This is a genomic window from Anaerobacillus sp. MEB173 (genome assembly GCF_052119505.1).
Lineage (GTDB): Bacteria > Bacillota > Bacilli > Bacillales > JBJMAU01 > JBJMAU01.
Genome location: NZ_JBJMAU010000005.1, coordinates 172,377 through 230,047, shown reverse-complemented (window position 1 = coordinate 230,047; position 57,671 = coordinate 172,377). Strand labels below are relative to the sequence as shown.

At 38.1% G+C, this 57,671-nt stretch carries 52 protein-coding genes, 2 tRNA genes, 1 riboswitch and 2 other annotated features (2 of these 57 cut by a window edge); of the genes, 43 read left to right on the top strand and 11 right to left on the bottom strand.

What is annotated here, in order from left to right; translation table 11 throughout:
- Both ACJ2A9_RS12925 and ACJ2A9_RS12920 read left to right on the top strand, forming a co-directional pair.
- Nucleotides 1-629: the final stretch of a TRAP transporter large permease gene (locus ACJ2A9_RS12925; protein ID WP_441422078.1), read on the top strand. Its footprint begins 640 nt before the window's first position; the window shows 629 of its 1,269 coding nt (coding positions 641-1,269); its start codon lies beyond the left edge, outside the window; the stop codon is at nucleotides 627-629.
- A gap of 171 nt (nucleotides 630-800) precedes the next feature.
- A complete protein-coding gene (locus ACJ2A9_RS12920; protein WP_441422077.1) occupies nucleotides 801-1,886 on the top strand; it encodes a M42 family metallopeptidase in 1,086 nt (361 codons plus the stop codon).
- Between the two features lie 31 nt (nucleotides 1,887-1,917).
- On the opposite strand, the gene sspI is transcribed toward ACJ2A9_RS12920, so the two are convergent.
- Nucleotides 1,918-2,127, bottom strand: a complete 210-nt coding sequence (sspI, locus tag ACJ2A9_RS12915) for a small acid-soluble spore protein SspI (RefSeq protein ID WP_441422076.1) — start codon at nucleotides 2,125-2,127, stop codon at nucleotides 1,918-1,920.
- 168 nt (nucleotides 2,128-2,295) lie between these two features.
- On the opposite strand from sspI, the gene ACJ2A9_RS12910 reads away from it, so the two are divergent.
- From ACJ2A9_RS12910 to ablB, 4 genes are all read left to right on the top strand, one after another.
- Nucleotides 2,296-3,054, top strand: coding sequence for a TrmH family RNA methyltransferase (locus ACJ2A9_RS12910; RefSeq protein ID WP_441422075.1), 759 nt, complete (start codon nucleotides 2,296-2,298; stop codon nucleotides 3,052-3,054).
- A 57-nt stretch (nucleotides 3,055-3,111) separates the two neighbouring features.
- Nucleotides 3,112-3,349, top strand: a binding site (T-box leader).
- 182 nt (nucleotides 3,350-3,531) lie between these two features.
- Nucleotides 3,532-4,569, top strand: coding sequence for a phenylalanine--tRNA ligase subunit alpha (pheS, locus tag ACJ2A9_RS12905; RefSeq protein ID WP_441422074.1), 1,038 nt, complete (start codon nucleotides 3,532-3,534; stop codon nucleotides 4,567-4,569).
- Between the two features lie 13 nt (nucleotides 4,570-4,582).
- The gene (gene pheT / locus ACJ2A9_RS12900) at nucleotides 4,583-7,009 is read left to right on the top strand and encodes a phenylalanine--tRNA ligase subunit beta (protein ID WP_441422073.1); all 2,427 of its coding nucleotides are present in this window, start codon (nucleotides 4,583-4,585) and stop codon (nucleotides 7,007-7,009) included.
- 117 nt (nucleotides 7,010-7,126) lie between these two features.
- On the top strand, nucleotides 7,127-7,948 hold the full coding sequence (ablB, locus tag ACJ2A9_RS12895) for a putative beta-lysine N-acetyltransferase (RefSeq protein ID WP_441422072.1): 822 nt from the start codon (nucleotides 7,127-7,129) through the stop codon (nucleotides 7,946-7,948).
- Nucleotides 7,949-8,027: 79 nt separating this feature from the next.
- Here ablB and ACJ2A9_RS12890 read toward each other — a convergent pair whose 3' ends face one another.
- The 4 genes from ACJ2A9_RS12890 to rnhC form a co-directional block, all read right to left on the bottom strand.
- Nucleotides 8,028-8,306 (bottom strand): YokU family protein, encoded by a 279-nt coding sequence (locus tag ACJ2A9_RS12890; protein ID WP_441422071.1) that lies wholly within the window; start codon nucleotides 8,304-8,306, stop codon nucleotides 8,028-8,030.
- A 51-nt stretch (nucleotides 8,307-8,357) separates the two neighbouring features.
- Nucleotides 8,358-9,758 carry a lysine 2,3-aminomutase gene (gene ablA / locus ACJ2A9_RS12885; RefSeq protein ID WP_441422070.1) on the bottom strand — a complete coding sequence of 467 codons (1,401 nt, stop codon included), beginning with the start codon at nucleotides 9,756-9,758 and terminating at the stop codon, nucleotides 8,358-8,360.
- 129 nt (nucleotides 9,759-9,887) lie between these two features.
- A complete protein-coding gene (locus ACJ2A9_RS12880; RefSeq protein WP_441422069.1) occupies nucleotides 9,888-11,291 on the bottom strand; it encodes a sigma-54 interaction domain-containing protein in 1,404 nt (467 codons plus the stop codon).
- A gap of 172 nt (nucleotides 11,292-11,463) precedes the next feature.
- Nucleotides 11,464-12,399: a ribonuclease HIII gene (rnhC, locus tag ACJ2A9_RS12875; protein WP_441422068.1), complete on the bottom strand. Its 936-nt coding sequence runs from the start codon at nucleotides 12,397-12,399 to the stop codon at nucleotides 11,464-11,466.
- Nucleotides 12,400-12,650: 251 nt separating this feature from the next.
- Between rnhC and zapA the strand changes: the two genes are divergently transcribed.
- The 6 genes from zapA (at nucleotide 12,651) to ACJ2A9_RS12845 (ending at nucleotide 20,300) form a co-directional block, all read left to right on the top strand.
- Nucleotides 12,651-12,914 (top strand): cell division protein ZapA, encoded by a 264-nt coding sequence (zapA, locus tag ACJ2A9_RS12870; RefSeq protein ID WP_441422067.1) that lies wholly within the window; start codon nucleotides 12,651-12,653, stop codon nucleotides 12,912-12,914.
- Nucleotides 12,915-12,920: 6 nt separating this feature from the next.
- Nucleotides 12,921-13,460 carry a CvpA family protein gene (locus tag ACJ2A9_RS12865; protein WP_441422066.1) on the top strand — a complete coding sequence of 180 codons (540 nt, stop codon included), beginning with the start codon at nucleotides 12,921-12,923 and terminating at the stop codon, nucleotides 13,458-13,460.
- 138 nt (nucleotides 13,461-13,598) lie between these two features.
- Nucleotides 13,599-15,314, top strand: coding sequence for a DNA polymerase/3'-5' exonuclease PolX (gene polX / locus ACJ2A9_RS12860; protein WP_441422065.1), 1,716 nt, complete (start codon nucleotides 13,599-13,601; stop codon nucleotides 15,312-15,314).
- Nucleotides 15,315-15,378: 64 nt separating this feature from the next.
- Nucleotides 15,379-17,739: an endonuclease MutS2 gene (locus tag ACJ2A9_RS12855; RefSeq protein WP_441422064.1), complete on the top strand. Its 2,361-nt coding sequence runs from the start codon at nucleotides 15,379-15,381 to the stop codon at nucleotides 17,737-17,739.
- A gap of 19 nt (nucleotides 17,740-17,758) precedes the next feature.
- Nucleotides 17,759-18,172, top strand: coding sequence for a DUF350 domain-containing protein (locus tag ACJ2A9_RS12850; RefSeq protein ID WP_441422063.1), 414 nt, complete (start codon nucleotides 17,759-17,761; stop codon nucleotides 18,170-18,172).
- Nucleotides 18,173-18,596: 424 nt separating this feature from the next.
- Nucleotides 18,597-20,300, top strand: coding sequence for an AMP-binding protein (locus ACJ2A9_RS12845; protein ID WP_441422062.1), 1,704 nt, complete (start codon nucleotides 18,597-18,599; stop codon nucleotides 20,298-20,300).
- A gap of 69 nt (nucleotides 20,301-20,369) precedes the next feature.
- Here the strand turns inward: ACJ2A9_RS12845 and ACJ2A9_RS12840 are convergent, their stop codons facing one another.
- The 4 genes from ACJ2A9_RS12840 to ACJ2A9_RS12825 all read right to left on the bottom strand — a co-directional run bounded on the left by ACJ2A9_RS12840 (nucleotide 20,370) and on the right by ACJ2A9_RS12825 (nucleotide 23,363).
- Nucleotides 20,370-20,870, bottom strand: coding sequence for a DUF1269 domain-containing protein (locus tag ACJ2A9_RS12840; protein WP_441422061.1), 501 nt, complete (start codon nucleotides 20,868-20,870; stop codon nucleotides 20,370-20,372).
- Between the two features lie 69 nt (nucleotides 20,871-20,939).
- On the bottom strand, nucleotides 20,940-21,392 hold the full coding sequence (locus tag ACJ2A9_RS12835) for a c-type cytochrome (RefSeq protein ID WP_441422060.1): 453 nt from the start codon (nucleotides 21,390-21,392) through the stop codon (nucleotides 20,940-20,942).
- A gap of 33 nt (nucleotides 21,393-21,425) precedes the next feature.
- Entirely contained in the window at nucleotides 21,426-21,947 is a 522-nt protein-coding gene (locus ACJ2A9_RS12830; RefSeq protein WP_441422059.1) for a cbb3-type cytochrome c oxidase subunit II, read from the bottom strand.
- Between the two features lie 24 nt (nucleotides 21,948-21,971).
- A complete protein-coding gene (locus ACJ2A9_RS12825) occupies nucleotides 21,972-23,363 on the bottom strand; it encodes a cbb3-type cytochrome c oxidase subunit I (protein WP_441422058.1) in 1,392 nt (463 codons plus the stop codon).
- A 171-nt stretch (nucleotides 23,364-23,534) separates the two neighbouring features.
- Here ACJ2A9_RS12825 and ACJ2A9_RS12820 point away from each other — a divergent pair, with 171 nt between their 5' ends.
- The 7 genes from ACJ2A9_RS12820 (at nucleotide 23,535) to ACJ2A9_RS12790 (ending at nucleotide 31,033) form a co-directional block, all read left to right on the top strand.
- On the top strand, nucleotides 23,535-24,122 hold the full coding sequence (locus ACJ2A9_RS12820; RefSeq protein WP_441422057.1) for a TetR/AcrR family transcriptional regulator: 588 nt from the start codon (nucleotides 23,535-23,537) through the stop codon (nucleotides 24,120-24,122).
- 54 nt (nucleotides 24,123-24,176) lie between these two features.
- Entirely contained in the window at nucleotides 24,177-24,950 is a 774-nt protein-coding gene (locus ACJ2A9_RS12815) for an enoyl-CoA hydratase (protein ID WP_441422056.1), read from the top strand.
- A 139-nt stretch (nucleotides 24,951-25,089) separates the two neighbouring features.
- The gene (locus ACJ2A9_RS12810) at nucleotides 25,090-25,860 is read left to right on the top strand and encodes an electron transfer flavoprotein subunit beta/FixA family protein (protein ID WP_441422055.1); all 771 of its coding nucleotides are present in this window, start codon (nucleotides 25,090-25,092) and stop codon (nucleotides 25,858-25,860) included.
- A 15-nt stretch (nucleotides 25,861-25,875) separates the two neighbouring features.
- The gene (locus ACJ2A9_RS12805; RefSeq protein ID WP_441422054.1) at nucleotides 25,876-26,853 is read left to right on the top strand and encodes an electron transfer flavoprotein subunit alpha/FixB family protein; all 978 of its coding nucleotides are present in this window, start codon (nucleotides 25,876-25,878) and stop codon (nucleotides 26,851-26,853) included.
- 299 nt (nucleotides 26,854-27,152) lie between these two features.
- Nucleotides 27,153-27,467 (top strand): thioredoxin, encoded by a 315-nt coding sequence (gene trxA / locus ACJ2A9_RS12800; RefSeq protein WP_441422053.1) that lies wholly within the window; start codon nucleotides 27,153-27,155, stop codon nucleotides 27,465-27,467.
- Between the two features lie 151 nt (nucleotides 27,468-27,618).
- The gene (uvrC, locus tag ACJ2A9_RS12795; RefSeq protein ID WP_441422190.1) at nucleotides 27,619-29,340 is read left to right on the top strand and encodes an excinuclease ABC subunit UvrC; all 1,722 of its coding nucleotides are present in this window, start codon (nucleotides 27,619-27,621) and stop codon (nucleotides 29,338-29,340) included.
- A 79-nt stretch (nucleotides 29,341-29,419) separates the two neighbouring features.
- Nucleotides 29,420-29,607, top strand: a riboswitch (Lysine riboswitch).
- Nucleotides 29,608-29,797: 190 nt separating this feature from the next.
- The gene (locus tag ACJ2A9_RS12790) at nucleotides 29,798-31,033 is read left to right on the top strand and encodes an aspartate kinase (protein WP_441422052.1); all 1,236 of its coding nucleotides are present in this window, start codon (nucleotides 29,798-29,800) and stop codon (nucleotides 31,031-31,033) included.
- A gap of 125 nt (nucleotides 31,034-31,158) precedes the next feature.
- Here ACJ2A9_RS12790 and ACJ2A9_RS12785 read toward each other — a convergent pair whose 3' ends face one another.
- Complete coding sequence (locus ACJ2A9_RS12785; protein ID WP_441422051.1) at nucleotides 31,159-31,596, bottom strand: YslB family protein; 438 nt, start codon at nucleotides 31,594-31,596, stop codon at nucleotides 31,159-31,161.
- A 127-nt stretch (nucleotides 31,597-31,723) separates the two neighbouring features.
- On the opposite strand from ACJ2A9_RS12785, the gene ACJ2A9_RS12780 reads away from it, so the two are divergent.
- From ACJ2A9_RS12780 to ACJ2A9_RS12720, 13 genes are all read left to right on the top strand, one after another.
- Nucleotides 31,724-33,073: a TrkH family potassium uptake protein gene (locus ACJ2A9_RS12780; protein WP_441422050.1), complete on the top strand. Its 1,350-nt coding sequence runs from the start codon at nucleotides 31,724-31,726 to the stop codon at nucleotides 33,071-33,073.
- A 347-nt stretch (nucleotides 33,074-33,420) separates the two neighbouring features.
- Nucleotides 33,421-34,050, top strand: a complete 630-nt coding sequence (locus tag ACJ2A9_RS12775) for a succinate dehydrogenase cytochrome b558 subunit (RefSeq protein ID WP_441422049.1) — start codon at nucleotides 33,421-33,423, stop codon at nucleotides 34,048-34,050.
- 13 nt (nucleotides 34,051-34,063) lie between these two features.
- Nucleotides 34,064-35,809, top strand: coding sequence for a succinate dehydrogenase flavoprotein subunit (gene sdhA / locus ACJ2A9_RS12770; protein ID WP_441422048.1), 1,746 nt, complete (start codon nucleotides 34,064-34,066; stop codon nucleotides 35,807-35,809).
- A gap of 19 nt (nucleotides 35,810-35,828) precedes the next feature.
- Nucleotides 35,829-36,581: a succinate dehydrogenase iron-sulfur subunit gene (sdhB, locus tag ACJ2A9_RS12765; RefSeq protein WP_441422047.1), complete on the top strand. Its 753-nt coding sequence runs from the start codon at nucleotides 35,829-35,831 to the stop codon at nucleotides 36,579-36,581.
- Nucleotides 36,582-36,931: 350 nt separating this feature from the next.
- Nucleotides 36,932-37,156, top strand: coding sequence for a helix-turn-helix domain-containing protein (locus tag ACJ2A9_RS12760; RefSeq protein WP_441422046.1), 225 nt, complete (start codon nucleotides 36,932-36,934; stop codon nucleotides 37,154-37,156).
- Nucleotides 37,157-37,424: 268 nt separating this feature from the next.
- Nucleotides 37,425-37,874, top strand: a complete 450-nt coding sequence (locus ACJ2A9_RS12755; RefSeq protein WP_441422045.1) for a MarR family winged helix-turn-helix transcriptional regulator — start codon at nucleotides 37,425-37,427, stop codon at nucleotides 37,872-37,874.
- Nucleotides 37,875-37,906: 32 nt separating this feature from the next.
- Nucleotides 37,907-38,704, top strand: a complete 798-nt coding sequence (gene racE / locus ACJ2A9_RS12750) for a glutamate racemase (RefSeq protein WP_441422044.1) — start codon at nucleotides 37,907-37,909, stop codon at nucleotides 38,702-38,704.
- Nucleotides 38,705-38,861: 157 nt separating this feature from the next.
- Nucleotides 38,862-39,938 (top strand): GerMN domain-containing protein, encoded by a 1,077-nt coding sequence (locus ACJ2A9_RS12745; RefSeq protein WP_441422043.1) that lies wholly within the window; start codon nucleotides 38,862-38,864, stop codon nucleotides 39,936-39,938.
- Nucleotides 39,939-40,117: 179 nt separating this feature from the next.
- Entirely contained in the window at nucleotides 40,118-40,885 is a 768-nt protein-coding gene (gene rph / locus ACJ2A9_RS12740) for a ribonuclease PH (RefSeq protein ID WP_441422042.1), read from the top strand.
- The gene (locus tag ACJ2A9_RS12735; RefSeq protein ID WP_441422041.1) at nucleotides 40,882-41,475 is read left to right on the top strand and encodes an XTP/dITP diphosphatase; all 594 of its coding nucleotides are present in this window, start codon (nucleotides 40,882-40,884) and stop codon (nucleotides 41,473-41,475) included. Before rph ends, ACJ2A9_RS12735 begins: the two co-directional genes overlap by 4 nt.
- Nucleotides 41,476-41,500: 25 nt before the next feature.
- Nucleotides 41,501-42,022: a metallophosphoesterase family protein gene (locus ACJ2A9_RS12730; RefSeq protein ID WP_441422040.1), complete on the top strand. Its 522-nt coding sequence runs from the start codon at nucleotides 41,501-41,503 to the stop codon at nucleotides 42,020-42,022.
- A gap of 171 nt (nucleotides 42,023-42,193) precedes the next feature.
- Nucleotides 42,194-42,264, top strand: a tRNA-Gly gene (locus ACJ2A9_RS12725).
- Nucleotides 42,265-42,278: 14 nt separating this feature from the next.
- Nucleotides 42,279-42,355, top strand: a tRNA-Arg gene (locus ACJ2A9_RS12720).
- A 97-nt stretch (nucleotides 42,356-42,452) separates the two neighbouring features.
- On the opposite strand, the gene ACJ2A9_RS12715 is transcribed toward ACJ2A9_RS12720, so the two are convergent.
- On the bottom strand, nucleotides 42,453-42,857 hold the full coding sequence (locus tag ACJ2A9_RS12715; RefSeq protein WP_441422039.1) for a hypothetical protein: 405 nt from the start codon (nucleotides 42,855-42,857) through the stop codon (nucleotides 42,453-42,455).
- 457 nt (nucleotides 42,858-43,314) lie between these two features.
- Between ACJ2A9_RS12715 and ilvD the strand changes: the two genes are divergently transcribed.
- The 11 genes from ilvD to clpX form a co-directional block, all read left to right on the top strand.
- Nucleotides 43,315-44,982, top strand: coding sequence for a dihydroxy-acid dehydratase (gene ilvD / locus ACJ2A9_RS12710; RefSeq protein WP_441422189.1), 1,668 nt, complete (start codon nucleotides 43,315-43,317; stop codon nucleotides 44,980-44,982).
- Nucleotides 44,983-45,017: 35 nt separating this feature from the next.
- Nucleotides 45,018-45,276, top strand: a binding site (T-box leader).
- Nucleotides 45,277-45,458: 182 nt separating this feature from the next.
- Nucleotides 45,459-47,186: an acetolactate synthase large subunit gene (ilvB, locus tag ACJ2A9_RS12705; protein WP_441422038.1), complete on the top strand. Its 1,728-nt coding sequence runs from the start codon at nucleotides 45,459-45,461 to the stop codon at nucleotides 47,184-47,186.
- Entirely contained in the window at nucleotides 47,183-47,707 is a 525-nt protein-coding gene (gene ilvN / locus ACJ2A9_RS12700) for an acetolactate synthase small subunit (protein ID WP_441422037.1), read from the top strand. Before ilvB ends, ilvN begins: the two co-directional genes overlap by 4 nt.
- A gap of 61 nt (nucleotides 47,708-47,768) precedes the next feature.
- Nucleotides 47,769-48,791, top strand: coding sequence for a ketol-acid reductoisomerase (ilvC, locus tag ACJ2A9_RS12695; RefSeq protein ID WP_441422036.1), 1,023 nt, complete (start codon nucleotides 47,769-47,771; stop codon nucleotides 48,789-48,791).
- Nucleotides 48,778-50,325 carry a 2-isopropylmalate synthase gene (locus ACJ2A9_RS12690; RefSeq protein WP_441422035.1) on the top strand — a complete coding sequence of 516 codons (1,548 nt, stop codon included), beginning with the start codon at nucleotides 48,778-48,780 and terminating at the stop codon, nucleotides 50,323-50,325. The genes ilvC and ACJ2A9_RS12690 overlap by 14 nt, the downstream gene beginning before the upstream one ends.
- 150 nt (nucleotides 50,326-50,475) lie before the next feature.
- Complete coding sequence (gene leuB / locus ACJ2A9_RS12685) at nucleotides 50,476-51,549, top strand: 3-isopropylmalate dehydrogenase (RefSeq protein ID WP_441422034.1); 1,074 nt, start codon at nucleotides 50,476-50,478, stop codon at nucleotides 51,547-51,549.
- Nucleotides 51,550-51,697: 148 nt separating this feature from the next.
- Complete coding sequence (leuC, locus tag ACJ2A9_RS12680) at nucleotides 51,698-53,110, top strand: 3-isopropylmalate dehydratase large subunit (RefSeq protein ID WP_441422033.1); 1,413 nt, start codon at nucleotides 51,698-51,700, stop codon at nucleotides 53,108-53,110.
- Nucleotides 53,111-53,134: 24 nt separating this feature from the next.
- Complete coding sequence (gene leuD, locus ACJ2A9_RS12675) at nucleotides 53,135-53,722, top strand: 3-isopropylmalate dehydratase small subunit (RefSeq protein WP_441422032.1); 588 nt, start codon at nucleotides 53,135-53,137, stop codon at nucleotides 53,720-53,722.
- A 172-nt stretch (nucleotides 53,723-53,894) separates the two neighbouring features.
- The gene (locus tag ACJ2A9_RS12670; protein WP_441422031.1) at nucleotides 53,895-54,956 is read left to right on the top strand and encodes a tetratricopeptide repeat protein; all 1,062 of its coding nucleotides are present in this window, start codon (nucleotides 53,895-53,897) and stop codon (nucleotides 54,954-54,956) included.
- Between the two features lie 114 nt (nucleotides 54,957-55,070).
- Nucleotides 55,071-56,366 carry a trigger factor gene (tig, locus tag ACJ2A9_RS12665; RefSeq protein WP_441422030.1) on the top strand — a complete coding sequence of 432 codons (1,296 nt, stop codon included), beginning with the start codon at nucleotides 55,071-55,073 and terminating at the stop codon, nucleotides 56,364-56,366.
- A gap of 317 nt (nucleotides 56,367-56,683) precedes the next feature.
- Nucleotides 56,684-57,671, top strand: partial view of an ATP-dependent protease ATP-binding subunit ClpX gene (clpX, locus tag ACJ2A9_RS12660; protein ID WP_441422029.1) — the 5' portion only. It continues 287 nt past the right edge of the window; the window shows 988 of its 1,275 coding nt (coding positions 1-988); the start codon lies at nucleotides 56,684-56,686; the stop codon falls past the right edge of the window.

Sequence of the window (57,671 nt, the reverse complement as noted above, 5' to 3'; positions counted from 1 at the left end):
ATGCTTTTCTTGCCTTGTTAATGCCGGTTATTATTTTGGGCGGTATTTATGGTGGAGTCTTTACACCAACGGAGGCAGCCGTAGTCGCGGTAGTGTATGGTTTAATTGTCGGTCTGTTTATTTATCGAGAAATCAAGTGGAAAGATTTATCGGAAATCTTTTCATCATCAATTGTAATTACATCAGTGATCATGTTCATTATTGCGGGTGCATCAGCCTTTGGGTACTTTTTGACGAGGGAAAGAGTTCCGGCAAAAATGACGGAGATGATGTTAGGGGTTACAGATAATTGGATTATCGCTCTTTTAATTATCAATTTATTATTACTGGTTGTTGGAGTTTTCTTAGAGACTGCTGCAGCGATTATTATTTTAACGCCAATCCTTGTTCCAATCGCCCAAGCGATGGGGATTGATCTTGTCCACTTTGGAATTATCATGATTGTGAACTTAGCAATTGGATTTATTACACCACCCGTTGGGATTAACTTGTTTGTTGCCTCGAATATCGCAGGGACAAAGTTTGAAAGCCTGGTCCGAGCAATTATTCCGTTTATCATTATGATGATTGTCAATGTGTTAATTATTTCATTTATCCCAAGTATTAGTCTTTTCCTAGTTGGAAAATAATAGGATTTGGAGAAGGATTGAACTTACATTAGTAAGCATCAATCCTTTTTCTTTTTGGGCAGTTGTATTGTGTCCAAATTGTTTAATAAAGTGTAAATGGTTATAATAGGAATAGAAATACATAGAATGAAGTAATTTTATCACCAATATGAAACGAGGGGGCATTTACATATGGCAGAGCTTGATCATACATTACAGATGTTAAAAGAACTAACGGACGCAAATGGAATTCCGGGAAATGAGCGCGAAGCACGGGATGTTATGCGTAAATTTATTGAACCGCTTGCTGATGAAATTACAACTGACAATTTAGGTAGTTTAATTGCAAAGAAGCAGGGCTCACAAGAAGGGCCAAAAATTATGATTGCCGGCCATTTAGATGAAATTGGTTTTATGGTAACAAGTATTGATGATAAAGGATTTGTAAAGTTTCAAACAGTTGGCGGCTGGTGGGAGCAGGTTATGCTTGCACAACGTGTAACGATTATGACAAGAAAGGGAAATGTTCCCGGTGTCATAGGTTCAAAACCGCCACATATTCTTAGCCCCGAAGCACGCAAGAAGCCTGTTGATAAGAAAGATATGTTTATCGATATCGGTGCGACAAGTAAGGAAGAAGCGATGGAATTCGGAGTTCGACCAGGAGATTCAATCGTTCCAGTATGCGAATTTACGGTTATGAAAAATGAAAAAATGCTTATGGCAAAAGCGTGGGATAATCGAATTGGCTGTGCAATTGCGATTGAAGTGTTACGCCAATTAAAAGATGTGGACCATCCTAATACTGTTTATGGCGTTGGAACCGTTCAAGAGGAAGTCGGGCTTCGTGGAGCAAGGACTGCCGCACATTTGATTAAGCCAGATATTGGCTTTGGTGTTGATGTAGGAATTGCTGCTGACACTCCGGGAGTTTCTGAGAAGGAAGGTCTCGGGAAAATGGGGAAAGGCCCGCAAATTATTATGTATGATGCATCAATGGTTGCCCACAAAGGGTTACGTGATTTTGTAACAGACACTGCTGACGAACATAATATTCCGTACCAATTTGATGCAATGGCTGGAGGGGGGACCGATTCCGGAGCAATTCATTTAACTGCTAATGGGGTACCAGCATTATCAATTACGATTGCGACTCGTTACATTCATACACATGCAGCAATTCTTCATCGTGATGATTTTGAAAATGCAGTAAAGCTTATAGTAGAGGTTATTAAGAAGTTAGATCAAGATACAGTGAATAAAATTATTTTTGAATAAAGAAAAGATAAAAGCCGGGGTTGCCCGGCTTTTATCTTTGTAATCCTTTTGAAATTTGCTGAATCATTTCATTTTTATCCTGCTCATTCGCTTGTTGCCAATATACTTCAAATAGGACACCAAGACCAGGCAGCATCTTTTCTTCGCCGCTTTGGATCGCATCAGTAATCGTTGCTTCAACCTGTTGGGCATCACTACCTGAAACATTTGCTAGTATTGCATTACGTAAATTAAAACTCATGATTTAACCCTCCTTAAATAGAGATATGTTACATCCTCAACACTTTTAGTATTTGATCTTGACCGTTGGATTATGTATCCAAATGTGGTTATAATAGTTGAGGAGAATTTAGAATTTAGAATTTAAAATTTAGAATTGGCCAGGAGATTTGGCAAAGGAGCAATTTTGATGGATCGGATTGAGTCGCATAAGAATGCGCGGGTGAAGGAATGGAAGAAGCTTCACTCAAAGAAGGGCAGAGAAAATTCAGGGCGTTTTATTATTGAAGGTCCTCATCTTGTTGAGGAAGCATTAAACCATGGAATCGAAATCTTTGAAATCATTGTTACTGAAAATTTTTCAATTCCAAGCAATTGGAAGGTAGATAATATTAGGATGTATATTGTTACTGATAAGGTGATGAGTGAACTTAGTGAAACAGAAACTCCTCAAGGAGTAGCAGCAGTTTGTGAGTTATTTACATCGCGAACGTTAAATATTAAAACAGGACAATTTTTACTAATTGATGGTGTCCAAGACCCGGGAAATTTAGGGACAATGATTCGAACTGCTGATAGTGCTGGTATTAGTGCAGTTATTTTAGGGGAAGGAACTGTTGATGTATTTAATAGTAAAGTAATCCGCTCAACTCAAGGTTCACTTTTTCACCTTCCGATCATTAAGGGAAATCTTGAAGAATGGATAGGGAAATGTAAGGATGCAGGAGTTCCTGTTTTTGGAACAGCATTGAAAGGTGCGGTTTTGTACAAAGAAGTAGGCTCAATTATGGATCAGTTTGCTTTAATTGTTGGAAATGAAGGCAGCGGTGTAAAGCAAAAGTGGCTTGAGCAAACAGATCAAAATATCTATATTCCGATTTACGGGAAGGCTGAATCATTGAATGTAGCAGTGGCCACAGGTATCCTTCTTTATCATTTAAAAGGGTAATGATCTGACTTGCAACAGTCCCATTTATTCTCTATAATATATAACAATTGTATAAAGAGGAAAGTGATGATAGAGAGTAGTAACCTACTGTTCGCTATGCAGGGAGGAAATGCCTGAGACTGTAAGCATTTCTATAGTAGAAGTAGTTGAATTCACTCTGGAGCTATCGCCGGAACATAAGAATGATTTCTTATTAAGGTTGAATCGGTATAAGATTGATGCCGTTATCTAAATGAAGTGAACAATAGACTATCTATTGTTAAGTAGGGTGGTACCGCGAGTCTTCGTCCCTTGGCCTAGGGAGAGGACTCTTTTTTTATGAAAAAAAACAATAAAAAGCAATTTAGAATTAAGAATTTAGAATGTAGAATTGTCTACAGTAACTCAGAGAAGAACAACAAACTAAACAGCTTAGTAAAGGTTTTAATTCTAAATTCTACATTTTAAATTCTAAATTAATCATGGAGGGTTTGTGAAATGAAAGAACGTTTGCAGGAGTTGCAGCAGGAAGCTGTTACGTTAGTAGAAGAAGCAAATGACTTAAAACGTTTGCAGGAAATTCGCGTTGCTTATCTAGGAAAGAAGGGTCCAATTACTGAAGTTCTTCGGGGAATGGGTAAATTATCCGCGGAAGAGCGTCCTGTGATTGGACAATTAGCGAATGATGTAAGAGCCGTCATTCAAGAAAAGCTTGAAGCAAAAGAGCAGCAGTTAGAAGAAATTGAAATTGAAAAGAAACTATCTGCAGAAAGTATCGATGTGACATTACCGGGTCGTCCAGTATCACTTGGCGGACAACATACACTTTCATTGGTTGTTGAACAAATCGAAGATATTTTCATTGGAATGGGCTTTACTGTTGCTGAAGGTCCTGAAGTAGAAACGGACTACTATAATTTTGAAGCATTAAACTTACCGAAGGATCATCCGGCAAGGGATATGCAAGACTCGTTCTATATTACAAATGATTTATTATTACGTACACATACATCACCTGTTCAAGCAAGAACAATGGAGAAGTACAAGGGGCAAGGTCCAGTTAAAATTATTTGTCCGGGTAAAGTGTTCCGTCGTGATGATGATGACGCAACACATTCACATCAGTTTATGCAAGTGGAAGGTTTATATGTTGCCGAAAACGTTCGAATGAGTGATTTAAAAGGTGTACTTGAAACATTTGCAAAAAAATACTTTGGAGAAGATCGCAAAATCCGTCTGCGTCCAAGCTTCTTCCCATTTACCGAGCCATCTGTAGAAGTTGACGTATCATGTGGGATGTGCAGCGGTAAAGGCTGCCGAATTTGTAAACAAACAGGATGGATTGAAGTACTGGGAGCTGGAATGGTTCACCCGAATGTACTGGAAATGAGCGGATTTGATTCAAAGAAATATACAGGATTTGCATTTGGTATGGGAGTTGAGCGTTTGGCGATGTTAAAGTATGACATTGATGATATTCGTCATTTCTATACAAATGATTACCGATTCCTTACACAATTTCAAAGAGAAAGATAAAGGAGGAGTTTAGATGTTAGTCTCATATCGTTGGTTACAAGACTATGTAAATATATCAGATTTAACAGCTAAAGAATTAGCGGAAAGGTTAACAAGAAGTGGTATCGAAGTTGATATTGTGCACCCAATGAATAAAGGGATTAAGAATGTTGTTATCGGTCATGTCGTAGAGCGCGAGCAGCATCCTGATGCCGATAAGTTAAGCCTTTGCCAGGTTGATATTGGGGAAGAAGAGCATGTGCAAATCGTATGTGGGGCAAAGAATGTTGCTGCAGGTCAGATGGTACCTGTTGCAAAAGTAGGAGCAGTTTTACCAGGGAACTTCAAAATTAAGAAGGCAAAGCTCCGTGGTCAAGCTTCACACGGGATGATTTGTTCTTTACAAGAGCTAGGAATCGAAAGCAAGCTTGTTGCGAAAGAGTTTTCTGAAGGGATTTTTGTTTTCCCGAACGATGCTGAAGTTGGCGGGGATGCGCTTGAATTTTTAAATTTACATGATGAAGTATTGGAATTGGATCTGACACCAAACCGTGCAGATTGTTTAAGTATGATTGGGGTTGCTTATGAAGTAGGGGCAATTTTAGGTCGTGATATTAAAATTGAGGATGTAAAAGTTCCACAAGGTAACGAAGTGGCTTCAGATTATATTAGTGTAAAAGTTGAAGCGTCAGATGATAATCCATATTACGGTGCCAGAGTTATAAAAGATGTAACGATTGGACCGTCACCATTATGGTTACAAAATCGCTTAGTTGCTGCTGGTATTCGACCGATCAGTAATGTTGTCGATGTGACAAACTATGTTCTGCTTGAATATGGGCAACCATTACACGCGTTTGATTATGACCGCTTTGGTTCAAAGGAAGTTGTAGTTCGCCGTGCCCATGAAGGTGAAGAAATCGTGACACTTGATGATGCGGCAAGAAAGCTGACAAGCGAGCACTTGGTCATCACAAATGGCAAAGATCCTGTCGCTGTAGCAGGAGTGATGGGTGGTGCAACTTCAGAAGTTCAAGACGATACAAAAACCATTCTTCTTGAAGCAGCTTACTTCAAAGGAGCAACAGTACGAACAGCTTCACGTGACCTTGGGCTACGCAGTGACTCAAGCACACGTTTTGAAAAAGGAGTCGATCCAAATCGTGTAGCCAAAGCTGCTGATAGAGCAGCAACACTGATTGTTGAGCTAGCCGGTGGTACCGTCCTGGAAGGGATTGTGGAATATAACGAATTAGCTGCACAGCCACTGCCAGTTCCATTATCATTAGAACGTATTAACCGCGTATTAGGAACAGAGTTATCTCTTCACACTGTAACTGGAATCTTAAAACGTCTTCAATTTGCATATACACAAGATGGAGATACGGTAACAGTACATGTTCCAACAAGAAGACCTGACATTACAATTGAAGAGGATTTAATCGAAGAAGTCGCCAGATTGTATGGTTATGACCATATTCCAACGACATTACCTGAAGGAGTCACAACGCAAGGAAGTTTAACGGATTACCAAATGAAGCGTCGTCATGTACGTCGTTATTTAGAAGGTGCGGGACTATTCCAAGCCGTTACGTATTCATTAACGAGCTCAGCAAAAGCGAAAGGCTTAGCAAATGAATTTGCGGACATGTCGCCAGTTCGACTGGCAATGCCAATGAGTGAAGACCGCAGTACAATGAGAACAAGTCTTGTACCTCATCTTCTTGATGTACTTTCATATAATCATAATCGAAAAATTAATGATGTAGCTGTCTATGAGGTGGGGTCAATCTTCTTAACAGAGGAAGAAGCAGTGACAAAGCAACCAGAGGAGAAGGAAATGGTTGCAGGAGCATATACTGGTCTATGGCATAGTCATTTATGGCAAGGAGAAAAGAAGCCTGTTGACTTCTTTGTTGCCAAAGGGGTATTAGAAGGATTATTTGCACAATTAGGAATAGATCCAGACATTACTTTCGTTCAAAGCAAAAAGGCTGGACTTCACCCAGGAAGAACAGCACAAATTTTGTTAGGGGAGCAAGAAATTGGCTATATCGGCCAAATTCACCCATCATTACAAAAAGAATTGGATTTAAATGAAACGTATGTCTTTCAATTAGACTTAGAAACGCTTCTAACAACAGAAGTGGATCATGTCACATATGAGGCACTGCCACGATACCCGGCGATGTCACGTGATATTGCATTAGTACTCGATGAAGCAGTTGCCGCTGGTCAGGTGCAATCTGTCATCGAAGAAGCTGGAGGAAGTCTTCTAAAGCAAGTTGCGATCTTTGATTTATATCAAGGCGAGCATATGGAAGAAGGAAAGAAATCTCTCGCATTCTCGCTCACATACTTTGATCCTGAGAAGACATTAACAGATGAAGAGGTAACGAAAGTACACGAAAATGTCCTTTCTAGTCTAGCTGAAAAAGTTGGAGCTGTTCTTAGGGGATAAGCTTTTTAGTTTATAGTTGAAAGTTAAAAGTTAAGACGTGCGTGCTTTGTTGAAGCGCACGTCTTCTTTTTTGTCTTATCTGTTTTGTTTTTAGAATATGATAGGAGAAAGAGCTGTTTGACAGGGGGTTATCTTATTAAAAATCAAATTGATATTGATCCGAAAAATGAACGAATTGTTGCCTATGTGATTGAAGCACCGGAAACAGAAATTTTCCAGTTGAAAACGTTGCAACAACAACACATGCCCGGAAAAACGATAGTTTACACATTACCTGGTTATGTAAAGTATTTCCAAAAAGAAAAATATCAGTTAGAAGGACAAATTCAAGGATTTTTTAATGGACAAGATGGGATGATTGTTTCAAAATTTCATCAGCAAGAACGAAAGGTGGATAATGACTTGTCTCAGCGAGAGAGAATTATTCAAATCGCCTTAGCGGATAAGAAAAAGTATTCCATCTCGACGACTGCGACTGGTTATACGATTGAACGGATACAACAGAAAGACATTGCTCAACTATCTGCTCTTTATCGCACTGTGTTTGAGAGGTATCCAACTAATATTTTTGATGCCAAATATATCGAAAAATCAATGAATGATGATTACTTCTTTGTCGTTGCAAAACAGAATGACCAAATTGTCTGTGCTGCATCAGCTATGGTTAATCCGTATAACAGTGCTGAAATTACGGATTGTGCAACAGATCCGTCTCATCGAGGGAAGAATTTATTAGCACCGGTAATTGTTGAAATTGAAAAGCAGCTTCAAGGAAGACATGTTCATCACTATTATTCTCTCACTAGAGCACTATCTGTTGGTATGAATGTAACGATTAAACGATTAGGCTACCATTATGAAGGGACACTAGTAAAAAACTGCGTGATTAGTACAGGGTTTGAAGATATGAATATTTGGGTGAAAAAGGGGGATAATTAGTTAAAAGTTAAAAGTTGATAGTTGAAAGTTAAGTTGATAGTTGAAAAGTCCAGCCTCCAATCAGGAAGCCGGACTTTCATTATTTAAAATAGTTTTTTGGAATGATTCTTGGAATTTCCATTAGTGCATCATAGCTAACTGAATTTGATAGTTTTTTTGTATCAATTAACAGTAATTGGTCTTCAATTTTCTCTACGGTTTCATCAGCAATATAATGCATTTTACAATTACTGCAATGTATCGATGGAATATTTGTTATTGTGATTGCCCGTCTTCCATCCGGAAGCTCCCAGTGTGCTAATTTTTTCGTTTGATTTGCTTTATCAGCACGACACCATTGACATTTCACCACAATCATCTCCTCTCACCATCATTGTAAGTTATGCTAGCTGGTAGGAAACGTGAATCACTAGGACTCAGAATCAGTCTTATACTTTTCTTGTTCTTTTTGCCATTTCTTCTCTTTTAATTGGTCACGATGTTGTCGTTTATCCTTTAATGAGGAATGGGAGGCATTACTTTCATAGCTTTTACGGCGATCTAACCTCTTTAATCCTTCTGGCACAAGATTAAACTGATCATCGTTCATCAAACTTTGAATACCAATAGAAGGCTCTCGGTCTGTAATTTCGTAGTATTCATTAAAGTAGTTATCGGCCCTTCCAGGAACATAATTTTCAGGTTCTGGATATGTCGTGATAACCCCTTCAAAGTTTCGAAGGACAGTTTTTGCCGGACTTTGTGAAATGACATAATTCGGTTGTAAGGCAATTTTTCCTCCTCCGCCAGGTGCATCAACAACGAATGTTGGAACGGCATAGCCAGATGTATGACCACGAAGGGATTCAATGATTTCTAATCCTTTTGAAATTGGAGCACGAAAATGACTTATTCCTTCTGAAAGATCACATTGGTAAATATAATAAGGACGTACACGGATTTTTACTAAATCGTGCATTAATTTTTTCATGATGTGTGTACTGTCGTTTATTCCTGCTAAAATGACAGCCTGATTTCCGACAGGGACACCTGAGTTAACAAGCATTTCACAGGCCCGCTTTGAATCCTCTGTAATTTCGAGTGACGTATTAAAGTGAGTATTTAGCCAGACAGGGTGATATTTTTTTAAAATGTTACATAAGTTTTCAGTGATGCGTTGTGGAAATACAACCGGAGCACGAGTCCCAATCCGAATGATTTCAACGTGAGGGATCGCTCGTAAGTTTTTCAGAATGTATTCAAGGATTTGATCATTAATAAGAAGTCCGTCCCCGCCAGATAGAAGGACGTCGCGAACTTGTGGTGTGTTTGCAATGTATTCAATCGCACCGTCGAGCTGTTTTTTGGGTACCCCCATTCCTACCTGACCGGAAAATCTCCGACGTGTGCAATAACGGCAATACATCGAACATTGATTTGTCACGAGAAAGAGAACTCGGTCTGGATAACGATGAGTTAAACCAGGAACTGGGGAATCTTCATCTTCAAATAGAGGGTCCTCTAAGTCATACTTTGCTTTTTGAATTTCCTTTGAGACTGGAACAGACTGCATTCGAATTGGGCAGCGTGGATCATCAGGATTCATTAAAGAAGCATAATAGGGTGTGATGTTTAGAGGGATTGTTCTCGTTGAAATTTTAACGCCTTCTTCTTCGTCTGGTGTTAAATTAACAACCTTTTTTAAGTCATCCAGCGTACGGATTGTATGTGTCAGCTGCCATAACCAATCATTCCATTGCTCTTCAGTAACATCCTTCCATAGCTCTACGTCTTTCCAATGTCTTTTTGGTTTATATAAATCATGTAACATGAGCAGTTGCCTCCTTTAATAAAGGTGTTTCAATAAATATAAATGCAATTTTTGTGCCAAAGGTTACTTTCAGTCATATCAAGATACTGTATTGATGGAAAAGAAAAAAAGCGCCAAAAAATCGGCACTCTACTTTAAATCATATTTTGAAAGTTTATATTGTAATGTTTGGCGTGGTATTTTAAGGAGCTTTGCAGCCTGTTGGATATTTCCGTTTGTATAGGACATTGTTTTTACGATTAATTCTTTTTCAACAGTCTTCATCGTTTCTCTTAATGGAGTAATCTTTTGCTGATGCTTACTTATACTATTCATCCTTTCAACGAAATGAAAGGGGAGGTGTTCCTTTTTAATAGTATCTCCTTCAACTAAGTTCATCGCTGCTTCAATCGTATGCTCCAATTCACGCACATTACCAGGCCATTCATAGCGATGAAACAATTCCATCACATCTTTGTCAACAGTAGTGACGAGCTGCTCAAAGCGATAATTATACTTTTTGATAAAGTGCTCCGTTAGTCTTTCAATATCTTCAGGGCGCTCTCTAAGTGGAGTAATCCTTAGGGAAACAACATTAATACGATAGTATAAGTCTTCACGGAGTACTTGCTTACGAATACACTCCTGAGGTCGTTCATTCAATGCGGTAATGATACGTACATTATAGGCGACACCATTAGTACTGCCAATACGTCGAACAACACCATCCTGGAGTACCCGCAACAGCTTCGCCTGGAGGTCGAGTGGCATTGAATTGATTTCATCGAGAAAAAGTGTGCCATTATGAGCGATTTCAAATAATCCAGGGCGGTCAATGGCACCGGTAAAGCTTCCTTTTACAGTGCCAAAGAGGATGCCTTCTAGTAGGGTTGAAGGGATGGCTGCACAATTTTGAGCAATAAATGGTTGATTTTGTCTTGAGGAGGCATTGTGAATCGACTGTACGAGCAGCTCTTTACCAGTGCCTGTTTCACCGTATACTAATATCGGGGAGGATGTACGGGCAGCTTTCAAGGCAATCTTTTTTGTGTAATCTAATTGTTCATTATTTGTAATGAGATCTCTCATTTGAAAGGTTGTATGTTGTATAGTAAGTTTTTTCGTCTTTGCTTGCTTGTTCTCATTCACTTTTGCTTGAAGGTCAAGGAGTTTTTCAGATAACTGTTTCACTTTCGATAAGTTTTTCGCAATTTCTACTGCTCCAAATAACTTATGATCGACAATAATTGGGATGGTCGTATTCACGGTATCAATCAGTTCGCCACGAACATTTGTATAAGTTTGTTGTTGATTATAAATTGGCTTTCCCGTCTCTATTACTTTCAAAAGTGTACTCGTTTCAGGGGTTAGTGAGGGGAATACCGACAATAAATGTTTTCCCAATACTTCCTTCACATCAACACCATCATGTTTGGCAGCGATTTTGTTGTAATAAACCGTAACACCTTTTTCATTAATGACATGAATTCCTTCATCGATACTATCTAAAATCGCATGTAACATTTGGACAGTATTCAGTACTTCAATCGACATAGGCAAAAGCCCCCTTTACCTAAAAATTGTCGATGCAAAATTATTGGCATTTGGTGCTTGATTTTCGGCATTACCATTTACTCTATGTATATTCAATGAAGATGAGATATAACTAGAAACTGTAAATAAAATAAAAGAGCTACTCGTTAGTAGCCCTTTGAATAGTCTTCACTTACCTTTTTGCTAATTTTTTTGCTTTCATTGTATTAGCGAAATGAAGTTTAGTAAATGTACGAAGTGCCTGTTCACCTTTTGCTTGAATTAATTTTGCTGCTGCGATATCAACTTGGCTCCCAGCCCCTTTAGGAATGTCAAATCCAGCAAGTTTGCTTAATTTATCCATTTGCTGAATAAATGAATAGCGGGCGATGATTGAAGCGGCAGCGACAGCTAAGTGTACCCCTTCGCCTTGTGTACTGAAATAGACATTTTCTTTCACTTGGTTTTTTTGATCTTTTATATAATTGTAATAGGTCGAAGGTTCAGCGAATTGATCAATTAAGATGCCGTCATAATGAGCAGAACCAAGTTTTGCCTGCAGTTTTAATAATGCCTGATTATGTAATAATGCTTTCATTTTCCCTTGTGACATTCCTTTAGCTTGTAATTCATTGTATTTTTCATTGTGAAGAACTAACAGAGTATAAGGGATAACCTGAATAATATCCTTCGCAATTTGAACAATTTGCGGGTCTTTTAACGCCTTTGAGTCTTTAACTCCTAACTCTTTGAGAAGTTCTAACTGTTCTTTTGCTGCAAATGCTGCAACAACTGTTATCGGACCAAAATAATCACCAGTACCAACCTCATCAGAACCAATGATCGAAAGCTCGCTTATATTAGCCGGTGGGGAGTAAGCACTCTTTTTTTGTGGTGTACTTGACTTCTTAGCTTTACTAGGCTGTTCACTTCCCCATTGGCTTGCCTCATCAGAAGCAGTTTTTCCTTGAAATAGAACTTTTCCTGATTTGTATGCCGTTATTGTACAGCCAGGGGGTTTTGCAGTGAACACCGCTCCAGTAGGAACTTTAGATTGAAGATAACGGTTGTACTTTTGTTTCATTTGATCAATTGTTGCCGGGGATACTTGGATAACCGCATTAGACATGTGCAATGCCTCCTTTACTTTTCCTTGTTACAGTATAACAAAAAACGCTAAAACATAATTAAATGATTATGAAGCGAAGAACCAAAGGGTTGTACCCGTATAGATGAAACAAATTGAGAAACGATTTACAATTTCCATATATGATTGTTCGTGTTATGATAGAAAATAGGATTCTTTCAACTAACTTTAGATGATAAGTATAGCCAAAGTTGTCTAGCGCTTACGCTTTTCTTAAGATTGGAGGCTTTTTGGTGGCTGGCGAGCAAGATAAAAAACGAACAGTAGTTTCAATATATGGACAGCAATATACTATTGTTGGGAGAGAAACATCTCAACATGTAAAAGCGGTCGCAAATCTAGTAGATAACAAAATGAAAGAAATAAATAAACTAAATCCATATTTAGATACAACAAAATTAGCTGTACTTACTGCAGTAAATATAGTAGATGAATATATTAAACTAAAAGAAAAGGTAAAGCAGTTAGAAAAGCTTCAAGAGAAAGAAGAGGAATAATTAAATATGGTTAGTCTAATACTTTTACTTATTTTAGTTGGTAGTTTTTTTATTGGCTTGCGAAGGGGTTTTGTTCTTCAGCTTTTTCACTTTTTAGGGTTTATCGCATCCTTTGTAGTAGCCTATATGTATTTTGATGATTTGGCACCACACATTCGTTTATGGATTCCATATCCGCAATTACCTAGTGATAGTACAGTGACAATGGTTGCAGAAATGCTGAATTTAGAATCTGTTTATTATAGCGGTATTGCCTTTGCGATTTTATTTATTGTTACAAAAATTGTGATGCAAATTATCGGATCAATGTTTGATTTTTTAGCTCATATGCCGATTTTGCGAATCGTGAATGGCTGGCTTGGTGGAGCGTTAGGATTTATCGAAACGTATTTAGTTATGTTTTTGCTACTTCATATTGCAGCTTTGATCCCGCTTGAATTTATTCAAGAACACTTACACCAATCTACCTTAGCCAAATTAATCATTGATCATACTCCTATTCTTTCAGATTTATTAAAAGACCTTTGGATAGGAAATGAACTTTAATACAGCTTATTTCCATAAAAAACTTCTCAATGAGAGGTTTTTTATATTGTCTTTTTTTACTTTTATTGAGAAGTGAAAGAATGATAATTATTGGCTAAACGTGTAAAATAGTAGAAGAAATGGAGGCATGATCGGGGAATGATTACGAAAAAAGATGTGATAAAAGCGTTAGAAACAATTGCAATTTATATGGAAATAAAAGGAGAAAACAGCTTTAAAATCTCTGCATACCGAAAAGCTGCTCAGGCGTTAGAGACAGATGAGCGAACACTGGCGCAAATAGAAGACCCGGCCAAATTGAAGGGGATCGGAAAAGGGACAGCAACAGTGATTGATGAATTAAAAACAACCGGAACATCATCGATTTTAGAAGAATTAAAGGCAGAGCTGCCAGCAGGATTATTACCTTTATTAAAATTACCAGGTCTGGGCGGGAAAAAGATTGGCAAGCTGTATCAGGAATTAGAGGTTGTCGATGTTGATACCTTAAAATCGTGCTGCGAAGAAAACAAAGTTCAAGCATTAGCCGGGTTTGGGAAGAAAACAGAGGAAAAAATTCTTGCAGCCATTGCAGAAATGGGGTCTCGTCCGGAACGTTTACCGATTTCATTCGTATTACCAATTGCAGAAGAAATTGAAAATCAATTAAAGATGATGGAGGGCATTGACAATTATTCACGAGCAGGAAGTCTCCGTCGGACAAGAGAAACGGTCAAGGACTTAGATTTTATTATTGCAACTAATCACCCTGAAAATGTTCGTGATCAGTTGTTGCAAATACGGGGAATTTCTGAAGTGATCGCCAAAGGAAACACGAAAGTATCCGTGGAGCTATCCTATGAATACCCAATTTCAGTTGATTTTCGCTTAGTACAACCAAAGGAATTTGCCACAACGCTCCATCATTTTACAGGGTCAAAAGATCATAATGTGAAGATGAGACAGCTTGCAAAAGACCGTGGTGAAAAAATAAGTGAGTATGGAGTTGAGAATACGGAAACCGGTGAAATCAAGACGTTTGCAAATGAGAAGGAATTTTTTACTCATTTCGGCTTGCAATTTATCCCACCTGAAGTAAGGGAAGGTGGGGATGAAGTTGATGCATTTCGTGATAAAGTAAAACTTATCACGGCACAAGATGTGAAAGGTGACCTTCACATGCATACGACATGGAGTGACGGTGCTTTTTCAATTGAGGAAATGGCTGAAGCGGCTCGGAAAAAAGGATATTCTTACATTTGCATCACGGATCATTCAAAGTTTTTAAGAGTGGCGAACGGTTTAACAGAGGAGAGATTAGCACAGCAGAGATTAGAAATCGCTAGAATTAACGAAAAGTATACGGATTTTACGATTTTCTCTGGAATTGAAATGGATATTTTGCCTGATGGAACGTTAGATTACGACGATGAGATTATTGCAGAATTAGATTTTGTCATAGCGGCCATTCATTCGTCTTTCTCACAAGATCGACAAACGATTATGAAACGTTTAATTACTGCTTTAAATAATCAACACGTTGATCTTATTGCTCATCCAACTGGCCGTTTAATAGGAAGAAGAGCTGGATATGATGTCGATGTAGATATGCTGATTGAAATTGCTAAAGAAACGGATACCGCATTGGAATTAAATGCAAATCCTTATCGTTTAGATTTGTCGGCCTCATGGTTAAAGAAAGCGCAGCAAGCAGGTGTGAAGCTTGCGATTAATACCGATGCCCATCATATTGATCAGTTGGATTACATGGAGATCGGGACATCAAGCGCAAGGAAAGGCTGGATTCGACCTGAATCTGTCATTAATACGTGGGGGATTACCGAATTAAAACAATTCTTCTCACGACACAAGTAACGCAAACAAGAGAATATTGTTATACTATAGATTGATGATTTGGACATGAAAGGGGGTTGGTCAGTTGTTAGAACGTGTTTGTCGTGTATTAGAGTACAAAAAGATGAAAGAACAACTGATACAACATGTTGCATCAAGTTTAGGTCGCCAAAAAGTGGAAGAACTACTTCCTTCAAATCATCTTGAAGAAGTTATTCATTGGCAGAACGGAACTTTTGAAGGAGCGAAAGTCCTTCGCTTAAAAGGACAAGCTCAATTAGGGGGAATTCGTGATATTCGAATGAGTGTCAAGCGTTCCCAAATTGGTGGAATGTTGCAGGCAACTGAGTTATTAGATATAGCAAGTACGATTTATGGAGGGCGCCGTTTCAAGAAATTCATCGAAACGATGGTGTTTGAAGAAGAAGTGCAATTGCCAATCTTGGCCGAACTTGTAGAACAAATCGAGCCGCTCACTGATGTTGAACGTGAGATTAAACAAGCGATTGATGATCATGGACATGTCCTTGATTCAGCAAGCCCAACATTAAGAACGATCCGTCATCAAATTCGTAGTTTTGAAGCTTCTATTCGTTCGAAACTGGAATCATATACTCGTTCATCAAGCAAACAAAAAATGCTCTCTGACGCGATTATTACCATTCGGAATGATAGATACGTGATTCCGGTTAAGCAAGAATATCGTACGTCATTTGGTGGAATTGTTCATGATCAGTCTTCTTCTGGAGCAACATTATTTATTGAGCCGCAAGCAGTTGTAACAATAAATAATCAGCTTCGTGAAGCAAAAGCAAAAGAAAAGCAAGAGATTGAAAAAATTCTCCGGGAACTTTCTGAAGCAGTTGCAGTCGAAGGAGAAGCGTTAATCCAAAACGTCAAAATGCTTGCTGAAATTGACTTTATATTTGCAAAAGCTCTATATAGTAAAGAAATCAAAGGGTCACAACCGAAGTTAAATGACCGAGGGTATATCCAAATTCGTAAAGGAAGACATCCGCTTATTCCGGCAGATGAGGTTGTTCCAATCGATGTTGAATTAGGCCATGATTACACATCGATTATCATTACTGGTCCAAATACAGGAGGAAAAACAGTCACATTAAAAACAATTGGGCTCCTTACTTTAATGGCTCAATCTGGTATCCAAATTCCAGCTGAGGAAGAATCGGAAATGGCTGTATTCTCTTCTATTTTTGCAGATATTGGTGATGAACAGTCAATTGAACAAAGTTTAAGTACGTTCTCATCTCATATGGTCAACATTATAGAAATTTTAAAGAATGTCGATCATAACAGTCTCGTTCTCTTTGACGAGCTCGGGGCGGGAACAGATCCAACTGAAGGGGCCGCATTAGCAATTGCGATACTTGATGATGTCTATCAACGTGGTGCCCGGGTTGTGGCAACAACTCACTACAGTGAATTAAAAGGATATGCATACAACCATAAAGGTGCGATTAATGCGAGTGTTGAATTTGATGTAAAAACATTGCGCCCAACGTACCGGTTACTTATTGGGGTTCCAGGAAAAAGTAATGCCTTTGCGATTTCAAAGCGACTTGGATTAGATAATAATATTATTGATAAAGCCAAGTCTCAAATTAGCAGCGAAACAAATAAAGTAGAAAAAATGATTGCGTCATTAGAGGAAAATCAAAAAACGGCTACGAATGAAAGAGAAGAAGCCATTAAGCTGCGAAAAGAAGCCGAAAAGCTAAGGGAAGAGTTAATTAGCCAGTTAAATGCGTTAGAAGAGGAAAAAGCTAAGCTGCTAGAAGAAGCGGAAGAAAAAGCGACAGAAGCAATAGGCAAAGCAAAAGCAGAGGCTGAAAGTATTATTAAAGAACTGCGGAAAATTCAAAAAGAAAATCCTAATATAAAAGAGCATGAATTAATTGATGCTAAGAAGCGCTTAGAACAAGCCGAACCGAAATTAACGAAAAAGAAAAAATCTCCAATTAAAAACACAAAACAGCATGAGCTAAAGCCGGGAGATGAAGTGAAGGTGATGACCTTTGGACAGAAAGGTCATATCGTTGAGAAAATTAACGACAAGGAATATCAAGTGCAAATCGGTATTATGAAAATGAAAGTAGCAGTAACCGATTTAGAATTTATTGATCGACCGAAACCGATCGAAAAGAAACCTTTGGCTACAGTTCGAGGAAGCCATGCGAATCATGTAAAAATGGAATTGGATTTACGCGGAGAACGGTATGAAGATGCGATGCTCCTAGTTGAGAAATACCTAGATGATGCGACCTTAGCTGGGCATCCTCAAGTTTCGATTATTCATGGGAAAGGTACAGGCGCATTAAGAAATGGCGTACAGCAGCTTTTAAAAAAACATCGTAATGTAAAAGGGATACGCTATGGCGGGATGAACGAAGGCGGTCTTGGTGTAACAGTTGTTGAACTGAAATAACATAATGAGGAGGGACCTAATGGAGACTTTTTTTAATTATGCTTTTGTGAAAACGGCCGCTAACTATAGTGTCGTAGTTTTAGCGATAATTGTGTTTTTGGCAGTCTTTGAATTAGTAACCTCCTATCGAAATTGGGATGAAATAAAAAAAGGGAATCTATCTGTTGCCATGGCAACAGGGGGGAAACTCTTTGGTTTGGCAAATATCTTTCATTTTTCGATTCGTCATAATGATTCATTTTTAACGATGTTAGGATGGGGAGTTTTTGGTTTTGTTTTATTATTAATTGGTTATTTTATGTTTGAATTTTTAACACCAAAATTTCGTGTCGATGAAGAGATTGGAAATGATAATCGTGCTGTAGGCTTGATGTCGATGATTATTTCAATCTCCCTCTCCTTCATCATCGGAGCAAGCATTTTTTCAATGTAAAATGTAAAATTTATAATTTAAAATCGGAAGTAAGCATAATCAGGATGCGTTAAGAAAACATCCTTGAATAACTAAAACAACTTTACATTTTACATTTTAAATTTTAATTTTAGTGGAGTTGGGGTATTTGGAAACGCTTTGGAAAGTCTTATTTGTTTGTTGTGCGGGTTTCGTTTTAGCTGGTTTTATCTATTTATTTTTTATTGCGTAAAGTTATTGTTAAAAAAGCAATCTCAATTATTGAGGTTGTTTTTTTATTTCTGAAAATGCATGACATCAAATGGATTGGCATATTTATAGACTAATAAGTATTGAATTATACCAATAACAAATCGAAACATTCTAGAAAACAGATAGAGAGGTAATGCACATGGAGTGGGATGTTTTGGATAGAAGGGAGAGACACTAAGGAGGAGGATGCTCTATGGGGATCAAAGCAAAAAAAATTTGGCTGCGACATTATCCGCCTGAAATTTCTAAGTCAATTTCTTATGAAGAAAGAACTTTACAGTCCTATTTATTAGAGGCAGCTGATGAAAATCCAGAAAAGACTGCACTCTATTTTTTAGGTAAGGAGCTAACTTTTCGTGAGTTGTACTACTCGGCATTAAAATTTGCAAATCAGCTCTTGTCCATCGGTGTCAAGAAGGGTGATCGTGTGGCAATTATGCTTGCAAATTGCCCACAAGGAGTCATTAGCTATTATGGAGCGTTATTAGCAGGAGCAGTGGTTGTCCAAACGAATCCTCTTTATGTTGAACGAGAACTTGAACATCAATTAATTGATTCAGGTGCAAAAGTTATGATTTGCCTCGACCTTGTCTATCCTCGTGTTTCGAAAGTGAAATCAAACACAAAATTAGAGCATATCATTGTAACGGGCATTAAGGATTACCTTCCATTTCCAAAAAATATCATTTACCCATTTATTCAAAAGAAAAATACAGGGCTAAAAGTTGACATTACGTATAGAAGGAATATTCACCATTTCCCTGCATTTCTTAACGAAGGAATTGGACGTAAAATTGATGTTGAGATTAACCCGAAAGAAGATCTTGCACTATTACAATATACAGGTGGGACAACAGGTCCTGCTAAAGGAGTCATGCTGACCCATTATAATCTGGTGGCGAATACAATGCAGTGTGTATCCTGGATGTACAAAATGAAGAAGGGTGAAGAATGTACACTGGCAGCATTACCTTTTTTTCATGTGTACGGGATGACAGTTTGTATGAACTTAGCCATTATGTATCAGTCAAAATTAGTGATTGTTCCTAAATTTGACCCGAAGCAAGTATTACAAATGATTGAGAAGCAAAAAGTGACATTATTTCCGGGTGCACCAACGATGTATATTGCTCTATTAAATCATCCGAACTTGGCAGATTATGACCTCTCGACAGTTGAAGCATGCCTTAGTGGATCTGCCGCCTTACCGGTAGAAGTGCAGCAGCAGTTTGAAAAATTAACGGGAGGAAAATTAGTTGAAGGGTATGGTTTAACGGAAACTTCGCCTGTTGCTATATCAAATCTTATCTGGGAGTATCGAAAAACAGGTAGTATTGGCATTCCTTGGCCCGACACAGAGGTAGCTGTATTGCAAGCAGAGACAGGTGATTTAGCTGGTCCAAATGAAATTGGTGAACTGATGATTCGCGGTCCGCAAGTGATGAAAGGCTATTGGAATCGCCCAAAGGAAACAGATGAGGCATTCCATGACGATTGGTTTTTAACAGGAGATATGGGGTATTATGATGAGGAAGGGTTCTTCTATATTGTTGACCGGAAAAAGGATATGATCAATGCGGGTGGATTTAACATTTATCCAAGAGAAATTGAGGAAGTATTATATGAGCATGAAAGTGTAAAAGAAGCCGTTGCCATTGGTGTCCCTGATCCATATCGTGGTGAAACCGTAAAGGCATTTATTGTTCTTAAGGAAGGAAAGATATGTACTGAACAGGAGCTTAACACATTTTGCCGTAAACATTTAGCTGCATATAAAGTTCCAAAATTATACGAATTTCGTGATGAATTACCAAAAACAATTATTGGCAAAGTGCTCAAGCGGGTACTGATTGAAGAGGAGGAAAAGAAGTTTTCAGAAGAGGCGTCGAATAATTGAGTTTAGAGTTTAGAGCTGAAAAGGCGGTGCAGCCACGATTGCATCGCCTTTTCTTTCAACTTTCAACTTTCAACTAAAATTATCATCAACAATTTGTTCATCATTAATATAATCGGCGCCATGTTGGTGGAGGATGGAGGTGACCGTTTCATATGTTTCTGGTGTGGCAGCTTCTATTGTAAGCATAGCTGCTCCACCTTTAATATGTTTTTCAATTTCTTCAGCTTCATATCTGTTAACACCTAAATCGACGAGGCCGCCAACGATACCACCTGCAGTAGCCCCGGCAAGGGCACCATAGATAGGCCCGGCAGCCATAATAATGCCGATACCAGGGAATAGAAGCATGCTCAGTCCAGTCAGGATTCCACCTACCCCTCCAATTGCAGAGCCAATCAAGACCCCATTTAAAGGTGGATCACTGCTAAGATCATTTTCTTCCATACTTTCCGGATCAGGGCGATGTACAAATGAGATATCATCACGAGGAACAACGTTTAGCAAATCATGAAAAGCATGCTCGGCTCTAGAAAGATCATAAAATGTTGCGATTATATGCGGCTTTCCCATAATCAACCCCCTTAGTCACAAGCCTATTAACCTTCAACTCTAAACTCTAAACTCTAAACTCTAAACTCCCTAAAGTGTTTCAATATAGTCCTTAACCGCCTTTATTTGTTCCGTATTTAATCCTAATGCCGGTAAGGATGGCATTTCACCAATACCGTTTACTAAGATTTTTTGCAATTCTTCCTCTGAATACCGCTCGGAAACTCCTTGCATCCCGGGACCAATCTTAAATTCGTCAGTAACATTGTGACAGCCAAAGCAACTTTGACTAAAAATAGTTTCTCCATCAGCAGAAACTTCAGAAACCTGGTTAAGAGGAACCGCTAATAAGGCGTAACCAAAGGCCCATAAACCTAAAAGGACATATGTAAAAATAAGAAAGCGCGGAACTTTTGCATCCCCCATACGGATGTCTTCGGCCATATCTTCTACTTGCTTTGTTTGTGGCTCAATCTTTTCACTTTGTTTCAAAGTTTCATTTTCATTTGATGAAGCAGACTTATTGTTTTGATCATTATCCATCCCATTCACCTCTATTCATAAGCCTTTTTATAGCTATGAGCCGACTGGTCTCCCTTCTGTTTGTGGAGAAGGTTTTAATGCCATCATATATGCAATTAAATTCTCGATATCTTCGTCACTTAAATAGTCATATCTTGGCATAATACTACCCGGCAACATTTTTTGCGGGTTCTTTAAGTGCTCACGGTGCCAATCAGCATTCCAACGGTTGCCGACCCACATTAGATCGGCGCCGGTACGCTTTGAACCAAGCATGGCAGGGGCCTCGTAATAATAATCTCCTGGTTGAGCGACGGGGCCGAGACTGCTGTCAGCAAGTACTGGGCGGACAAATTGAGTATGACAAGTATGACAACCTTCACGAATATACACTTCCCGTCCTCTGTACTCTGGGGAATCTACAGCGAAGTTCCGCATTTCAGCGTTTTCACTCGGAACTTGCATTTGATCATCATAAAAAGGTAAGTATGCTGTACCAAAGGTTCCTAAGAGGAATAAAACAAGTGCACCAAAGATAAAAGTCAGCATGGAACGTTCATTATGAAAACCACTCATATCTCTTTGTCCCCTCCTTTTCCATTAGGCTGTACTTTCATTTGTTTTTGGAATCCGTTCTCCTTTTCGATGAGTTTGGTATAAATTCCATATAAAGATAAACTGCGCAACAAACATGAATAAACCACCAAGCGATCGTATCCAGAAAAATGGCTGCATCGCGATCAGCATTTCAGTGAACTGCAATCCATATTGTCCGCCTTCAATCCATGCAAATCCTTCAAATACCCCAGCTGTCCATGTACTAAAGGCGAATAAGAGGAGACCAATGGTGGAGAGCCAATAGTGACTTTCCATCATTTTTTTTGAATAAATCTCGCGATAGGTGATTTTTGGGATGGTATAATACATTACCGCAAAGACAACAAACGAAAATCCCCCGAATACAGGCAAATGTGCATGTCCAGGGACCCAATCAGTAAATTTAACAACAGAGCTCGGTCCCTGCAAAGATTGAAAAGGGCCTTGCAAACAGGTGATAAGGTAGAAGATACCACCAGTCACGAGAAACTTGAGATTCGTATTATGGGAAACAACGTGCCACTTTCCTTTCATCGTTCCAAAAATATTCGCCAATACCGCCCAAACTGGAATAATGAGGAGTACAGAGGGAATAACGCCTGCTTTCATCAGCCATAAAGGGATAGGGCCATTTTGTAAATGATGTGGACCATTCCAAACATAAAACGTAGCAATTGTCCAAAAACCGATCAGTGAAAGCTTATGGCTATATAAAGGATTTTTTGTTAAGTACGGGAGTAAGTAGTAAATGAGACCGACTCCGACTGTTGTAAACCATAGCCCGATAATGTTGTGACCGTAAAACCAAAAAATTAAATATTGGGGAACGCCTGATAATAATTTGTACGGAAGATTACCAATCACATATAGTCCTGGTAACCAAATTAATGAGCCCATAAAGTACCATAAACTAACATATAGCTGCTTTTCATTTCTTCTGGCAATTGTTGTAAAGCATATATTTGCCACAGCTAGAACAAGGAGTACCACATACACATCTAACCATAGTGGAAGCTCAGCGTATTCGGCCGTCGTCGTATAACCTAAGGATAAAGTAATGATGGCGAGGACAATAAGAATATTCCAACCTATACCTACAATTGTGGCTAAACGAGGAAATGCTAATTGATTTCTGCACAGTTTCGGTATAACATAAAAGATAGCACCGATATTAGCCATTGTCAGCCAACCGAATAAAATGACATTTGTGTGAACAGGGCGAATGCGGCCATATTGGAAATAAATTTGAAGAGGCCCCCATGCTAAGAAGTCAGGCCACATAAATTTTAAAGCAAGAATTAATCCATAAAGCATCCCGACAAAAATCCAGATTAATGAGGAGTAAAAAAAGATTTTTGACGGTAGATATTCATCTTTTGTTGAAAGCGTTGCCATTCTGTATGCTCCTTCCTATGTACCATCTAAGCTTACTATTACCAAAAGATAATTCCTTATTCTCCAAAATTTGTAGTGAGAGGAAAAATAAGCAATTGACAGGAAAGGTACATTGGAATAGAATTAGAAATATGAATGAATGCTCATTCATATTTCAGGGAGGAACACATTGTGGCCAAACGTAAAGGGATTAAGTATGAACAAATTATTGATGCTGCTGTCACTGTTATTGCTAAGCATGGGTATCATCAAGCTCAAGTTTCTAAGATTGCCAAACAAGCTGGAGTAGCAGATGGGACCATTTATCTTTATTTTAAAAACAAAGATGATATTCTTGTTTCTTTATTTCGAGAAAAAATGGGTCAATTTGTTCAAAAAATTGAAAAAGAAATAGAAGGAATTTCGTCGATTGAAGAGAAGTTATATATATTGATTGAAATTCACTTTAAGCACCTGTCGGCTGAGCGCTCGCTCGCCAAGGTTACACAGCTAGAATTAAGGCAATCAAATAGTGTTCTTCGTAACAAGATCAATGATGTACTAAAGCATTATCTAGAGCTAATTGATCGATTATTAATTGAAGGGAAAGAAAGCGGTTTCTTTCATGATGATCTAGATATAAGGCTTGCTAGACAAATGATTTTTGGTACGTTAGATGAAATTGTGACCAATTGGGTAATGAACGAACACAAATATGACCTTGTATCTCTTGCAAAGCCAGTTTATAAGTTATTATTGAACGGTTTTTGTAATAGATAATATATTATACACTTTACGTGTAGAAGGTAATAATGGGAGGAGTTTGGTTAAAACATGCAATATGTAAACGTGAAAAAAGAAAATTTTATCGCTACTGTGACTTTAAATCGTCCCCCTGCAAACGCTTTGGCACAACCGATTTTGAAGGAGTTATCTGTAGTCTTTAATGATCTAGAAGCAGATGAAGAAGTGAAAGTGATTGTTCTCCATGGTGAAGGCCGATTCTTTGCTGCAGGTGCAGATATTAAAGAATTTACAGAAGTGAAATCTGGTGATGATTTTGCTTCATTAGGCGCATATGGTCAACGTTTATTTGATCGTATCGAACAATTTTCAAAACCGGTAATTGCTGCGATTCACGGTGCTGCACTAGGAGGCGGCTTAGAACTAGCGATGGCTTGTCACATCCGCTTAGTTAGTGAAAATGCAAAGTTAGGATTACCAGAATTACAACTAGGACTTGTTCCAGGTTTTGCAGGCAGCCAACGTCTTCCTCGCTTAGTGGGAGTGGGCAAGGCAACTGAAATGTTATTAACGAGTGAGCCTGTAACAGGTGTTGAGGCAGTATCATTAGGCCTGGCAAATCATGCATACCCAGAAGAAGAACTTATGGATAAAGCTTATGAGCTTGCTGGGAAGATCACGAAGAAAAGTGCTGTTTCAATCAGTTATATTTTAGAGTTATTAACTTATGCAACCGATAGCAAATTCCAGGAAGGTGTTGCAAAAGAAGCTGAGCTGTTTGGAAAAGTGTTTGATTCTTACGATGGTCAAGAAGGAATCAAAGCATTCATTGAAAAAAGAAAGCCTGATTTCAAAAATAAATAATATTTTTATATTATCTATTTTCCGAAAATATAAAACAAATGTAATTTTTGAGAAATTATGAGAACCACTACTTGATGAAACAATTGACATCAAGCAGTCTAACTATACAATTACAGCACTAACTTAGGGAGGGAATACTATGAATATCGTTGTTGTTTTAAAGCGTACCTTTGACACTGAAGAAAAGATTACTATCAATAATGGAAAGATAAGTGAAGATGGTGCCGAATTTATTATTAACCCTTACGACGAGTATGCGGTTGAAGAAGCTATCACTTTACGTGATGCGCATGGTGGAGAAGTAACAGTTGTTACAGTCGGGGAAGAAGAAGCAGAGAAAGAGCTTCGTACAGCACTTGCAATGGGCGCTGACAAAGCAGTCCTTATTGATAGTGAAGATGTAGAAGATGGAGATCAATTCTCAACTTCAACAATTTTAGCTGCTTACTTAAAGGATAAAGATGCAGACATTATTCTAGCTGGTAACGTAGCTGTTGATGGTGGATCTGGTCAAGTTGGACCTCGTTTAGCTGAAGAGCTGGGAATTTCTGCTGTAACGACAATTACAAAGCTTACAGTTGACGGCGGTACAGCTACAATTGAGCGCGACGTAGAAGGAGATCTTGAAGTGGTTGAGGTTGCACTTCCGGTTCTTGTTACGTGCCAACAGGGGTTAAATGAGCCGCGTTATCCGTCTTTACCTGGTATTATGAAGGCGAAGAAAAAGCCTTTGGAGACATTGGATTTAGATGATTTAGACTTGGATGAAGATGATGTAGAAGCAAAAACAAAGACTGTCGATAGATTTTTACCACCGGCTAAAGAAGCAGGGAAAATTCTTGAAGGTGACACAGATCAACAAGTAAAAGAACTTGTATCGTTATTAAAGACAGAAGCGAAAGTCATTTAATGGGAGGGGATCAACATGGCAAAAAAAGTACTAGTATTAGGTGAAATTCGTGATGGCGAATTACGTAACGTATCGTTTGAAGCTGTTGCAGCAGCGAGACTTGTAGCAAATGGCGGAGAAGTAGTAGGTTTATTACTTGGGGAAAGTGTAAGCAGCTTAGCAAATGAATTAATTCAATATGGCGCTGACCGTGTGATTACAGTAGAAAATGCAGACCTGAAAGCATACACTCCAGATGCATATTCTCAAGCAATCCTGCAAGTGATTGACGCTGAAAAACCAGAAGGATTCATTCTTGGACATACAGCAATCGGTAAGGACGTTTCACCTCGTATTGCAGCGAAAATTAAATCTGGTTTAGTTTCTGATGCTGTAAGTCTTGAAGTTGTTGGTGAAGAAGTGATCTTTACTCGTCCAATTTATTCTGGTAAAGCATTTGAAAAGAAAGTCGTTCAAGATGGTATCGTATTTGCATCGATCCGTCCGAACAATATTACACCACTAGAAAAAGATGAGTCACGTACTGGTGATGTTACATCTATGGACGTTGAAATCAAAGATTTACGTACAATCATTAAAGACATCGTTCGTAAAACAGCTGGAGGAATTGACCTTTCTGAAGCGAAAGTAATCGTTGCAGGAGGACGTGGTGTGAAGAGTGAAGATGGCTTCAAACCACTTCAAGAGCTTGCGGACGTATTAGGTGGTGCAGTCGGCGCTTCTCGTGGTGCGTGTGACGCTGAATATTGTGACTACTCATTACAAATTGGTCAAACAGGAAAAGTTGTAACACCAGACCTTTATATCGCTTGCGGTATTTCTGGTGCGATCCAACACGTAGCTGGAATGAGTAACTCAAAAGTAATCGTTGCAATCAACAAAGACCCAGAAGCAACAATTTTCAGCATCGCTGATTATGGAATCGTTGGTGACCTGTTTGAAGTTGTTCCATTACTTACAGAAGAATTAAAAAATGTAATCGTAAAAGCATAACAAAAAAGCGAGCGAATGCTCGCTTTTTTGTTAATTTAGAATTGAAAATTTAGAATGTAGAATTATTGCAAGTAGCTCAAAGCAGACTTCTTGATTAGCCTTAGAAGGTTTTAATTCTAAATTCTAAATTCTAAATTCTACATTCTAAATTAAAGGAATTTGGGAAACATAAAACTTGTAAGCAATTTATTAGTATATAGTGGAAAACGATGATATACTTTTGTATGAAATGAGATATACTCAGGGGCGTACTTTAAATAGGTAAAGGATTGCCTCTAGTGAATGAGGGAGGAATAATAATGGCAATTGTAAATGTATCAGATCAAAATTTCGCTGCTGAAACTGGTGATGGTGTAGTATTGGTTGATTTTTGGGCTCCGTGGTGTGGACCTTGTAAAATGATCGCACCTGTTTTAGAGGAACTTTCAACAGAAATGGGAGACAAAGTAAAAATCGCAAAACTTGATGTTGACGAAAACCAAGAAACAGCGAGCAAGTTTGGTGTAATGAGTATCCCTACGTTAATGGTTATGAAAAATGGAGAAGTTGTTGATACAGTTGTAGGTTTTCAACCAAAAGATGCTCTTGCTGAATTACTAAATAAACATTTATAATAAAAAAGCCTGATATCAGGCTTTTTTTTATTGATGCAGTTTAGTATAAGTAGATCAGAATCACGTAGAGTGAGTTGTAAGGTGGTGTATTTGAGTGGACAAGATAAAAGAAAAATTAGCTATACTACCTGATCAGCCAGGATGCTATTTAATGAAAGACAAACAAGGAACGATTATTTACGTTGGTAAGGCAAAGGTATTAAAAAATCGAGTACGCTCTTATTTCACCGGATCACATGATGGAAAAACACAGCGTCTCGTTAGTGAAATTGCTGATTTTGAATATATTATTACTTCCTCAAACCTAGAAGCACTTTTATTGGAAATCAATTTAATTAAAAAGCATGATCCGAAATATAATGTCATGCTAAAAGATGATAAAAGCTATCCATACCTCAAAATAACGTCAGAGGAGCATCCACGATTAATCACGACAAGAAAGGTGAAAAAGGATAAAGGCAAATACTTTGGACCATATCCTCATGCAGGAGCTGCCGCTGAAACGAAAAAGTTACTTGATCGCCTTTTTCCACTGCGTAAATGCAATACATTGCCAGATCGTGTTTGTCTTTATTATCATATTGGCCAGTGTAAAGCACCTTGTGTAAATAACGTATCTCCTGAGGAAAACACGGAAATGGTCAATGCCATTATCCGTTTTTTAAACGGTGGTCATAAAGAAATAAAAGATGAATTAACAGAAAAAATGCTTAAAGCATCGGAGGAGCTTAATTTCGAGCGGGCAAAAGAATTGCGTGACCAAATCACTGATATCGAAGCTGTCATGGAAAAGCAAAAAATGACAATGACAGATCAAATAGACCGTGATGTCTTTGGTTTTTCCTATGATAAAGGATGGATGTGTGTTCAAGTTTTCTTTGTTCGTCAAGGAAAGTTAATTGAACGCGATGTATCGATCTTTCCTTTTTACGGAGAAGCAGAAGAAGACTTCTTAACCTATATCGGTCAGTTTTATATGCAAAAAGAACATATAAAACCAAAGGAGATCTTACTGCCAAAGGATGTTGACAACGAGCTAATTAGTCAATTTTTGCAGGTGAAAACGATTCAGCCTCAACGTGGAAACAAAAAAGATCTCGTCGAACTTGCGATAAAGAATGCAGAAGTAGCCCTTAAAGAAAAATTTGCGTTAATTGAACGTGATGAGTCAAGAACCGTTCGCGCAGTTGAGAATCTTGGTAAGGCACTAGGAATTGAACCTCCATACAGAATTGAAGCTTTTGATAATTCCAATATACAAGGAACAGATCCTGTCTCAGCGATGGTAAGTTTCCTTGATGGTAAGCCGAATAAAAAAGAGTACCGTAAATATAAAATTAAAACTGTTGAAGGACCTGATGATTATCACTCAATGCAGGAAGTAGTTCGCCGGCGTTATTTACGTCTTTTAAAGGAAAAGGCACCATTACCTGACCTGATCGTAATTGATGGAGGGATAGGGCAAATGAATGTTGCGAAAAGTGTTTTAGAAGATGAACTAGGCGTTCACATACCTGTATGCGGCCTTAAGAAAGATGATAAACACAGAACATCACAGCTTCTTATCGGTGATCCAGCTATGGTCGTACCATTAAAACGTGATAGTCAGGAGTTTTATTTACTGCAACGGATTCAAGATGAGGTCCATCGTTTTGCGATTACCTTTCATCGTCAAATTCGTGGCAAGTCGTTATTACAATCAACACTTGATGGTATTCCAGGAGTAGGAGAAAAAAGAAAACGTTCGTTATTAAAACATTTTGGATCGATTAAGAAAATAAAAGAAGCATCCGAAGAAGAGTTTCGTAAACTTAAACTGCCTGAAAATGTGATCCAAAACATCATCAAGCATTTAAAAGAAGAAAAGCATTGAAAAAATTTACTATTGTAACATGATCTAAATGTTGCTATAATCATAACAAATTGAATAAAGCCACACTTCATTTTTGTGAAGTGATGGTAGAGGCGCGAAAACCAAGAGTAGACTTATTGAGGATGATGAGGTCCGAAGAAGTAAGTTTGAAAGGGGAATTCGCCGAAGTGTAAAGGGGCTCACTACCATTTATGCTGGACCTGCATTGAACAAGTGTAGGGCTGTCACACAATCATCCCAAAGGTTGTGTGGAGGACTATCTCACGATGAGTAAGGGAAAACAAGTGTGGTATTGGACATGGAATGATATTGCCATTACCAAGCAACAGTGAGTGATCCTTGCTGTTGCTTTTTTTGTTGTCTGGCTCCGGCACTGACCGCTCGAGGTCACTTCGGTCCGTAAAACGCTTTTCTTGTTTTTCTTACGACTGTGAAACAAAAGAAAGGATTGAAAAAAATGGCATTAATAGTAAAAAAGTTCGGTGGAACATCAGTAGGCAGTGTTGAACGAATTCAACATGTAGCGAAAACAATAAGTAAATCAGTAGATGAGGGAAATCAAGTTGTCGTTGTTGTTTCTGCGATGGGGAAATCGACAGATCAGCTTGTTGACTTAGCAAATCAAATTTCAAAAAAGCCTAATAAACGAGAAATGGATATGTTACTAACAACCGGAGAGCAAATAACGATTTCATTGCTTGCAATGGCGTTGCAAGAAGCTGGATATCCTGCCGTTTCTTTAACAGGATGGCAAGCAGGGATCGAAACGGAAGCGATTCATGGAAATGCAAGAATCAGTAATTTTAAAGAAGAAAAGATTCAGCATTTTTTAGCAGAAGGAAAAGTAGTCATAGTAGCCGGCTTTCAAGGAATGACGATCGATCAAGAAATTACGACATTAGGACGTGGTGGTTCTGATACAACAGCAGTGGCCTTAGCGGCAGGACTGAAAGCTGACCGTTGCGATATCTATACAGATGTAACCGGTGTGTTTACAGCAGATCCTAGGTATGTGAAACGAGCTCGCAAATTATTATCGATTTCTTATGATGAAATGTTAGAATTAGCCAACCTTGGCGCTGGTGTATTGCACCCAAGGGCCGTTGAATTTGCAAAAAATCATCAAGTTGTATTAACAGTGAAGTCTAGTATGGTTGAAGAGGAAGGAACGTTCGTAGAGGAGGAAGTTACCATGGAGAAAAATTTAGTCGTTCGAGGATTAGCATTTGAAAGTAATGTAACAAAATTTACAGTTGTAGGGTTGCCAAATCAATTAAATACGTTAGCTGATGTTTTCACAATACTTGCAGAAAATAATATTAATGTAGATATTATTATCCAAAATGCGAATGATAAGGAAACAATCAATATCTCGTTTTCGATCGATCAATCCCAATTAGATGAAACAATTGCTATTCTAGAGGAACAGAAAGCATCACTGCAATATGAAGAGCTTCGTCATGAAGATAACCTAGCAAAAGTTTCGATTGTAGGATCTGGAATGATTTCTAACCCAGGTGTGGCTGCACAGATGTTTAAGGTGTTAGCAAATGAAGATATCCATGTCAAAATGGTAAGTACATCAGAAATTAAAATTTCTACAGTTGTTGATAAGGAAGATATGGTGAAAGCTGTTGAGGTCTTACATACAGCTTTTAACCTGGATGCAATCCCGGCAGCGCAAACGGTGTAAAAAAGTTAAAAAGTTGAAAGTTTAAAGTTTCTGGAGATAATTCATGGGAGTTTTTTAACAAACTCCCATGAAATCCTTTCAAGTCTTTTAACTATAAACTTAAACTTTTAACTATTATCTATTAACTATTCACTTTGCACTTGATCTTTCCGATCAATATGTACAGTGAAAAGAACTTTGGTTCCTTTTTGAACAGTGTCAGTTTCACTAATATTATTTGTTTGCTGCTGGATTTGTTCCGCCAGAAAACCAGCTTCTAATTGGCATGAGTAATTTTCCCTTCTTTTTGCGAAAAATTCAGATGTTAGTTCAAAGTGTAGTTCCCGCTTTTTTTCTTTCGTTAACGTTAGCTGACCCCAGCCAGATTTCGTAAAGAAATGGATGATGTCGTCCAGTGTTGGAAGCGGATATTGACGGGCCAAAGTTTTACCAGCCCAATACAGAATTTTATCATGCTCTTTTCCCAGTAAAGCAGGGAGTAAATCCTTTCGAAGAAGTTCATAACCAAATAGGGGTACTTGATGTTGTTCTTGCACAATAGTTTCGATCGTTTCTTTTTTCATTATATACCTCATTTCCTATCATATCACTCTACTTCATTATATTATAAACGGTCTTACCCCGTTTCTCTATAGCTTGAGGTAGGCAGAAATGATATACTATTGCACAATGAGTCTTGGAGGTAAAAATATGAAATTAGGAATGAGCAAATATTTAACTCCCTTTCGAGTGATTATTATTTCATACATACTCTCAATGTTTGTCTTTAGTTTTTTGCTATACTTACCAATTTCTCACCAACAAGGTGTCGATGTGACGTATGCGGAGGCGCTTTTTACATCAGTAAGTGCGGTAAGTGTAACAGGTCTTACGGTTGTAAATGTATCGGAAACATATAGTTTTACTGGGGTTATTTTTTTATCGTTAGCGATCCAGCTGGGTGGTATTGGTATCATGACGTTGGGGACATTTATATGGATGATTTTCGGAAGAAAAATCAATTTATCACAACGAATGTTAATCATGATTGACCAAAATCAAATTAACTTTTCAGGACTGGTAAATTTGATGAGGGGAATTTTACTTGTTGCACTAATCATTGAGTTAATTGGGGCATTAATTTTGGGGATTTATTTTTTAAATTATTTTGACAGTGCCTATGAAGCTTTTTATCAAGGAGCCTTTGCCTCACTAAGTGCTTTTACAAATGCTGGATTTGATATTACTGGTGAGTCACTTATTCCATTTGCCAATGATTACTATGTTCAGTTTATTGTGATTTTGCTTATTATGGCAGGTGCGATTGGGTTTCCGGTCCTTCTTGAAGTACGGGCATACTTTTCGAAAAAACATCCAAATTTTAAATTTAGTTTATTTACAAAAATTACGACAACAACATACTTTTTTGTTTTTGTTGTTGGTGTATTAATGATTTGGGCATTGGAAAGCGGTAACTACTATGTTGGTTTAGAATGGCATCAGCAGTTGTTTTATTCCGTATTTAATTCAGCAACAGCAAGAAGCGGTGGGTTAGCCACAATGGATGTCTCTGAATTAAGTGTTGCTACATTATTATTTATATCTGGATTAATGATTATTGGGGCGAGCCCATCAAGTGTAGGGGGAGGGATTCGGACAACGACACTAGCTGTCATGTTTTTGACGATTCGCAGTTTTGCACTTGGTAAAACGGATGTAAAAGTATTTGGAAGGGAAATACACCCGGAGGATAAACAAAAAGCCTTTATTGTCTTATCTGTTTTTCTAGTACTTTTATTTAGTGCAACGATTCTTATTGCAGCATTCGAAAACAGTAATAACATTAGCTTACTTGCAATTATTTTCGAGACAAGCTCTGCATTCGGAACGTGTGGCTTATCAATGGGGATTACTTCAAATTTGAGCTTTCCCAGTCAGGCTGTTTTAATGGTGCTTATGTTCATTGGCCGTGTAGGTCTCGTCGCATTTCTATTCTCTATACGTAAAAAAGAAACAAAGAGCTTTTATAAATATCCAACAGAACGTATTATTATCGGATAGTAAAAATTTACTAAATATTTTTAATGAAGAATATTGTCGAAGTCGTTGCTTTTAGAAAGGGCAAATAAGAGATTTAAAAACTTCTAAATTCAAAATGTAAATAAATTCGACTTTTTTGAATATTTCATGCACGTCGTTTCTTGACGATAAAAGATGTTGGGAGTACAATAAATTTGTCACAATTTATTCAAAGAAACTTAATTGGGTTTCAATTCTTAGCTTTCTTAATATTTCATTCATTGGAAACTAGATTAAGAGCGGGGAGGTTTTACGTATACGCAAACAATAGGGGAGAGAAAGAGAGTATATACGCTACTTTTCAATTCTAAGAATAGGGGGCAAGTGATATGGCCGGAAATCGAGAATTTGTCAATCGAAAACTACACTCCTTATTAGGAGTCATACCAATTGGTCTATTTTTAACTCAACATTTAATTATCAACCATTTCGCTGCTAGCGGTGCAGAGTCATTTAACCGTGCAGCACAGTTTATGGAGCATTTACCATTTCGTTATGTATTAGAAATCTTTTTGATCTTCTTACCATTACTTTACCATGCGATTTATGGAATTTATATTGCTTTTACAGCGACTAACAATGTAAGTAGATATGGATTTTTTAGAAACTGGATGTTCATGTTACAAAGGGTCACTGGAATTGTAACATTAATCTTTATTGTTTGGCACGTATGGGAAACTAGAATTGCAGCTGCGTTTGGAGCTGCAGTGAATTATAATATGATGGCTGATATTTTAAGTAGTCCATTTATGCTTGTATTTTATATTGTTGGGGTTGTATCTACAACGTTCCACTTTGCAAATGGATTATGGTCTTTCTTAGTTTCTTGGGGTATTACAGTTACACCACGTTCACAACAAATTTCTACATACGTTACGATCGGGATTTTCTTTGCATTAACGTTTGTAGGTATTCGTGCAATCTTAGCATTTATCAATCCAGAATTAGCCAATATGTAAGGGGTGAGTCACTATGAGTAAAGGAAGAATTATTGTCGTTGGCGGTGGCTTAGCAGGGTTAATGGCAACAATCAAAGCTGCTGAAGCCGGCGTACCTGTGGATTTATTTTCACTAGTACCTGTTAAACGCTCTCACTCTGTTTGTGCACAAGGCGGCATGAACGGTGCAGTAAATACAAAAGGTGAAGGAGACTCTCCTTGGGAGCATTTTGATGATACAGTTTATGGAGGGGACTTTTTAGCAAACCAACCTCCAGTTAAAGCAATGTGTGAAGCAGCACCTGGAATTATTCACTTAATGGACCGTATGGGTGTTATGTTTAACCGTACACCTGAAGGATTATTAGACTTCCGTCGTTTCGGTGGAACGCAACATCACCGTACAGCATTTGCTGGTGCGACAACTGGACAACAGCTTCTTTATGCACTAGATGAACAAGTTCGCCGTCATGAAGCAAGAGGTCTAGTTACGAAATACGAAGGATGGGAATTCCTATCTGCAATCGTAGATGACGAAGGAGTCTGTCGAGGGATTACAGCACAAAACTTAAAGTCTATGGAAGTTCAAAGCTTTAGTTCTGATGCTGTTATTATGGCAACTGGCGGACCTGGGATTATCTTCGGTAAGTCAACAAACTCGGTTATTAATACAGGTACTGCAGCATCTGCTCTTTATCAGCAAGGTGTGTACTATGCAAATGGTGAATTCATTCAAATCCACCCAACAGCAATTCCAGGAGACGATAAGCTTCGTTTAATGAGTGAGTCTGCTCGTGGTGAAGGTGGACGAGTATGGACGTACAAAGACGGTAAGCCTTGGTACTTCCTTGAAGAAAAATATCCAGCTTATGGTAACCTGGTTCCTCGTGATATTGCAACACGTGAAATTTTTGACGTTTGTGTCGAGCAGAAGCTTGGAATTAACGGTGAGAACATGGTTTACTTAGATCTTTCACACAAAGATCCGAAAGAGCTTGATATCAAGCTTGGTGGTATCATTGAAATCTATGAAAAATTCATGGGTGATGATCCTCGTAAAGTACCGATGAAGATCTTCCCGGCAGTTCACTATTCAATGGGTGGAATGTGGGTTGACTATGATCAAATGACAAATATTCCTGGTCTTTTTGCGGCAGGTGAGTGTGATTATTCACAGCATGGTGGAAACCGTTTAGGGGCTAACTCATTATTATCAGCGATTTACGGTGGTATGGTTGCTGGACCGAAAGCAATTGAATATATGAACGGTCTTGAGAAATCAGCTGATGCTGTTGCTAGCTCAGTATTTGAGGCTCAAGTGAAGAAAGATACTGAAGCTTACAACAAGATTACGCAAATGAACGGTACTGAAAATGCGTACGTTCTTCATAAAGAACTAGGTGAATGGATGACTGATAATGTAACAGTTGTTCGTGAAAATAAAAAGCTATTAGCAACAGATGAAAAAATCCAAGAGTTAATGGAGCGTTACCAAAACATTGATATTAATGATACATCTCAATGGAGTAACCAAGGTGCATCATTCACTCGTCAATTATGGAATATGCTTGAACTAGCGCGAGTAATTACACTTGGAGCTTACAATAGAAATGAGAGCCGTGGAGCTCACTATAAACCAGAATTCCCAGATCGTAACGATGAAGAATGGCTAAAGACAACAAAAGCCAAATTCACGACAAGTGGTCCGAAATTTGAGTATGAAGATGTAGATGTTTCATTAATCAAGCCACGTAAACGTGATTACTCCAAGAAAAAATAAGGGGAGGAGTTGAATAGGTATGAGTGAAAAAGTTGTTCGTTTAATTATAACTCGTCAGGACGATGCGAATAGCAGTCCATACCAAGAGGAATTTTCTGTTCCTTATCGTGAAAATATGAATATCATCTCAGCATTAATGGAAATTCGTCGTAACCCGGTTAATGCTAAAGGGGAAAAAACAACTGCAGTAGCGTGGGAAATGAACTGTTTAGAAGAGGTTTGTGGTGCTTGTTCTATGGTGATCAACGGTAAGCCTAGACAATCATGTACAGCACTTATTGATCAATTAGAGCAACCAATTCGTGTTGAACCAATGAAAACTTTCCCGGTTGTTCGTGACCTTATGATTGATCGCAGTCGTATGTTTGATTCACTGAAGAAAGTAAAAGCATGGATTCCGATTGACGGAACGTATGATTTAGGACCAGGACCACGTATGGCAGAGACGAAGCGTCAGTGGGCATACGAATTGTCAAAATGTATGACATGTGGTGTGTGTCTGGAAGCTTGTCCTAACGTGAACAGCAAATCAGAATTCATTGGACCGGCTCCACTTTCTCAAGTACGTCTCTTTAATGCGCATCCAACAGGTGAGATGAATAAAGCTGAACGTCTTGAAACAATTATGGGTGACGGAGGACTTGCAAACTGTGGTAACTCACAAAACTGTGTACAGTCATGTCCAAAAGGTATTCCATTAACAACATCAATCGCTGACTTAAACCGTCAAACATCATTACAATCATTCAAAAACTTCTTCGGAAGCTATTAGTAAAAATAATAAGAGAGTTTCTCTGTAATTGAGGAACTCTCTTATTATTGTGGGAAACAAGATGAGAGTTAAATTTAGAATTTAGAATTGGTGTTGGGGAATTCAAAGAGGCTTAAAAGTAAGCTCATAGAGTTAAAAATCAAAATCTTCCTTGATGGTACAGGAAGACTTCATTAAAGTAGCTAAAAATAATTCTAAATTCTAAATTCTACATTATAAATTTAAAAAACCTTGTAACCTTCTTATAAATAAAGTCACAAGCACTGTTTTCTTTACATATGATATCGTGACTAAATACATTCCCAAGTGATCACTATACTCTTCAGCCCGAGCAAGAAGGGGTGAATTTTTTGAAGGATCATGATTACAGATTAAAGCCTTTACTCACAAAAAGGGAAAGAGAAGTATTCGAACTCCTCGTTCAAGACAAGACAACGAAAGAAATTGCTCAACAACTGTTTATAAGTGAGAAAACAGTTCGAAACCATATTTCAAATACGATGCAGAAGCTAGGAGTAAAGGGGCGCTCCCAGGCTGTTATCGAACTTGTAAGATTAGGGGAGCTTAAGATTTAACTAGATCCGGCTTTCTCAGTCAGAAAGCCGGATCTATTCCTTTCTTGGTGAGTAGAGACATTTTGAGTATAAATAGGGAGAACAAGCCCTTTTTTATACTTTTTATTTTTTTCCGATGTTATAATTTGGTTTAGTCTTATGATATGCTTTAAAAAAGTGAACAGAGTAAGTTCTATCACGTTTTCATTTCACAAATATATGCGTAAATGTAGAAACATATGCGTTTTTTTTATATAATATTTCTTGGATTAAGATTGGAGAGAAGTATATGAATGATGACCAAATCAATAGTAAGCAAGTGGCTGAAATTGAAAAAACTCTTAGATTAATTGCTGATCTCATAAAACAAAGAGGACGTGAAATACTTACCCAATTTCCAATTACACCTCCACAATTTATAGCCCTTACTTGGTTATATGACCATGGAGATATGACAATTGGAGAACTATCTGCAAAAATGTATTTAGCATATAGTACGACAACGGATTTAATAGATCGTATGGAAACGGGTGAACTTGTTGAAAGAGTGAGGGACAAGAGTGACCGCAGAGTTGTTCGTATCCATCTCCTTGATAAAGGAAATGTGATTATCCAAGAAGTAATTAAGCAGAGACAAAATTATTTAAAGGGAATCTTGCAAAACCTGCCTGATGATATAGTCGATAGGTTAGAACATGATTTGGACCTTTTATATCTTGAAATGAAAAAGGAAACATAAACAATAATAAAATGAGTAAATGAGGGAATTTCTTGAAAAAAGCAATTGGTGTTATTGATTCTGGGATTGGGGGCTTAACTGTCGTTAAAGAAATGATGCGTCAACTTCCAAAAGAGGACATTATTTATGTCGGAGATACCCAAAGATGTCCATATGGCCCCAGGCCAGAAGAAGAGGTACGAAGATTCACATGGGAAATGATAAACTACTTACTTTATAAAGATATCAAAATGTTAGTGATCGCTTGTAATACAGCAACTGCAGTTGTTTTGGAAGAGGCAAAAAAAGAGTTGTCTATTCCGGTTATCGGTGTTATTCATCCAGGTGCGATTACGGCTCTAAAAGTAACGAAAAACAAGCATGTTGGTGTAATTGGTACTGAAGGAACGATTCAAAGTGGTGCCTATAAAAAAGCGTTAACAACAATTAACAGCAATGTGAAGGTAGACAGCTTAGCCTGCCCGCGTTTTGTTCCACTCGTTGAGAGGGGAATATTTGATGGAGAAGAGGCGGAAATCGCTGTGCAGGAATCATTAGCAGCTTTAAAGGATAGTCAAATGGATACGCTTATTCTTGGCTGTACTCATTATCCACTCCTTCGTAATGTTATTCAAAGGGTCGTTGGAGATCATATTTCATTAATCGGATCAGGTGATGAAACTGCGCGTGAAGTAAGTGCACTTCTCTATCATAAGGGGTTATTACAAACTACTGATACGAAAGCAGATCATCAGTTTTATACAACAGGTGAAAGCGAGATCTTTAAGAAGATTGCTAGCCATTGGTTGAACATGGAAATTAAAAATGTCGAAACGATACGCTTACATTAAACCATTCTGATACATAAGAATGGTTTTTTCTTAGGGTAAACTACTAGAGTTACTTTCAAAGGTTTGAATTCTAAATTCTAAATTTTTCCCCATAGTGGTCTAAAAGAAGAAAGTGCTCGTATATATAGTAGTACAAACTGCCTTAGGGGGGAAATGAATGCAAAAGCTATTCAGAACAGTGGTGCCAATACTTTTAGTTTTAGCATTATCACTCATTGTATCTGGTTGTGGATTTGGAGGAAAAACAACGTTGGAGGAAATGGATCCACCGCAGGTTAATTATGTAGATGAAAGTCAATCAATTGGAGTAGAAGATGCTGATGAAGTAACTGAAGAAGAAAGTGAAATGTCGGAAGTATCAGAAATGGCATTAAGAGAATTATATCTTATTGATCAAAATGGACTTGTAGCTCCACAGATGATATCACTTCCAAAAACTGAAGGACCAGCGAAGCAATCATTGGAATATTTAGTACAAGATGGACCGGTTACAGAGCTATTGCCAAGTGGTTTCCAGGCAGTATTGCCACCTGGAACTGAAGTATTAGGGGTAAATATGAAGGAAGATGGACTCATTGTTGCTGATTTCTCAGAGCAATTTAAAGACTATCGACCAGAAGATGAGAAGAAAATTTTACAGGCTGTGACATGGACATTAACGCAGTTTGATGGTGTTGAAAAGGTTGAAATTTGGATTAATGGTTACCAGCAAGAAACAATGCCTGTGAATGGGACTCCAATTAGTGACGGAGTTTCCCGAGCTGATGGAATCAATATTGAGTCTGATCGAGTTGTTGATTTAGTGAACAGTAAAGGGGTAACCCTTTACTTCCTTGCTCAAAATGGGGACAACACTTACTATGTGCCGGTGACAAGAAGAATAAACGGTAACGAAGATGAAAAGGTAGCGGTTGTTAAAGAACTGCTTAAAGGGCCTTCAAGTCATTCAAATTTGTTAACCGATATTCGAAGTGGTGTCAAGTTACTTGATGAGCCTTCATATGAAAATGGAATTGTATCACTTAACTTTAATGAAAATATCCTTAATCATTTGGAAGGAACAGCTATTTCTGAAGAAGTCCTTAATTTAATTGTTCTCTCGCTTACAGAGCAAGAAGGTGTTGAAAAGGTAGCGATCCATGTTGATGGGAAATCAGAAATATTAAAAGCATCTGGCGAAGTATTATCAGAGCCAGTAACGCGGCCTACAAATGTCAATACAGGTAGCTTTTAATCTGCGCTTAGATCATCTATAATGGAATATAAAGGGTAAGAGGCAGCGGAATGCTGCCTCTTTTTCTCTCCCCAAAAATGCAATAATTACCTCTAGTTGGTAATAATGAAAAAGGATACGCAGTTGTAGTACATCCTAAACAAACAATCAATATGAAAAATAAGAGGAGGATAATATACATGAGGGTTGACGGACGAAAGAAAGATGAACTAAGAACGGTACATATTGATAAAGATTTTTTAAAGCATCCGGAAGGTTCAGTATTAATCACAGTAGGAGAGACGAAGGTCATTTGCACAGCGAGTGTTGAAGAACGTGTTCCTCCATTTATGAGAGGAAAAGGAAAGGGCTGGGTTACAGCAGAGTATTCAATGCTGCCCAGAGCAACGGAGCAACGTAATATACGTGAAGCTGCAAAGGGTAAAATATCAGGCCGTACAATGGAAATTCAACGTTTAATTGGCCGAGCGTTACGGTCAGTCGTTGATTTAGACTCACTTGGTGAGAGAACCGTGTGGCTTGATTGTGATGTGATTCAAGCAGATGGCGGTACGAGAACCGCTTCGATTACCGGGGCATTTGTAGCGATGGTGATCGCGTTAGGAAAATGTGTAGAGAAGAAAATGATTAATCATATACCAGTAAAGGAGTATTTGGCAGCCATTTCTGTTGGTGTAGATCCGGAATTAGGTGAGATTTTAGACCTTTGTTATCTTGAAGATGCAAAAGCAAATGTTGATATGAATGTCATTATGACTGGAAATGGAGAATTTGTTGAATTACAAGGGACTGGAGAAGAAGCAACATTTTCTCGTAAACAATTAAATGAGCTGATTGATTTAGCTGAAAAAGGCATTAAAGAGCTATTTGAGCTACAAAAAGAAGTATTAGGACCATATAGTGATATGATACCACCTATTGAAAAAGAAGGTGAATCTAACGAATGAACGAGCTGATTGTTGCCACAAAAAATAAGGGAAAAGTAAAAGAGTTTGCTGAGATTTTTTCTGAAAAAGGCTGTTCAGTAAAATCATTATTGGATTTTCCATCAATTGAAGACATAGAAGAGAGTGGTACAACATTTCGTGACAATGCAATTATAAAAGCAGAAGCTATTAGCAAGCGATTTAACAAGATGGTCATTGCTGATGATTCTGGTTTAGCAGTTGATGCGTTAGGAGGTAATCCAGGTATCTACTCAGCCCGGTATGCAGGCCCAGAAAAAGATGATCAAAAAAACATTGAAAAACTATTAAAAGAGCTCGAAGGTTTCGCTTTTGAAGAACGTACTGCGAGGTTTCATTGCGCATTGGCAGTAGCCATACCAGGAAAAGAAACAAAGGTGTTTGAAGGAATTTGTGAAGGAATCATTACAGATGAGCCAAAAGGGGAAAATGGTTTTGGTTATGATCCAATTATGTATATTCCAAACCTGGAGAAAACAATGGCTGAGCTTTTACCAACTGAAAAAAATGCTATCAGTCACCGGGCAAAAGCAATTCAAGAATTTCAAAAGCATATTGACGAAATAATCTAATGGATTGGGGGGACTGAGGAAGGCTATGAAAGTATTGATCATTAGTGATAGTCATGGTTGGCAAAAAGAGGTCGAAGAAGTTATCCTCCGACACCGCTCTGAAGTTAACACAGTTATTCACTGCGGTGATTCGGAGCTTCAAAATGGCTCAAAGGAACTAACAAACGTTCTAGTTGTGAAAGGGAACTGTGACCGGAGAAACAGTGGGTTTCCAGAGGAAATACTGCATGAACTGAATGGGCTGAAGTTATATATTACCCATGGACATTTATATAATGTCAAAATGTCTCACGTCCCAATTTCTTACCGTGGTGAAGAGGTAGGGGCAAATATTGTCTGTTTTGGACACTCTCATCTTGCAGTTTCTTTCAAGGAAAATGGAATCATTTATATTAACCCAGGAAGTCTCCGACTGCCAAGAGGAAGAAATGAACAAACCTATGTCATTTGTGAACTAGAAACGAGCAAAGTCACTGTTCGCTTTTATGAACGTAGCGGAAAAGAAATTGAAGAGTTGAAAAAAGAATACGAGATAATTGAAAATTAAAAATGTAAAATGTAAAATGGTTGTAAGCATTTCAGGGAAGTAAAAGACTTCCCTGAGTGCACTTTCTAAGGTTTTAATTCTAAATTTTAAATTTTACATTGTAGACCCCTTGACATTACCCTAGAAAAGCTGTATAGTTTATATTGTCGCTGCTGATTATAGAAAAAATATGCGGGTGTAGTTTAGTGGTAAAACAAGAGCCTTCCAAGCTCTGGTCGTGAGTTCGATTCTCATCACCCGCTCTCTAAATCATTTTGTCCCAGTAGCTCAGCAGGATAGAGCAACGGCCTTCTAAGCCGTCGGTCGGGAGTTCGAATCTCTCCTGGGACGCCATTTTATACATAGGATACTAAACCTCTAATTCAATTATTGGAATTAGAGGTTTTTTTGCATTGAAAAAGCACGACACTTGTTGTTTCAATGAGACTTTTTACAAGTGCCGTGCAGTACCTTTCTTTATATTGGTATTGATCCTTCGAATGACTTCATACAAATCCTGTTTAATTTGTTTTTCAGTAAATGATAACACTTTCCAACCGTACAGATTTAGTAACCACTCACTCTTGGCAGACGTCTTATCTTCAATAATGATTGCGATTTTATAAGGCATCAATGCTAAATCGACTGATTGTCCACCAAATCTAACCTGCGAACTCACAAAATAACCTCGTTTTGTCAATTGATGATACAATATCTTCTCGCCATCGTTTCGAAGAGGAGGGCTGTTTTCAGTTACAATGACTAAATTAGGTTCTTTTGTATTTTGTTTAAAATACTGGTGCAAAATTACAAATGATAAAAATAAAGATTCAACTACGTATTCGAATGGAATCATAATCATCACCCTTAGTAGGATAGACCAATTTTTGTAAAACAAACCTATATTGAAAAAATATTCAACAAAAGTATAGAAGTGAGTATTCAGATTAAAATGAAATTTTTTTTATTTCAAGAATGCTATTATTTATGGATTGTAAGCGGATTCAAGGTGTTTCTTTTTCAAAATTGTCGAATAATTTTATAAAAAGTGGTTGACCGTATCCGAGAATCAGCGTAATATAATGCTCAAATACTAAAGTTATTCATTTCAAAAAATAACGACGAAACACAAAATAGAAAAAATAATAACATAGTAAGCAAAGTTATTATTTACAAGAAATCTCCTATATCGACAATATTCTAAATATTCGAACGGAGCTCTCTTTAACTAGTTATGGAGGAGAAAAATTTTATCCTCTAGTGACACAATATAATTGCAGAATAAAATCTAGTGAAACAGGAGCGATTCAATGATGAGAAGCGATATGATTAAAAAGGGAATTGATCGGGCACCACATCGAAGTCTTCTACGTGCCGCTGGTGTGAAAGATGAAGATATGAATAAGCCGTTTATCGGTGTATGTAACTCATACATTGATATTATTCCAGGTCATGTTCACTTAAATAAATTTGCAGAAGTTGTTAAGGAAGCGATTCGTGAAGCTGGTGGCGTACCGTTTGAATTTAATACAATTGGTGTAGATGACGGAATTGCCATGGGTCATATTGGGATGAGATATTCATTGCCAAGTCGTGAAATTATCGCTGATGCAGCAGAAACAGTGATTAACGCACACTGGTTTGATGGAGTTTTCTTCATTCCAAACTGTGATAAGATTACACCGGGGATGCTTATGGCAGCTGTTCGTACGAATGTACCATCTGTATTTGTTACAGGCGGACCGATGGAAGCAGGTCGAACAAAAGATGGGAAGCCTTTATCATTAGCATCTGTATTCGAAGGTGTAGGTGCATTCTCTTCAGGACAAATGACAAGAGAAGAACTACTTGAAATTGAACAATCAGCATGTCCAACATGTGGTTCATGTTCAGGAATGTTTACAGCTAACTCAATGAATGCAATGATGGAAATGGCTGGATTAGCACTACCTGGAAACGGCACGATTCTTGCTACATCAAATGAAAGACATCGTTTGATTAAAGAAGCTGCTAACCACTTAATGAACTTAATTGATAAAGATATTAAGCCAAGAGATATCATTACAAAAGAAGCGATTGATGATTGCTTTGCTCTTGATATGGCTATGGGTGGTTCAACAAATACAGTTCTTCATACATTAGCAATAGCGAATGAAGCAGGAGTTGAATACAATCTGAATCGTATTAATGAAGTTGCTGAGCGCGTTCCATATTTATCAAAAATCAGCCCAGCATCTGACTATTCAATGGAAGATGTTCATAACGCCGGTGGTGTAAGTGCAATCATTAGAGAACTTTGTGATATCGAAGGAGCGATTCACCCTGACCGTATTACAATTACAGGGAAATCGGTCTATGAAAATATAAAAGATGCAAAAATAGTTAACTCTGAAGTAATTAGAAAAAAAGAAAATCCATATAGTCCAGTAGGCGGTTTATCAATCCTATTTGGTAACATCGCTCCTGATGGTGCAGTTATCAAGGTTGGAGCAGTTGATGAATCAATCAAAACATTTGAAGGTGAAGCGATTATTTTCGAATCACAAGAGGCTGCTCAAGCAGGAATTGATGATGGTACAGTAAGAGAAGGCCATGTTGTTGTCATTCGTTATGAAGGACCAAAAGGCGGTCCGGGAATGCCAGAAATGCTTGCACCAACGTCTTCAATTGTTGGTCGTGGATTAGGTACAAAAGTGGCGCTTATTACCGATGGAAGGTTCTCAGGTGCATCTCGTGGAATTTCAATTGGACACATTTCACCAGAAGCTGCAGAAGGCGGACCGATTGCATTAATAGAGAATGGAGATCGAATCTCTATTGATTTACCAAACCGTACGATTAATGCTCTTGTCTCTGATGAAGAACTTGCAAAACGAAAAGAAAAATGGGTACAACCAGAACCGAAAGTGAAAACAGGATATTTAGCAAGATATTCTAAACTTGTAACTTCGGCGAATACTGGTGGTATTATGAAAATATAATTGTTAAGATAGTTCAATGAAAAACTAACATATTAATGAAAACGTCGATGAGGAAAAGTAATTAAAGAAAATGGTATCTACAGAGAGCCGTGGTTGCTGAAAGACGGTGTTACCAACTTTAATGAACTCACCTCAGAGTGCTAATCTGAACAGCATACTTAGTAGGATTAGTCGGGTGGTCTAACCACTCGTTATTAAAAAAGGACGATACAAATCGTTCGTGAGATGACATAGAGGAATCTGTGTCATGAACAAGGGTGGTACCGTGGAAAGTGAAATCTTTTCGCCCCTTATAGTCCATTACTAATGGTCATGTATGGGGTGGAAAGATTTTTTTGTTTTTCTAAAATCAGAATTTTTAGATATATGGTTAGAGTGAAATGATGTCAGCCCCTAAAAATGATCATACAGTTAGCAGAGTTGAGCTGAGTAAGAACAATATGATTTTTTCCTAGGTTAGGAGGAGGGTTTAAACAATGAACACTAAGGTGAAGAAAGTTGAAAAGAGTGAAGCCAAAACTTTACAAAAACTTACAGGTGCGGAAATGGTCATTGAAGCACTGCGTAGAGAAAATGTAGAAGTGATGTTTGGTTATCCAGGGGGAGCCGTTTTAAAAATTTATGATGCATTGTATGACAGTGGCATTCGTCATATGTTGGCTCGTCACGAACAAGGTGCAATTCATGCGGCAGAAGGTTATGCAAGAGTTTCAGGTAAACCAGGTGTAGTACTTGTTACATCTGGTCCGGGCGCAACAAATATTGTGACCGGGTTAGCGGATGCCATGATTGATTCATTACCACTTGTTGTTCTTACTGGTCAGGTAGGAACTGATGTAATTGGTTCTGATGCTTTCCAAGAAGCTGACGTGATGGGATTAACGATTCCAATTACAAAGCACAACTATCAAGTTCGTGATGTGAAGGATTTACCAAGAATTATGAAAGAAGCCTTCCATATCGCAACGACTGGCAGACCAGGACCTGTATTGATTGATCTTCCTAAGGATATCGTATTGGATGAAGCTGAATTTGACTATGATCAAGAACTTGATCTTCCAGGATATCAGCCGACAATTAAGCCTAATCACTTACAAATTCGTAAACTTGTTGAAGCTGTAAGCCATGCAAAGAAGCCAGTCATTTTAGCAGGAGCTGGGGTACTCTTTGGTAAAGCTCATGCTGAACTTAAAGAGTATGCTGAACAACAGCAAATTCCTGTAACGACTACTTTACTAGGTTTAGGATCTTTTCCAGGGGACCATGAATTATTCTTAGGAATGGCTGGAATGCACGGAACTTATACAGCAAACCAAGCGTTATATGATTGTGATTTATTGATTAGTATCGGTGCTCGTTTTGATGACCGAGTCACTGGGGATCTGAAAAAATTCGCACCAAATGCAATCGTAGCTCATATTGACATTGATCCAGCTGAAATCGGGAAAAATGTTGAGACACAAATTCCAGTCGTAAGTGACTCCGGCGAAGCATTAAAAGCACTTATTGCCGAAAACGGTGCGAAAGGTGAAAATGCAGTATGGTGTGCTGAATTACAGCAATTAAAAGAAGAGTATCCTTTATGGTATGTAGAGGATGAAAACGTAATTAAGCCGCAAAAACTAATCGAACAAATTCATAAAGTAACCAATGGTGATGCTGTAGTAACAACCGATGTAGGACAGCACCAAATGTGGGCAGCGCAATTCTATTCATTTAATAAGCCGCACCGTTTAGTTACTTCAGGCGGTCTAGGAACAATGGGATTTGGTTTCCCGGCAGCAATTGGAGCCCAATTTGCAGAACCGGATAAAAAAGTTGTTTGTATCGTTGGTGATGGCGGTTTCCAAATGACGTTACAAGAGCTTGGGCTTTTACAAGAATTTAATATTCCTGTGAAAGTGATCATTCTAAATAACGGATCGTTAGGAATGGTTCGTCAATGGCAGGAGCTATTCTATAATGAACGTTATTCCAGCTCATTATTACCGGTTCAGCCAGACTTTGTGAAATTAGCTGATGCATATGGCATTAAAGGGATGAAAATTGACAACCCGGATCATGTAGAGGAAGCACTTAAGGAAGCAATGGAAATCAATGGTCCAGTCCTTATTGATTTTAGAATCGCGCCAAAAGAAAAAGTGTACCCAATGATCCCTTCCGGAAAAAGCGTACTTGATATTGTAGGGGTGAAACCAGAATGAAAAGAATTTTAACTGCTACTGTTAATAATCGTGCTGGTGTATTAAATCGTGTAACAGGATTGTTTACTAAACGTCATTTCAATATTGAAAGTATTACTGTAGGACATACGGAAACACCTGGAATTTCAAAAATGACATTTACAATTGTTGTTGACAATGAAAGAAGTCTTGAACAAGTGATCAAACAACTAAACAAACAAATCGATGTTCTAAAGGTCCAAGACATTACAGATGAACCGATTGTTGCCAGAGAGCTTGCTTTAATTAAGGTAGTAACAACACCACAAAATCGCCTAGAAATTTCAGGCATTATCGAACCTTTCCGTGCTACGATTATTGATGTAGGGCGAGATAGTATGACGGTTCAAGTTACTGGTGATTTTGAAAAGGTTGAAGCGATCATTGATTTATTAAAACCGTATGGCATTAAAGAGTTGGCCCGTACTGGTATTACAGCATTTAAGCGTGGTACAAAAAAACAACCAGCTCATGATCAAAATAGATATACATTAATTCAATAAATGTATTCAACTATAAACTATCAAATAAACTAACTAATGGAAAAAAAGGAGAGATTTTAAAATGGCAAAAGTATATTATAACCAAGATGTAAATGAAGGACTATTACAAGGGAAAAAGGTTGCAATTGTAGGATATGGTTCACAAGGTCATGCACATGCACAAAACCTGCGTGAAAGTGGAGTTGACGTAGTAATCGGTCTTCGTCAAGGTGGTTCTTGGGATAAAGCAGTAAATGATGGATTTACAGTACTACCAGTTCGTGAAGCAGCAGCACAAGCTGATGTTATCATGATTTTATTACCGGATGAAAACCAGCCTGCAGTATACAAAAATGAAATTGAGCCTGAATTAACTGAAGGAAAAGCTTTGGCATTCGCACACGGATTCAATGTTCACTTTAACCAAATCGTACCACCTGCAAATGTTGACGTATTCCTTGCAGCACCAAAAGGACCAGGTCACTTGGTTCGTCGTACATTTGAAGAAGGTGCCGGCGTTCCAGGCCTTATCGCGGTATATCAAGATGCAACTGGTCAAGCGAAAGATATCGCTTTAGCATATGCGAAGCAAATCGGTTCAGCTCGTGCGGGTGTATTAGAAACTACATTCCAAGAAGAAACTGAAACAGATTTATTCGGTGAGCAAGCAGTACTTTGTGGTGGAACATCTGCTCTTGTAAAAGCAGGATTCGAAACATTAGTTGAAGCTGGTTACCAACCAGAAGTTGCTTACTTCGAGTGTTTACATGAATTAAAACTTATCGTAGACCTTATGTATGAAGGCGGACTAGAAGGAATGCGTTATTCAATTTCTGATACTGCACAATGGGGAGATTTCGTAGCTGGTCCTCAAGTAGTAACCGATGAAACGAAAAAAGCTATGAAGAGTATCTTAACAGATATCCAAACTGGTAAATTTGCAAAAGGCTGGATCTTAGAAAACCAAGCGAATCGTCCTGAGTTCACGGCAATCAATGAAAGAGAGAAACAACATCCAATTGAAGTTGTCGGACGTGAATTACGTGAAATGATGCCATTCGTAAAGGCAAAATCTAAAGGAGTGGTAGGTAGTGCGAAAGGTTAATGTATTCGATACGACACTTCGAGATGGAGAACAGTCGGCAGGGGTTAATTTAAACTTCGAAGAGAAGATGGAAATTGCTTTACAATTAGAACGCCTTGGGGTAGATATTATCGAAGCTGGGTTCCCAGCTTCATCCCCTGGGGATTTCCGTTCAGTAAAAGCAATTGCTGATATGGTAAAAGGAAGCTCTGTTACTGGACTATCACGATCTGTTCAAAGTGATATCGATACATCCTGGGAGGCTTTAAAAGGTGGTGCGGAACCAAGAATTCATGTTTTTCTTGCGACTTCACCAATTCATATGAAGCATAAACTCCGTAAAACGCCTGATGAGGTTGTAGAAACAGCCGTTGCATCTGTTAAGTATGCTGCAAAGTTCTTCCCGCATGTTCAATGGTCAGCAGAAGATGCTTGTCGATCAGATATTGATTTTCTTGCTCGTATTATTGAACAGGTCATTGATGCTGGAGCTTCGGTAATTAACCTTCCAGATACAGTTGGTTATATTACACCAAAGGAAATCGGGCATATGTTCAACTACCTGCGTGAACATGTACCGAATATTCATAAGGCTGCATTGTCTTGTCATTGTCATGATGATCTTGGAATGGCTGTTGCCAATTCACTTGCTGCAATTGAAGCCGGGGCTGATCAAGTTGAATGTACAATTAATGGAATTGGAGAACGCGCAGGGAATGCTTCATTAGAAGAAATTGCTGTTGCGTTAAGAATTCGAAATGATTTTTATCAAGCTGAAACAGGCTTAAAACTAAATGAAATTAAACGTACAAGTACACTTGTTAGCAAATTAACAGGAATGGTTGTACCAAGTAATAAGGCTGTCGTTGGTGCGAACGCTTTTGCGCATGAATCTGGTATTCACCAGGATGGTGTGTTAAAAGAAAAAACAACATACGAAATTATTACGCCGGAGTTAGTCGGTGTCTCTTCAAACCGTATGGTGTTAGGAAAACATTCAGGGCGTCATGCATTCAAAGATAAGTTAAATGAACTTGGTTATACAGCGACTGAAGAAGAGATCAATAAGGTATTTAAAGCATTTAAAGATCTTGCCGACAAAAAGAAAGAAATTACGGAAGATGATATTTTCGCACTAATGACCGAAGAAAGAGTCGGGTCGGCAGTTGCTTATTATGAAGTTGAGAACATTCAAGTCAATTACGGAACAACAAATATTCCAACAGCTACCATTACACTTAAGACCCCTGAGGGTGAATCATTACAAGAAGCTGCAACAGGATCTGGTAGCGTAGAAGCCATTTATAACACGCTTGAAAGAATGATTGATTCTACAGTTACATTACAAGATTACCGTATTCAATCAGTAAACGGTGGTCGTGACGCATTAGCAGAGGTATATGTAAAGATTAACTTTGACGGGGTAGAATCAAGTGGTCGTGGAACAGCACATGATGTACTGGAAGCTTCAGCAAAAGCTTACATTGATGCTATCAATCGTGTTTTAAACCGTAAACTTAAAGATCAAGCACTTGCCAAACAAGTAAAGGTTTAAACGACTTGATAACTAATTGAAGTAAGTAATGTCCAGACCTTGCTGATCGATTCGGCAAGGTCTGCTCTTAAAATAGAAGCTATTATTTTACTAATATAATAGGCGTTAATAGAGTAGCGCTTATAGTTTAGCGATGGAAGGAAGAATGTCATGCAAAAGAAGATTACCGTTTTACCTGGTGATGGGATTGGACCAGAAGTTGTTCAAGCAGCAATTAAAGTATTAGAGACCATTGGAGAGAAGTTTAACCATCAATTTGAGTTCACTTATGCAAAGCTCGGCGGAGTAGCCATTGATGATTGCGGCGTTCCATTACCAGAGGAAACTGTTGAAGTGTGTAAAAGCAGTGATAGTGTTCTTCTTGGAGCAGTAGGGGGACCTAAATGGGACAACTTGCCTGGACACTTACGTCCTGAAAAAGGATTGCTAGGTATTCGTAAAGAACTGAATCTATTTGCAAACCTGCGTCCAGTAAGCGGTCATGCTAGTTTAAGTGATGCTTCAACACTTCGTAAGGAAGTTATTGATGGAGTGGACTTGATGATCGTTCGTGAGCTTACAGGTGGACTCTACTTCGGAGAACCAAGTGAGCGTCGTGAAGAGGACGGTGAAGAGGTAGTAGTTGATACACTCTACTACAAGCGCAGTGAGATTGAGAGAATTATCAAAAAAGCGTTTGAACTAGCTTCTGTTCGTAGAAAGAAAGTAACATCTGTTGATAAAGCAAATGTTTTAGAGTCGAGTCGAGTATGGAGAGAAGTAGCTGAGGAAGTTGGAAAAGAGTATCCTGACATTGAACTTGAGCACATGCTTGTTGATAATGCAGCAATGCAATTGATCCGCAACCCGAAGCAATTTGATGTCATGGTAACTGAAAATATGTTTGGCGACATTTTAAGTGATGAAGCGTCAATGCTTACTGGTTCTTTAGGAATGTTACCATCAGCAAGTATCGGAAGTGATGGTCCTGGATTATATGAGCCAATTCACGGTTCTGCACCAGATATCGCAGGTCAAAACAAAGCAAACCCATTAGCGACAATCGCTTCTACTGCCATGATGCTTCGTTATTCATTTGGGATGCAAGCAGAAGCAGATGCAATTGAAAAAGCGATTTCTGAAGTGCTTGAAAACGGCTACCGCACAGGTGATATTGCCGAGTCAGGCAAAGACGTCCTCAATACAGAAGAAATGACAGCGAAAGTGATTGAGTACCTAAAATAGAGTTAAAAGTTAAAAGTTAAGAGTTTAGAGTTTAGAGTTGTTTGTAAGTTATTTCATTGAAGTTAAACAACTATGAGTCATCTTACAGTTTTTAACTCTAAACTCTAAACTATAAACTCTAAACTAAAAAGATTTGGGAGGAAGTAGTATGAGTCCGAAGACGATTATTGAGAAAATTTGGGATAAACATACCGTTGTTGCAGAAGAGGGAAAACCGGCTCTTTTATATATTGATTTACACATGGTACATGAAGTAACATCTCCACAAGCATTTGAAGGGCTTAGAATGAACAATCGTAAAGTACGTCGTCCTGATCTTACATTTGCGACGATGGACCATAACGTTCCAACGGTTGACCGTTATAACATTACTGATGCGATTGCAAAAACACAAATGGAAACACTAAAAAATAACTGTGATCAGTTTGGAATCAAAATTGCTGATCTTAATAGCCCTGATAACGGTATCGTACACGTTATTGGACCTGAGTTAGGATTAACACAGCCAGGGAAAACAATCGTATGTGGTGACAGTCATACATCAACACACGGTGCATTCGGTGCATTAGCATTTGGAATTGGAACAAGTGAAGTTGAACACGTACTTGCAACACAATCACTATGGCAGGCAAAACCAAAAACATTGCAAGTAAATGTTAAAGGTGAATTAGGTAATGGTATTACTGCAAAAGACGTTATTTTAGCGATTATTGCTAAATTTGGTGTAGATTTTGGAACTGGTTCTGTTATTGAATTTACAGGTGATGCCATTAAAGCAATGACAATGGAAGAACGTATGACAATCTGTAACATGTCAATTGAAGCAGGAGCGAAGGCTGGTCTAATCAGTCCTGATGAAACAACAATTGAATACTTAAGAGGACGTGAGTTTGCTCCGCAAGGTGAGGACTTCGACAAAGCTGCAGCTGAGTGGAGAGCACTTGCTACAGATGAAGGAGCAGTATATGATCGTTCCGTAGAAATTCTTGCTGAAGAAATCGAGCCTCAAGTAACATGGGGAACTAACCCATCACAAGGTATTGGAATTAATGGTGCGATTCCAAATCCAGCTGATGCGACAAGCGCTTCAGAGAAAAAAGCAATCGAACAATCACTTGAATATATGGGATTAACACCTGGTACAAAAATGAGTGATGTTGAAATTAATCATGTGTTCATCGGTTCATGTACAAACTCACGTATGAGTGACCTTCGTGCAGCAGCAGCAGTAGCAAAAGGTCAAAAAGTAGCACCCGGGGTTAGAGCAATGGTTGTACCGGGATCGCAAAAAATTAAGCAACGTGCTGAAGATGAGGGATTAGATAAAATCTTTATCGAAGCAGGGTTTGAGTGGCGTGAATCTGGATGTAGTATGTGTTTAAGTATGAACCCTGATTTTGTACCTGAGGGAGAGCGTTGTGCTTCAACTTCAAACCGTAACTTTGAAGGTCGCCAAGGTAAAGGGGCACGTACACACTTAGTCAGCCCGGCAATGGCAGCAGCAGCAGCTATAACAGGTAAATTTGTAGATGTAAGATCATTTGAAAAAGCAACAGTGTAATTAAGTGCTGTGGAGGAGGATACAATGGAAGCGATTGTTGTTCATACAGGTAAAGTAGCAGGATTAAATCGAGTAAACGTAGATACAGACCAAATTATCCCGAAGCAATTTTTGAAGCGTGTTGAACGTACTGGATTTGGCCAATTTTTATTTTTTGACTGGCGCTTTAATGCAGACGGTTCTGATAATGAGAACTTTGAATTAAATCAACCAGAAACAAAGGGTGCCTCAGTTTTAGTTGCAGGACACAATTTCGGTTGTGGTTCATCACGTGAGCATGCACCTTGGGCATTATTAGATTATGGTTTTAAAGTCATTATTGCTCCAAGCTTTGCGGATATCTTCTATAATAACTGTGTAAAAAACGGTATTTTAGCGATTCGTTTAGAAGAAGACAAAGTGAATGAATTACTGGCAAAAACTGAAGGTAAAGAATATGAATTAACAGTAGATCTTAAAGCACAGAAAGTAACTGATGCCGAAGGGTTTGAAGCCTCATTTGACATTGACCCGTATTGGAAAGAGATGCTATTAAATGGTTGGGATGAAATCGGTTTAACATTAACGTACGAAAATGCAATTTCTGCTTATGAACAAAAGGTAAATGCATAAGAAGTGGCGAATAATATAATATAGTACATGATAAAGTCTTGATATCATATCAAGGCTTTATTCTTTCCCAATGTTTGTGTTTCATTGTGTTTCGATGTTTAAACTGTTACACTGTATGGTAAGTTATACATAATGATTTTAATATAGTTATATGCCAGAGTGGAGCGATTAAATGGATGACAATAAAAAAAATCGAGAGGATGAAAAGATAGTCCTTTTTCCTGGCCTTGTGTCTAGGCTGGTCGAGAAAGGAATGGGTTTTTTAAAAGAGAAAAACTACTCCGATGCGCTCAGTTCATTTACACAGGCAGTAGAGATTGAACCAGAGCATCCACAAGGGCGATTTGGAATTGTTTTAAGCTTAATTGAGCTCGGACAGTTGCGTGAGGCAAAAGTGCACTGTGAAAAGATGCTGAAAGAAGATATCGGTGAGTATTATGATGTGTTACAAGTTTATATTTCATTACTTGTTCAACTCTCAGAATACGGTGAAGTCGTTACTATTATTGAAGCTCTTCTTGCAGAAGACAAAGTTCCCACAAAGTTGGCAGAGTCATTTTATCAACTCCTGCATTTTAGTAGACAAATGGTTGAAGCAGAGCATGACATTGATCATGACATCGTACATAAATCAATTGATTCCGAAGCCGATTTAAATAAACTTCTTACATCACTTAATAAGTCTGGCAGTCCCTATGAACAATGGACTGCAATTCAACAATTAAGCCGTATTAATCATAAGGAAGTAATTGTAGGCTTCAAACAATTTCTAATCGAGGAAAAGAACGATCCGGTATTAAAAAGTATTATTCTGCAAATTTTAAAAGATCTCGATGTTGACGAAGTAATAGATGTACATAAATTTGGAAAGACTTTTTCTATACACATAACTTCACTTGAAGATGTCTTTCACGAAAAGTTTGGAAAATTAGTATTGGCCCGATTGGCGAATGAATTAGAGCATGAAAATCCGACTTTGTATGCGGTAACAACTCAATTATGGTGGCATTATTTGTTTGCACTTTATCCTTTAACACCAGAACCTTTGGATCAGCATTTATGGGCAGCAGGATTATATAAGGTTGGCCACGAGTGTAATGGGATAGAAGTTGATGATTCTGAGGTTGCAAACTTATATGATGTGGACGAAGAACAGATGGTAATTTCAGCCAAGCATATGTTAAGCCTTGAAAAGGAGGTTTTTCAGGGGGTTAGCCCATTTCTTAATCAGTAGAATTTGTTGAAAAGACATGGTAGTATGTTATAATAGAGTGGTTGTAAATATGAATGTGACTATACATAATTTGCAAAAAAACAATAGTGATAAATGGTTGGAGGTATAGAATAAATGAGTGCAAAATGGGAAAAATTAGAAGGAAACGAAGGCGTATTAACAATTGAAGTTGATGCGGAGAAAGTAAATGGGGCGTTAGATGAAGCCTTTAAAAAAGTTGTGAAACAAGTAAACGTACCAGGCTTCCGTAAAGGGAAAATGCCACGTCCAATGTTTGAAAAACGTTTTGGTGTGGAATCATTATACCAAGATGCTCTTGATCTTTTACTGCCTGAAGCTTATGCAAAAGCAATCGATGAGACAGGTATTGAGCCTGTTGACCGTCCTGATATTGATGTAGAACAAATGGAAAAAGGAAACAACTTAATTTTTAAAGCCACTGTAACGGTTAAGCCAGAAGTACACTTAGGTGATTATAAAGGCTTAGAGGTTGAAGCAGAAGATACAACAGTTTCTGATGAAGATGTGGAAAACGAATTAAAGCAACTTCAAGAAAAGCATGCTGAGCTAATCGTTGTAGAAGATGGTAAAGTTGAAAATGGCGATACTGTTGTTCTTGATTTTGAAGGATTTGTTGACGATGTTGCATTCGAAGGCGGAAAAGCTGAGAACTACTCATTAGAAGTAGGATCTGGATCATTTATCCCTGGCTTCGAAGAGCAATTAGTAGGACTGGCTGCAGGTGAAGAGAAAGACGTTAATGTATCTTTCCCTGAAGAGTACCATGCGAATGACCTGGCTGGAAAACCTGCTGTATTCAAAGTGAAGATTCATGACATTAAGCGTAAGGAACTTCCTGCAATTGACGATGAGTTTGCAAAAGATGTTAATGAAGAAGTTGAAACGTTAGATCAATTAAAGCAAAACATTAAAGACAAATTAACAACTCAAAAAGAACACGAAGCAGATCATAACAAACGTGATACGTTAGTAGAGAAAGCTGCTGAGAATGCAACAATTGATATTCCAGAAGCAATGATCAAAACAGAAACTGACCGTATGTTAGAAGAGTTTGGTCAACGTCTGCAAATGCAAGGCATGAACCTTGATATGTACTATCAATTTGCTGGTACAGATGAGGATGGAATGCGCGAGCAATTTAAAGCAGATGCAGAAAAGCGTGTTCGTATTAACTTAACTTTAGAAGCAATCGCTACTGCTGAGAATCTTGAAGCTTCTGATGAAGAAGTTGAAGAAGAATTAGGAAAAATGGCAGAAATGTACCAACGTCCAGTTGAAGAAATCAAGCAAATTCTTGCAATGCAAGGCGGCGTTGATGCATTAAAAGGTGACATCAAAATCCGTAAAGCGGTTGATTTCCTAGTAGAAAACAGCAAAACTGCTGCATAAGAGTTAAAAGCGATAAGTAACTACTTGACGTAGAAATACACTTTTGATTCACATAACTAATAGAACAAGGCGCGAATATTCGTGCCTTGTTTTATACACAAAAAGGTGTTTTTATTACGAGTGAGGGGGGAGATAAATTCAACAAAAGTAAATAAATATTAATAAAATGCTACATAACTAAATAAGCATCTAATAACTACATAATTACTTAAGACCTTATATTAACGCTCTGTTGTCAATCTGTGATAAAATGCAAATACATATTAGTTAGAAGCAGAAAAAACCAAGCAATGTACTAAATGTAAGGGGTGACACTAATGTTTAAATTCAATGATGAAAAAGGTCAGTTAAAATGTTCATTTTGTGGTAAGACACAAGATCAAGTTCGTAAATTAGTAGCTGGACCGGGCGTTTATATATGTGATGAATGTATTGAATTATGTACGGAAATTGTTGAAGAAGAGTTAGGAACTGAAGAGGAAGTAGAATTTAAAGAAGTTCCGAAGCCTCAAGAAATTCGTGAAATCCTTGATGATTACGTTATCGGACAGGTACAGGCGAAGAAATCTCTTTCCGTTGCCGTTTATAACCATTATAAACGTATTAATTCATCGCAGAAATCAGATGATGTTGAGCTCTCAAAGAGTAACATTTGTATGATTGGACCGACTGGTAGCGGTAAGACATTACTTGCACAAACGTTGGCACGAATTTTAAATGTACCATTTGCGATAGCTGATGCGACATCACTTACTGAAGCAGGATATGTTGGTGAGGATGTTGAGAACATTCTTCTTAAATTAATCCAAGCAGCAGATTATGATGTAGAGAAAGCCGAGAAGGGTATTATTTATATTGATGAGATTGATAAAGTTGCCCGTAAGTCAGAGAATCCTTCAATCACTCGCGATGTGTCAGGTGAAGGGGTTCAGCAGGCATTACTGAAGATTTTAGAAGGGACAACGGCAAGTGTTCCTCCACAAGGCGGAAGAAAGCATCCGCATCAAGAATTTATTCAAATTGATACGACAAATGTTTTGTTTATTTGTGGTGGAGCGTTTGATGGGATTGAACAGATTATTAAACGCCGCTTAGGTAAGAAAGTAATCGGGTTCGGCTCAGAAGCGAAACAAGAAGATTTAAAACCGGGTGAATACTTACAAAAAGTATTGCCAGAAGATCTCCTTCGTTTTGGTTTAATTCCTGAATTTATTGGTCGTTTACCAGTCATTTCAAGCTTAGAGCCATTAGATGAAGCTGCATTAATGGAAATTTTAACAAAACCAAAAAATGCGCTAGTGAAGC

Excerpts from the sequence above, each read along its gene's own strand:
- sdhA (WP_441422048.1), top strand. The coding sequence starts at position 34,064 with ATGAGTAAAGGAAGAATTATTGTCGTTGGCGGTGGCTTAGCAGGGTTA.
- trxA (WP_441422053.1), top strand. The coding sequence starts at position 27,153 with ATGGCAATTGTAAATGTATCAGATCAAAATTTCGCTGCTGAAACTGGT.
- ACJ2A9_RS12745 (WP_441422043.1), top strand. The coding sequence starts at position 38,862 with ATGCAAAAGCTATTCAGAACAGTGGTGCCAATACTTTTAGTTTTAGCA.
- ACJ2A9_RS12850 (WP_441422063.1), top strand. The coding sequence starts at position 17,759 with ATGGAGACTTTTTTTAATTATGCTTTTGTGAAAACGGCCGCTAACTAT.
- ACJ2A9_RS12865 (WP_441422066.1), top strand. The coding sequence starts at position 12,921 with ATGGTTAGTCTAATACTTTTACTTATTTTAGTTGGTAGTTTTTTTATT.
- ACJ2A9_RS12920 (WP_441422077.1), top strand. The coding sequence starts at position 801 with ATGGCAGAGCTTGATCATACATTACAGATGTTAAAAGAACTAACGGAC.
- pheS (WP_441422074.1), top strand. The coding sequence starts at position 3,532 with ATGAAAGAACGTTTGCAGGAGTTGCAGCAGGAAGCTGTTACGTTAGTA.
- ACJ2A9_RS12845 (WP_441422062.1), top strand. The coding sequence starts at position 18,597 with ATGGGGATCAAAGCAAAAAAAATTTGGCTGCGACATTATCCGCCTGAA.
- ACJ2A9_RS12670 (WP_441422031.1), top strand. The coding sequence starts at position 53,895 with ATGGATGACAATAAAAAAAATCGAGAGGATGAAAAGATAGTCCTTTTT.
- ACJ2A9_RS12780 (WP_441422050.1), top strand. The coding sequence starts at position 31,724 with ATGAAATTAGGAATGAGCAAATATTTAACTCCCTTTCGAGTGATTATT.
- ACJ2A9_RS12830 (WP_441422059.1), bottom strand. The coding sequence starts at position 21,947 with ATGAGTGGTTTTCATAATGAACGTTCCATGCTGACTTTTATCTTTGGT.
- polX (WP_441422065.1), top strand. The coding sequence starts at position 13,599 with ATGATTACGAAAAAAGATGTGATAAAAGCGTTAGAAACAATTGCAATT.
- ACJ2A9_RS12805 (WP_441422054.1), top strand. The coding sequence starts at position 25,876 with ATGGCAAAAAAAGTACTAGTATTAGGTGAAATTCGTGATGGCGAATTA.
- leuB (WP_441422034.1), top strand. The coding sequence starts at position 50,476 with ATGCAAAAGAAGATTACCGTTTTACCTGGTGATGGGATTGGACCAGAA.
- sspI (WP_441422076.1), bottom strand. The coding sequence starts at position 2,127 with ATGAGTTTTAATTTACGTAATGCAATACTAGCAAATGTTTCAGGTAGT.
- ACJ2A9_RS12815 (WP_441422056.1), top strand. The coding sequence starts at position 24,177 with ATGCAATATGTAAACGTGAAAAAAGAAAATTTTATCGCTACTGTGACT.
- leuD (WP_441422032.1), top strand. The coding sequence starts at position 53,135 with ATGGAAGCGATTGTTGTTCATACAGGTAAAGTAGCAGGATTAAATCGA.
- rph (WP_441422042.1), top strand. The coding sequence starts at position 40,118 with ATGAGGGTTGACGGACGAAAGAAAGATGAACTAAGAACGGTACATATT.
- ACJ2A9_RS12910 (WP_441422075.1), top strand. The coding sequence starts at position 2,296 with ATGGATCGGATTGAGTCGCATAAGAATGCGCGGGTGAAGGAATGGAAG.
- ACJ2A9_RS12825 (WP_441422058.1), bottom strand. The coding sequence starts at position 23,363 with ATGGCAACGCTTTCAACAAAAGATGAATATCTACCGTCAAAAATCTTT.
- ACJ2A9_RS12835 (WP_441422060.1), bottom strand. The coding sequence starts at position 21,392 with ATGGATAATGATCAAAACAATAAGTCTGCTTCATCAAATGAAAATGAA.
- rnhC (WP_441422068.1), bottom strand. The coding sequence starts at position 12,399 with ATGTCTAATGCGGTTATCCAAGTATCCCCGGCAACAATTGATCAAATG.
- ablA (WP_441422070.1), bottom strand. The coding sequence starts at position 9,758 with ATGTTACATGATTTATATAAACCAAAAAGACATTGGAAAGACGTAGAG.
- ACJ2A9_RS12785 (WP_441422051.1), bottom strand. The coding sequence starts at position 31,596 with ATGAAAAAAGAAACGATCGAAACTATTGTGCAAGAACAACATCAAGTA.
- ACJ2A9_RS12735 (WP_441422041.1), top strand. The coding sequence starts at position 40,882 with ATGAACGAGCTGATTGTTGCCACAAAAAATAAGGGAAAAGTAAAAGAG.
- ACJ2A9_RS12730 (WP_441422040.1), top strand. The coding sequence starts at position 41,501 with ATGAAAGTATTGATCATTAGTGATAGTCATGGTTGGCAAAAAGAGGTC.
- ACJ2A9_RS12775 (WP_441422049.1), top strand. The coding sequence starts at position 33,421 with ATGGCCGGAAATCGAGAATTTGTCAATCGAAAACTACACTCCTTATTA.
- ACJ2A9_RS12715 (WP_441422039.1), bottom strand. The coding sequence starts at position 42,857 with ATGATTCCATTCGAATACGTAGTTGAATCTTTATTTTTATCATTTGTA.
- ilvB (WP_441422038.1), top strand. The coding sequence starts at position 45,459 with ATGAACACTAAGGTGAAGAAAGTTGAAAAGAGTGAAGCCAAAACTTTA.
- ACJ2A9_RS12755 (WP_441422045.1), top strand. The coding sequence starts at position 37,425 with ATGAATGATGACCAAATCAATAGTAAGCAAGTGGCTGAAATTGAAAAA.
- ilvN (WP_441422037.1), top strand. The coding sequence starts at position 47,183 with ATGAAAAGAATTTTAACTGCTACTGTTAATAATCGTGCTGGTGTATTA.
- ACJ2A9_RS12880 (WP_441422069.1), bottom strand. The coding sequence starts at position 11,291 with ATGTCGATTGAAGTACTGAATACTGTCCAAATGTTACATGCGATTTTA.
- leuC (WP_441422033.1), top strand. The coding sequence starts at position 51,698 with ATGAGTCCGAAGACGATTATTGAGAAAATTTGGGATAAACATACCGTT.
- ilvD (WP_441422189.1), top strand. The coding sequence starts at position 43,315 with ATGAGAAGCGATATGATTAAAAAGGGAATTGATCGGGCACCACATCGA.
- ACJ2A9_RS12810 (WP_441422055.1), top strand. The coding sequence starts at position 25,090 with ATGAATATCGTTGTTGTTTTAAAGCGTACCTTTGACACTGAAGAAAAG.
- ACJ2A9_RS12790 (WP_441422052.1), top strand. The coding sequence starts at position 29,798 with ATGGCATTAATAGTAAAAAAGTTCGGTGGAACATCAGTAGGCAGTGTT.
- pheT (WP_441422073.1), top strand. The coding sequence starts at position 4,583 with ATGTTAGTCTCATATCGTTGGTTACAAGACTATGTAAATATATCAGAT.
- ACJ2A9_RS12840 (WP_441422061.1), bottom strand. The coding sequence starts at position 20,870 with ATGGGAAAGCCGCATATAATCGCAACATTTTATGATCTTTCTAGAGCC.
- ACJ2A9_RS12890 (WP_441422071.1), bottom strand. The coding sequence starts at position 8,306 with ATGATTGTGGTGAAATGTCAATGGTGTCGTGCTGATAAAGCAAATCAA.
- ilvC (WP_441422036.1), top strand. The coding sequence starts at position 47,769 with ATGGCAAAAGTATATTATAACCAAGATGTAAATGAAGGACTATTACAA.
- uvrC (WP_441422190.1), top strand. The coding sequence starts at position 27,619 with ATGAAAGACAAACAAGGAACGATTATTTACGTTGGTAAGGCAAAGGTA.
- tig (WP_441422030.1), top strand. The coding sequence starts at position 55,071 with ATGAGTGCAAAATGGGAAAAATTAGAAGGAAACGAAGGCGTATTAACA.
- sdhB (WP_441422047.1), top strand. The coding sequence starts at position 35,829 with ATGAGTGAAAAAGTTGTTCGTTTAATTATAACTCGTCAGGACGATGCG.